Annotated in this window: 52 protein-coding genes (1 of these 52 cut by a window edge); 14 read left to right on the top strand and 38 right to left on the bottom strand. The window is 69.7% G+C overall.

The genetic code is table 11. The annotated features are described in order from the left end of the window. A protein-coding gene (gene mycP, locus ACZ5CR_RS08865) for a type VII secretion-associated serine protease mycosin (protein ID WP_468855111.1) crosses the window boundary here: on the bottom strand, positions 1 to 1,012 show its 5' portion. The gene continues 158 nt to the left of window position 1, outside the view; only the first 1,012 of its 1,170 coding nucleotides appear in the window; it begins with the start codon at positions 1,010 to 1,012; its stop codon lies off the left edge, out of view. Then, a complete protein-coding gene (locus ACZ5CR_RS08860; RefSeq protein WP_468855110.1) occupies positions 1,009 to 2,001 on the bottom strand; it encodes a hypothetical protein in 993 nt (330 codons plus the stop codon). Before ACZ5CR_RS08860 ends, mycP begins: the two co-directional genes overlap by 4 nt. Before the next feature lie 142 nt (positions 2,002 to 2,143). Here ACZ5CR_RS08860 and ACZ5CR_RS08855 point away from each other — a divergent pair, with 142 nt between their 5' ends. Both ACZ5CR_RS08855 and ACZ5CR_RS08850 read left to right on the top strand, forming a co-directional pair. Next, complete coding sequence (locus ACZ5CR_RS08855; RefSeq protein ID WP_468855108.1) at positions 2,144 to 2,563, top strand: hypothetical protein; 420 nt, start codon at positions 2,144 to 2,146, stop codon at positions 2,561 to 2,563. A gap of 530 nt (positions 2,564 to 3,093) precedes the next feature. Then, positions 3,094 to 4,296: an amino acid deaminase/aldolase gene (locus tag ACZ5CR_RS08850; RefSeq protein WP_468855105.1), complete on the top strand. Its 1,203-nt coding sequence runs from the start codon at positions 3,094 to 3,096 to the stop codon at positions 4,294 to 4,296. Positions 4,297 to 4,342: 46 nt separating this feature from the next. Here ACZ5CR_RS08850 and ACZ5CR_RS08845 read toward each other — a convergent pair whose 3' ends face one another. From ACZ5CR_RS08845 to ACZ5CR_RS08820, 6 genes are all read right to left on the bottom strand, one after another. Next, on the bottom strand, positions 4,343 to 5,329 hold the full coding sequence (locus ACZ5CR_RS08845; protein ID WP_468855103.1) for a DUF2510 domain-containing protein: 987 nt from the start codon (positions 5,327 to 5,329) through the stop codon (positions 4,343 to 4,345). Positions 5,330 to 5,357: 28 nt separating this feature from the next. Next, positions 5,358 to 6,653 (bottom strand): HAD family hydrolase, encoded by a 1,296-nt coding sequence (locus ACZ5CR_RS08840; RefSeq protein WP_468855100.1) that lies wholly within the window; start codon positions 6,651 to 6,653, stop codon positions 5,358 to 5,360. A gap of 34 nt (positions 6,654 to 6,687) precedes the next feature. After that, complete coding sequence (locus tag ACZ5CR_RS08835) at positions 6,688 to 8,007, bottom strand: haloacid dehalogenase-like hydrolase (protein ID WP_468855099.1); 1,320 nt, start codon at positions 8,005 to 8,007, stop codon at positions 6,688 to 6,690. 93 nt (positions 8,008 to 8,100) lie between these two features. Beyond that, the gene (locus ACZ5CR_RS08830; protein ID WP_468855096.1) at positions 8,101 to 8,883 is read right to left on the bottom strand and encodes a 3-oxoacyl-ACP reductase; all 783 of its coding nucleotides are present in this window, start codon (positions 8,881 to 8,883) and stop codon (positions 8,101 to 8,103) included. Between the two features lie 6 nt (positions 8,884 to 8,889). Continuing rightward, on the bottom strand, positions 8,890 to 10,287 hold the full coding sequence (locus tag ACZ5CR_RS08825) for an aldehyde dehydrogenase family protein (protein WP_468855095.1): 1,398 nt from the start codon (positions 10,285 to 10,287) through the stop codon (positions 8,890 to 8,892). 7 nt (positions 10,288 to 10,294) lie between these two features. Then, complete coding sequence (locus ACZ5CR_RS08820) at positions 10,295 to 11,659, bottom strand: glutamine synthetase family protein (RefSeq protein WP_468855092.1); 1,365 nt, start codon at positions 11,657 to 11,659, stop codon at positions 10,295 to 10,297. Positions 11,660 to 11,736: 77 nt separating this feature from the next. Here ACZ5CR_RS08820 and ACZ5CR_RS08815 point away from each other — a divergent pair, with 77 nt between their 5' ends. The 3 genes from ACZ5CR_RS08815 (at position 11,737) to ACZ5CR_RS08805 (ending at position 14,866) form a co-directional block, all read left to right on the top strand. Next, complete coding sequence (locus ACZ5CR_RS08815) at positions 11,737 to 12,483, top strand: FadR/GntR family transcriptional regulator (RefSeq protein ID WP_468855090.1); 747 nt, start codon at positions 11,737 to 11,739, stop codon at positions 12,481 to 12,483. A gap of 160 nt (positions 12,484 to 12,643) precedes the next feature. Next, the gene (eat, locus tag ACZ5CR_RS08810; RefSeq protein WP_468855088.1) at positions 12,644 to 14,092 is read left to right on the top strand and encodes an ethanolamine permease; all 1,449 of its coding nucleotides are present in this window, start codon (positions 12,644 to 12,646) and stop codon (positions 14,090 to 14,092) included. Between the two features lie 27 nt (positions 14,093 to 14,119). Continuing rightward, positions 14,120 to 14,866 (top strand): gamma-glutamyl-gamma-aminobutyrate hydrolase family protein, encoded by a 747-nt coding sequence (locus ACZ5CR_RS08805; RefSeq protein ID WP_468855085.1) that lies wholly within the window; start codon positions 14,120 to 14,122, stop codon positions 14,864 to 14,866. 273 nt (positions 14,867 to 15,139) lie between these two features. Here ACZ5CR_RS08805 and ACZ5CR_RS08800 read toward each other — a convergent pair whose 3' ends face one another. Continuing rightward, positions 15,140 to 16,090: a LysR family transcriptional regulator gene (locus ACZ5CR_RS08800; protein ID WP_468855082.1), complete on the bottom strand. Its 951-nt coding sequence runs from the start codon at positions 16,088 to 16,090 to the stop codon at positions 15,140 to 15,142. A 70-nt stretch (positions 16,091 to 16,160) separates the two neighbouring features. Between ACZ5CR_RS08800 and ACZ5CR_RS08795 the strand changes: the two genes are divergently transcribed. Then, a complete protein-coding gene (locus ACZ5CR_RS08795; RefSeq protein ID WP_468855080.1) occupies positions 16,161 to 17,297 on the top strand; it encodes a TDT family transporter in 1,137 nt (378 codons plus the stop codon). A 142-nt stretch (positions 17,298 to 17,439) separates the two neighbouring features. Here the strand turns inward: ACZ5CR_RS08795 and ACZ5CR_RS08790 are convergent, their stop codons facing one another. From ACZ5CR_RS08790 to ACZ5CR_RS08770, 5 genes are all read right to left on the bottom strand, one after another. Continuing rightward, on the bottom strand, positions 17,440 to 18,171 hold the full coding sequence (locus ACZ5CR_RS08790) for a helical backbone metal receptor (RefSeq protein ID WP_468855077.1): 732 nt from the start codon (positions 18,169 to 18,171) through the stop codon (positions 17,440 to 17,442). A 13-nt stretch (positions 18,172 to 18,184) separates the two neighbouring features. After that, positions 18,185 to 18,769 carry a helix-turn-helix domain-containing protein gene (locus ACZ5CR_RS08785; RefSeq protein ID WP_468855074.1) on the bottom strand — a complete coding sequence of 195 codons (585 nt, stop codon included), beginning with the start codon at positions 18,767 to 18,769 and terminating at the stop codon, positions 18,185 to 18,187. A 105-nt stretch (positions 18,770 to 18,874) separates the two neighbouring features. Continuing rightward, the gene (locus ACZ5CR_RS08780; protein WP_468855071.1) at positions 18,875 to 19,858 is read right to left on the bottom strand and encodes a hypothetical protein; all 984 of its coding nucleotides are present in this window, start codon (positions 19,856 to 19,858) and stop codon (positions 18,875 to 18,877) included. Positions 19,859 to 20,032: 174 nt separating this feature from the next. Beyond that, entirely contained in the window at positions 20,033 to 22,645 is a 2,613-nt protein-coding gene (locus tag ACZ5CR_RS08775; RefSeq protein ID WP_468855069.1) for an ABC transporter permease/substrate binding protein, read from the bottom strand. Next, a complete protein-coding gene (locus tag ACZ5CR_RS08770; protein ID WP_468855066.1) occupies positions 22,638 to 23,798 on the bottom strand; it encodes a quaternary amine ABC transporter ATP-binding protein in 1,161 nt (386 codons plus the stop codon). The genes ACZ5CR_RS08775 and ACZ5CR_RS08770 overlap by 8 nt, the downstream gene beginning before the upstream one ends. A 321-nt stretch (positions 23,799 to 24,119) precedes the next feature. Between ACZ5CR_RS08770 and ACZ5CR_RS08765 the strand changes: the two genes are divergently transcribed. From ACZ5CR_RS08765 to ACZ5CR_RS08750, 4 genes are all read left to right on the top strand, one after another. Continuing rightward, positions 24,120 to 25,025: a 5'-3' exonuclease gene (locus tag ACZ5CR_RS08765; protein WP_468855516.1), complete on the top strand. Its 906-nt coding sequence runs from the start codon at positions 24,120 to 24,122 to the stop codon at positions 25,023 to 25,025. A 52-nt stretch (positions 25,026 to 25,077) separates the two neighbouring features. Continuing rightward, entirely contained in the window at positions 25,078 to 25,920 is an 843-nt protein-coding gene (locus ACZ5CR_RS08760; protein ID WP_468855064.1) for a siderophore-interacting protein, read from the top strand. Positions 25,921 to 26,038: 118 nt separating this feature from the next. Then, positions 26,039 to 26,635: a GNAT family N-acetyltransferase gene (locus tag ACZ5CR_RS08755; RefSeq protein ID WP_468855061.1), complete on the top strand. Its 597-nt coding sequence runs from the start codon at positions 26,039 to 26,041 to the stop codon at positions 26,633 to 26,635. Positions 26,636 to 26,686: 51 nt separating this feature from the next. Next, positions 26,687 to 27,649, top strand: coding sequence for a pseudouridine synthase (locus ACZ5CR_RS08750; protein ID WP_468855060.1), 963 nt, complete (start codon positions 26,687 to 26,689; stop codon positions 27,647 to 27,649). Here the strand turns inward: ACZ5CR_RS08750 and ACZ5CR_RS08745 are convergent. From ACZ5CR_RS08745 to ACZ5CR_RS08725, 5 genes are all read right to left on the bottom strand, one after another. Further along, positions 27,643 to 29,130: a cytochrome P450 gene (locus ACZ5CR_RS08745; protein WP_468855058.1), complete on the bottom strand. Its 1,488-nt coding sequence runs from the start codon at positions 29,128 to 29,130 to the stop codon at positions 27,643 to 27,645. The genes ACZ5CR_RS08750 and ACZ5CR_RS08745 overlap by 7 nt on opposite strands. Positions 29,131 to 29,202: 72 nt before the next feature. After that, positions 29,203 to 29,817, bottom strand: coding sequence for a GTP-binding protein (locus ACZ5CR_RS08740; RefSeq protein WP_468855056.1), 615 nt, complete (start codon positions 29,815 to 29,817; stop codon positions 29,203 to 29,205). Then, positions 29,798 to 30,187 (bottom strand): DUF742 domain-containing protein, encoded by a 390-nt coding sequence (locus ACZ5CR_RS08735; RefSeq protein WP_468855054.1) that lies wholly within the window; start codon positions 30,185 to 30,187, stop codon positions 29,798 to 29,800. The genes ACZ5CR_RS08740 and ACZ5CR_RS08735 overlap by 20 nt, the downstream gene beginning before the upstream one ends. Continuing rightward, the gene (locus tag ACZ5CR_RS08730) at positions 30,184 to 30,591 is read right to left on the bottom strand and encodes a roadblock/LC7 domain-containing protein (protein WP_389911852.1); all 408 of its coding nucleotides are present in this window, start codon (positions 30,589 to 30,591) and stop codon (positions 30,184 to 30,186) included. The genes ACZ5CR_RS08735 and ACZ5CR_RS08730 overlap by 4 nt, the downstream gene beginning before the upstream one ends. After that, positions 30,588 to 32,216, bottom strand: a complete 1,629-nt coding sequence (locus ACZ5CR_RS08725; RefSeq protein ID WP_468855053.1) for an ATP-binding protein — start codon at positions 32,214 to 32,216, stop codon at positions 30,588 to 30,590. The genes ACZ5CR_RS08730 and ACZ5CR_RS08725 overlap by 4 nt, the downstream gene beginning before the upstream one ends. 491 nt (positions 32,217 to 32,707) lie before the next feature. Here ACZ5CR_RS08725 and ACZ5CR_RS08720 point away from each other — a divergent pair, with 491 nt between their 5' ends. Beyond that, complete coding sequence (locus ACZ5CR_RS08720; protein WP_468855051.1) at positions 32,708 to 33,838, top strand: LLM class flavin-dependent oxidoreductase; 1,131 nt, start codon at positions 32,708 to 32,710, stop codon at positions 33,836 to 33,838. A gap of 219 nt (positions 33,839 to 34,057) precedes the next feature. Here the strand turns inward: ACZ5CR_RS08720 and ACZ5CR_RS08715 are convergent, their stop codons facing one another. Further along, positions 34,058 to 35,083, bottom strand: a complete 1,026-nt coding sequence (locus tag ACZ5CR_RS08715; RefSeq protein WP_468855049.1) for a hypothetical protein — start codon at positions 35,081 to 35,083, stop codon at positions 34,058 to 34,060. A 110-nt stretch (positions 35,084 to 35,193) separates the two neighbouring features. Here ACZ5CR_RS08715 and ACZ5CR_RS08710 point away from each other — a divergent pair, with 110 nt between their 5' ends. Further along, on the top strand, positions 35,194 to 35,841 hold the full coding sequence (locus ACZ5CR_RS08710; protein ID WP_468855047.1) for a TetR/AcrR family transcriptional regulator: 648 nt from the start codon (positions 35,194 to 35,196) through the stop codon (positions 35,839 to 35,841). A 59-nt stretch (positions 35,842 to 35,900) separates the two neighbouring features. Here the strand turns inward: ACZ5CR_RS08710 and ACZ5CR_RS08705 are convergent, their stop codons facing one another. From ACZ5CR_RS08705 to ACZ5CR_RS08650, 12 genes are all read right to left on the bottom strand, one after another. Continuing rightward, entirely contained in the window at positions 35,901 to 38,711 is a 2,811-nt protein-coding gene (locus ACZ5CR_RS08705) for a DEAD/DEAH box helicase (protein WP_468855045.1), read from the bottom strand. A 43-nt stretch (positions 38,712 to 38,754) separates the two neighbouring features. Beyond that, a complete protein-coding gene (locus ACZ5CR_RS08700; protein WP_468855043.1) occupies positions 38,755 to 39,672 on the bottom strand; it encodes a diacylglycerol kinase in 918 nt (305 codons plus the stop codon). Positions 39,673 to 39,715: 43 nt separating this feature from the next. Further along, positions 39,716 to 40,678, bottom strand: a complete 963-nt coding sequence (gene tatC, locus ACZ5CR_RS08695) for a twin-arginine translocase subunit TatC (protein ID WP_468855040.1) — start codon at positions 40,676 to 40,678, stop codon at positions 39,716 to 39,718. A gap of 47 nt (positions 40,679 to 40,725) precedes the next feature. After that, positions 40,726 to 41,016 carry a Sec-independent protein translocase subunit TatA gene (tatA, locus tag ACZ5CR_RS08690; RefSeq protein WP_468855038.1) on the bottom strand — a complete coding sequence of 97 codons (291 nt, stop codon included), beginning with the start codon at positions 41,014 to 41,016 and terminating at the stop codon, positions 40,726 to 40,728. A gap of 250 nt (positions 41,017 to 41,266) precedes the next feature. Further along, on the bottom strand, positions 41,267 to 41,464 hold the full coding sequence (locus tag ACZ5CR_RS08685; RefSeq protein WP_383284936.1) for a hypothetical protein: 198 nt from the start codon (positions 41,462 to 41,464) through the stop codon (positions 41,267 to 41,269). Between the two features lie 9 nt (positions 41,465 to 41,473). After that, complete coding sequence (locus tag ACZ5CR_RS08680) at positions 41,474 to 41,707, bottom strand: hypothetical protein (RefSeq protein WP_383284939.1); 234 nt, start codon at positions 41,705 to 41,707, stop codon at positions 41,474 to 41,476. Between the two features lie 29 nt (positions 41,708 to 41,736). After that, positions 41,737 to 42,735 carry a helix-turn-helix transcriptional regulator gene (locus ACZ5CR_RS08675; protein ID WP_389911835.1) on the bottom strand — a complete coding sequence of 333 codons (999 nt, stop codon included), beginning with the start codon at positions 42,733 to 42,735 and terminating at the stop codon, positions 41,737 to 41,739. Positions 42,736 to 42,749: 14 nt separating this feature from the next. After that, a complete protein-coding gene (locus ACZ5CR_RS08670) occupies positions 42,750 to 43,703 on the bottom strand; it encodes a helix-turn-helix transcriptional regulator (protein ID WP_389911832.1) in 954 nt (317 codons plus the stop codon). A gap of 194 nt (positions 43,704 to 43,897) precedes the next feature. Then, positions 43,898 to 44,272: an FKBP-type peptidyl-prolyl cis-trans isomerase gene (locus tag ACZ5CR_RS08665; protein WP_468855034.1), complete on the bottom strand. Its 375-nt coding sequence runs from the start codon at positions 44,270 to 44,272 to the stop codon at positions 43,898 to 43,900. Between the two features lie 43 nt (positions 44,273 to 44,315). Then, positions 44,316 to 45,320 carry an FKBP-type peptidyl-prolyl cis-trans isomerase gene (locus ACZ5CR_RS08660; RefSeq protein ID WP_468855515.1) on the bottom strand — a complete coding sequence of 335 codons (1,005 nt, stop codon included), beginning with the start codon at positions 45,318 to 45,320 and terminating at the stop codon, positions 44,316 to 44,318. A gap of 130 nt (positions 45,321 to 45,450) precedes the next feature. After that, positions 45,451 to 46,812, bottom strand: coding sequence for a Pup--protein ligase (gene pafA, locus ACZ5CR_RS08655; protein WP_055550703.1), 1,362 nt, complete (start codon positions 46,810 to 46,812; stop codon positions 45,451 to 45,453). A gap of 9 nt (positions 46,813 to 46,821) precedes the next feature. Then, the gene (locus ACZ5CR_RS08650) at positions 46,822 to 48,081 is read right to left on the bottom strand and encodes an MFS transporter (protein WP_468855033.1); all 1,260 of its coding nucleotides are present in this window, start codon (positions 48,079 to 48,081) and stop codon (positions 46,822 to 46,824) included. Positions 48,082 to 48,208: 127 nt separating this feature from the next. Here ACZ5CR_RS08650 and ACZ5CR_RS08645 point away from each other — a divergent pair, with 127 nt between their 5' ends. After that, entirely contained in the window at positions 48,209 to 49,234 is a 1,026-nt protein-coding gene (locus ACZ5CR_RS08645) for a LacI family DNA-binding transcriptional regulator (protein WP_468855030.1), read from the top strand. A gap of 83 nt (positions 49,235 to 49,317) precedes the next feature. On the opposite strand, the gene prcA is transcribed toward ACZ5CR_RS08645, so the two are convergent. From prcA to arc, 6 genes are all read right to left on the bottom strand, one after another. Next, the gene (gene prcA / locus ACZ5CR_RS08640; protein WP_468855028.1) at positions 49,318 to 50,082 is read right to left on the bottom strand and encodes a proteasome subunit alpha; all 765 of its coding nucleotides are present in this window, start codon (positions 50,080 to 50,082) and stop codon (positions 49,318 to 49,320) included. Positions 50,083 to 50,135: 53 nt separating this feature from the next. Further along, the gene (gene prcB, locus ACZ5CR_RS08635; protein WP_389911817.1) at positions 50,136 to 50,981 is read right to left on the bottom strand and encodes a proteasome subunit beta; all 846 of its coding nucleotides are present in this window, start codon (positions 50,979 to 50,981) and stop codon (positions 50,136 to 50,138) included. Further along, a complete protein-coding gene (locus ACZ5CR_RS08630) occupies positions 50,933 to 51,526 on the bottom strand; it encodes an endonuclease VII domain-containing protein (RefSeq protein ID WP_468855025.1) in 594 nt (197 codons plus the stop codon). The genes prcB and ACZ5CR_RS08630 overlap by 49 nt, the downstream gene beginning before the upstream one ends. 45 nt (positions 51,527 to 51,571) lie before the next feature. Next, positions 51,572 to 51,790, bottom strand: a complete 219-nt coding sequence (locus ACZ5CR_RS08625) for a ubiquitin-like protein Pup (RefSeq protein WP_249590985.1) — start codon at positions 51,788 to 51,790, stop codon at positions 51,572 to 51,574. A gap of 124 nt (positions 51,791 to 51,914) precedes the next feature. Beyond that, positions 51,915 to 53,426, bottom strand: coding sequence for a depupylase/deamidase Dop (gene dop / locus ACZ5CR_RS08620; RefSeq protein ID WP_468855023.1), 1,512 nt, complete (start codon positions 53,424 to 53,426; stop codon positions 51,915 to 51,917). Between the two features lie 213 nt (positions 53,427 to 53,639). Then, positions 53,640 to 55,406, bottom strand: coding sequence for a proteasome ATPase (arc, locus tag ACZ5CR_RS08615; RefSeq protein ID WP_468855020.1), 1,767 nt, complete (start codon positions 55,404 to 55,406; stop codon positions 53,640 to 53,642). A 254-nt stretch (positions 55,407 to 55,660) separates the two neighbouring features. On the opposite strand from arc, the gene ACZ5CR_RS08610 reads away from it, so the two are divergent. Beyond that, the gene (locus tag ACZ5CR_RS08610; protein ID WP_468855019.1) at positions 55,661 to 55,975 is read left to right on the top strand and encodes a ferredoxin; all 315 of its coding nucleotides are present in this window, start codon (positions 55,661 to 55,663) and stop codon (positions 55,973 to 55,975) included. Positions 55,976 to 56,120 lie beyond the last annotated feature (145 nt).

Here is a 56,120-nt window from a genome sequence, read left to right as displayed (position 1 = left end):
CCCCGTACGCCGCGGAGCTCAGCTCCTCGGGCTTCTTCTTGCCGCCCTCGGCGATCGCGGCCGCCGGATCGATGAAGCCGAAGCCGCGTGAGTCGTCGCGGCCCCCACTGGGAACATCGCGGGCGGTGTCCTCCAGGAGCTGCTTGATCTGGGCCGGGGTCAGGCCGGGGTGGGCGGCGCGGATGAGGGCGACGGCGCCGGAGACGAACGCCGATGCGGCGCTGGTGCCCCAGCCTTCGTAGTACTCGCGGTCGGGGTCAGCGATGACGATCTTCTTGCCGGGGGCGCTGACGGTGGCGTACCAGCGGCGGGTGGAGAAGGAGGCGCGGTCGCCGTTCGCGTCGACGGCGGTGGCGGCGATGACGCCGGGGTAGGCCGCGGGGTACGAGATGTGGTCGCCGCGCTCGCCGCCGTTGCCCGCCGACGCGACGACGACGATGCCTTTCTTCAGGGCGTACTGGACGGCCGCGTCCTCGGCGGGTTCGGGGTGGGCGGACTTGGAGTCGTCACCGAGGGAGAGGTTGATGACGTCGGCGCCGTGGTCGGTGGCCCAGCGGATGCCGTCGGCCAGGGCGTTGCCCCGGGTGTTGCGGGCCTTCGAGCGGTCCGGGTCACCGTCCTCCAGGATCACGCGGATCGGCAGGATCTTCGCCTGCGGCGCGATGCCGATCACGCCGTCGCCGCCGCCCGCGCCGTGTCCGTGGCCCGCGATGATGCCGGCCATGGCGGTGCCGTGCCGGGCCCAGGGACGGTCGCCCTTCTTCGCTCCGAACCCGACCATGTCCTTGCCCGCGAGGACACTGCCCGCCAGGTCGGGGTGGTCGCGGTCTATGCCGGTGTCCAGGACGGCGACGGTGATGCCCTTGCCCTTGGTCGTCTGCCAGGCCTGACTGGTGTGCATGGCGTCGAGGGCCCACTGCTGGGCGCGTATGCCGTCGTCCGCGTGCGCGGCGGTGGGCAGGAGGGCGATCGACGCGGCGAGGGCGGCAACGCCGAACCGGCGGATTCTCATGAGGACTTCTCCGTCGCCGCGATGGTCTTGCGCAGCCGCCGCTCGACGCGGTCGGCGATGCCCTTCGCCTCGTTGCCGAGGCCCGCCTGGGCGGGGTCCGTGGCGGCGGAGGTCTTCACGGCCTCGTCGGCGGGCTCGGGTTCGGTGACCGTACGGCCGTCGGCGAAGCCGGAGACCGAGAAGGCGACGACGGGGGCGTCAGGGAGCACGGACACGGTCCAGGAGGCGCGCTGGGCGTCGCCGAAGTCCGCGGCCGGGGTGCCCTTGGCCGCGTACGGCCGTGGCATCAGGTCGGTGCGCCGGTCGAGGCCCTCCTCCGTGAAGCGGGTGCGCAGGGAGCGCATCGCGTCGGCGTCGGCCTTGGTGAACAGCAGGCCCACGGTGGTGACATGGCTGCGGGTCGCGTCCGTGTACGTGGCGCGCAGCAGCCTGAGGCAGCCGGCCGGGGCGAGTGCCTTGCGCAGGAGCGGGTCGAAGGCGTTCTTGCAGTTGCTGTCGGGGGCGACGGCGACCCGGGTCCAGGTGCGGTCGGCTCCGCCGGGGCCCGCGCCCTCTCCCTTGAGGGTCACCGGGAAGAGCTTGTCGACGGGCACGCTGTGCCAGAGCTGGCCCGCCACGGCGTACGCGTTCCGCGTGGTGCCCGGTCCTTCGGAGCCCCCGGTCAGCCAACTCCCGGTGGCCGCGCCCCCGATGAGACCGAGCCCGAGCACGGCGCAGGCGGCGGCCGCGGTCACACGGGGCTGCACCCAGGAGCGGACGGGCCGCAGCCGCGTGGTGCTGTCGTCGTACAGCGCGGGCCTCGCGAACGACACGAAGGGCCGCCCGGCCCCGGGACCCGGCGTCAGATCGACGGCTCCGACCGCGCGGCGGGCGGCGGTCGTTCGCGGGGAGGGAGCCGGGGCGGGGGTGGATATGGGCTTGGGCGTGTGGGCGTGTGCGTGGGGGCGCGTGGGCGGTGCTTCGGGGGCGGGCGCGGATATGCCCGTCACCGCTGGGTCCGACGGCGGCACCGGGGGCATCGGGGGACGCGGTGGATAGCCCGCGGACTCTGGCTCGCTCCCCACGTCCGGTGCGCCGTAGTTCGGCGGGCCGGGAGGGCGCGGCGGGGGTAGGACGGGATCCGGGGCGGTCTTGGGGCCCGGCGCGGGCGTCGGTGTCGTCACTGACGGCGGCGGCGTATCGGGGAAACGCGCCGACGCGGGCGGCGGACCCGACACGGGATCAGAGCCCGGCCCGGCATCAGGACTCGACGCGGGCGTCGATGTCGTCACTGAGGACGGCGGCGTATCGGGGAAGCGCGCCGACGCGGGCGGCGGACCCGACACGGGATCAGAGCCCGGCCCGGCATCAGGGCCCGGCGCGGGCGTCGATGTCGTCACTGACAGCGGCGGCGTATCAGGGAAACGCGCCGACGCGGGCGGCGGGGGCGGCGACTGCTGTGCGTCGGTGGCGGGGTCACCCGTGTTGTCCGTGTCGTCCCGCGATGCCGCGGGCCTCGGCATCCGTACCCGGTCGAAGGGTGCGAGGAGATCCCCGAGGAGGGAGTCCTGATCACCGTCGGCGGGCGCGGGGTCGGTCACCGACGGCGACTGCTCGGCATCCCGGCCGTACTGGGGGGTTCGAGCAAAGGCCGACGGCGGCTGCTCGGCGTCCCGGCCGTCTTCGGGAGTTCGAGCAAATGCCGACTGCGGCAGCACAGGCCCCTGGCCGTCCGGGGACGGCGGGTCCCACGCAGGATCGGTCGGCGGCGGCACGGAGCCCCTGCCGTCCGGGGACGCCGGGGCCGGGTCCGGGTCCGGATCGGCCGTCGGAGGACGCAGGTCCGGAAAGCGCGCGGACGGAGCGGGAGGCGTCGGGGACGACGCGGACGCGGGCGGGCCCGGCGGCGGAGGCGGCGTCGTGGGACGTGGCGGTACGGGAGCCCGTCGCGCTTCCGTGCTCATGCACCCCCCGTTTCCTCGCTCTTCTGCGCGTAACTCTAAAGGCAGATTCCGGCCGTGAGGGAACCAGTCCACGGCCCCGGGCGATCTGCCCGGATCATCCCCCTACCCTCGGGTAATCGTGTCTGGCAGGCTTCGGCCATGACCCCCCGTGCAGCAGACCGGGCCCGCTACGACCGGGCCACCGCACACCTCGACGCCCCCGTCGCGATCGTCGATCTGGAGGCATTCGACGCCAATGCCGACGATTTGGTGCGCCGGGCGGGCGGGAAGCCGATCCGGGTCGCGAGCAAGTCCGTACGCTGCCGTGCGCTGCTCGAACGCGTTCTGGCGCGCGACGGCTTCACCGGGATCATGTCCTTCACGCTCGCCGAATCGCTGTGGCTCGCGCGGTCCGGGTTCGACGACATCCTGCTCGCCTATCCCTCGGCGGACCGCGCCGCCTTCGCCGAGCTGACCGCCGATCCGAAGCTCGCGTCATCGGTGACCGTGATGGTCGACGACCCGGCGCAGCTGCGGCTCATCGACGAGGCCAGGGACGGCGGGCGCGAAGAGGTCCGGGTCTGCCTGGAACTCGACACCGCCTTCAAGATCCTCGGGGGCCGCGTGCGGATCGGCGCTCTGCGCTCACCCCTGCACTCCCCCGCCCAAGTCGCCGCGCTCGCCCGCGCCGTGGCCCGGCGGCCCGGCTTCCGGCTCGTGGGCGTGATGGCGTACGAAGGGCATGTGGCGGGCGTCGGTGACTCGATCGCCGGGCGTCCCGCGCGCTCGCGGGTCATCCGGCTGATGCAGGCCGCCGCCCGCAAGGAGCTCGCTGCGCGCCGGGCCGAGACCATCCGCGCGGTGCGGGCGGTCGCGCCGGACCTGGAGTTCGTCAACGGCGGCGGCACCGGCAGCGTGCAGCACACCGCGGCGGAGCGGGCGGTGACCGAGATCGCCGCCGGGTCCGGCCTGTACGTACCGCGCCTCTTCGACAACTACACGTCGTTCAGCGGGCGTCCGGCCGCGCTCTTCGCCCAGCCCGTCGTGCGCCGCCCCGGCGTGGGCACCGTGACCGTGCTCGGCGGCGGCTACCCCGCTTCGGGTGCCGCGGGCCCCGACCGCTCCCCGGTGCCGTACCTCCCGGAGGGGCTGCGCTACGACCCGCAGGAGGGCGCGGGCGAGGTGCAGACCCCGCTGCTCGGAGCCCCCGCCGACGATCTCCTCATCGGCGACAAGGTGTGGTTCCGGCACGCCAAGGCCGGGGAGTTGTGCGAGCGGTTCGACGCGCTCCACCTCGTCGAGGGCGAACGCGTGACGGCCACCGTGCCGACGTACCGCGGAGAAGGCCAGACGTTCCTCTAGCCTCCGACAGGCCGACAGGCCGACAGGCAGTCAGACCGTCAGGGCGTCAGGGCGTCGCGCCCACGCTGCTTCCCACGCCGCCGCCCGTGTCGCCGTCGCCGACGGCGCGGATCCCCTTGGTGATCTCGTCCATGTCGGAGAGCGGCGGCGCCTCGCCCCCGGCGTCGATGGCGAAGCGGACGATGATCAGCGCCTCGGACCCGAGGCTCGAGGGGAAGGCGAGCGACTGGACGTATCCGCCGGGGCCCTTCTCCGTGTGGACGCGCCAGCGCACGAGGTAACCGGAGCGACCCCCGACCGCGACGTTCCCCTCCTTGACCTTCTCGTGCCGGGCGATGCCGCCGAACGGCTCCATGCCGACCTTGTCCTCGTCGTACGCACGGTCCGCCGCGTCCTTGATGTCGCTCCGGGCCAGCGCCTCGGGCGAGCGTTCGTCGGTCCCCGTCGATGTGCGGGAGTAGACCGTGCCGTGGCGGCAGAGGCTTCCCTCGCCCGGACAGTCGTACGTCTTCGGGGTGCGGAGGGTGGGATCGCCGCCGACCGCGTCGTCGGCCTTCTCCCAGCCGTCGGGAACGGGGATCGTGATGCCGTTGAGCTGGTCGACGAGGGTGGAGGGGTCGGGATCGGCCGCCGACGTGGTGGGCGTCGGGGAGGTCTTCGTGGCCGTCTCCACCGGCTCCGATATGGCCGGTTCGGGCAGCCCGCCCTGTGGGTCGCCGTCGTCCTCGCCCAGGAGCACCGTGCCCGTGACGATCGACGCGACCAGGACGACCCCGGCGGTGGTCAGCGCCACCACCCTGGCCCGGCCTCCTCTGGACGCCCCCGGCAGCGGCTGGACCTGAGTCTCTGCCCGCATCTGTGCCTGAATCTGCGCCTGCGTCGGGCCGAACCCCGGCTGCGCCCCGCCCGTTTGAGGGGCTTCGGGCGCGCGCCGGTGCTCGGTCCACGCGGACCCGTCCCACCAGCGCTCCACATGCTGCGCCGGTGGGGCCGACGGGTCCGTGTACCAGCCGGGAAGGGGCGTCATGCTCATCCCGGCACTCTAGGACGTGCCGTGAAGATCAGAACACCGTGTCCGCCTGATCAGGCACCACCGAGCCGTCGTCGCGCCGGACCGGGCCCTTGCTGCCGTCCGGTTCGTTGTACGCGGCCGTCGAGCACGGGTAGAGGTCGGGCTTCTGCTTCATGGGCTCGATGAACATGGGGTTCACGACCCAGCGGCCGTCGGCGTTGTCGTACGCACGGCACATGACCTCGTTCTTGTTGCGGTTCAGGACGAGGTGCGCGCCCGTGGCGTCGCCGACGAACGTCACGTCCGTGTCGGCGTCACCGCCGCCGAGGGCGATGCGGTGGGAGGGGTCCTGCTTCTCCCAGGCCGCCTTGCCCTTGACGCCGTAGATCTCCTGGTTGATCCAGCAGCGCTTGCCGTCGATGTAGGGGATGGCTTCGCCCTTGTTCACGGGTACGTCGCCACAGCCCTGGTTGTAGGTGGTGATCCGCCCCTTGCGGTCAAGGACCGAGCGGATGGCGATGGTGTGCTTGCGGTCGATGCCGATGCCCTTGGACCAGACCTCCGTCACCGGCTCGGAGCCCGCCGAGACGATGTAGACGTCGAACCCGGCCTTCTTGAGCGTGCGGATCAGGTCGCGCTGCTGGTCGTAGTAGCGGGCGTAGCCGGGGATCTCGTGCGTGCCGACGGTCTGGGTGGCGCCGACGGGTGCGGCCAGGACCTCCTTGCGGGCCTTCGCCGCGTAGGACTCCAGTTCGGGCACGGTGTGCCCGGCGAAGAGCTGGGGCACCCAGGCGTACTGCGGGACGGTGTGCCGGTGGTCCCACTTCCCCGCGAAGGCGGCGGCGCCGCTCATCGTCTTGCCGTCCTCGCGGACCTCGAAGATCTCGTCGGCGCAGTCGGTGTCGGTGGAGGTGGGCAGCGGCTTGCCGACCGGCACCTTCGTGCCGCAGGCCTTGGTGAGCGCCTTGTCGGCCGCGTCCGTCATCCACTTGCTGGTGGACTTCCAGCTGGCGGGGCGCAGGATCTTGTCGTGGTGCAGGGACCAGGCGATCGTCGCGTCGGTGATGTCGTTCTTGACGACGGTGTTGTCCCAGTCGAAGGCGGCGACGGGACGCTTCTGGTCGTGCCCCCGGTGGGAGCCGCAGCGTCCGCGCTCGTCGATCATCTGCTGAAGTTTGGCCCGGTTGTCGCCGTACCAGGTCAGCTTCTTGGACAGCTGCGGGCAATGGGCCTTCGCAGCGGTGGAGTTCGCGGGCGTGGCGGCGGCCGCGGGAAGCGACGCCGGCACGGCCGCCAGCGCGGCGGCCGAAGCCAGCGTCAACGCCAAGGCATGTCTGTTACGCATGCGCATGGACCGTACATGAATCCCTCTGCTCCGGTCAGGGTCCGTGCACCGTGTCCTTCTGGTCGGGGATGACGGACCCGTCGGCGCGGCGCACGGGGCCTTCCTCGCCGTCCCGTTCGGTGTAGCCGGTGGTGGCGCACGGGTACGGCTGCGCGAGCTTGCCCTTGGGCTCGATGAACATGGGGTTCACCAGCCAGCGGCGGTCGCCGTTGTCGTAGGCGCGGCACATCAGCTCGTTCTTGTTCCGGTTCAGGACGAGGCGCAGGCCCGTGGCGTCGCGCAGGAAGGAGATGTCGGTGTCGGAGTCACCGGCCGAGAACACCTGCCGTTTACCGGCCGGTTGCACCTTCTCGGCTGCCGCGCCCCGGACTCCGTAGATCTCCTGGTTGATCCAGCAGCGCTTTCCGTCGATGTACGTGATCATCGAGTCGTCGCCGTCCTCGACCCGGCCGCAGCCCTCCAGATGGGCCGTCAGCTTCCCGTGTGCGGTGACGTTGCGGATGCCGATGGTGTGCCGGGCGTCGACGCCGACGCTCTTCGCCCACACCTCGGCGACCGGCTCGGGCGACGCGGAGACCACGTAGACGTCGAATCCGGCCTTCTTGAGCGTACGGATCAGATCGCGCTGCTGGTCGTAGTAGCGGACCCAGCCGGTGACCTCGCCGGTGCCCACCCGCTGTTCGGTGCCGACGGGCGCCGCGAGGTTCTCCTTGCGGGCGGCGGCCGCGAAGTCCTTGACCTGCCGGGTGGACCAGCCGCGGGTGAGCTGGGCGAGCCAGGCGTACTGAGGTTCCATACGGCGGTGGTCGAAGCCCGCGAAGGCCGCGTCCCCGCCGGTGGTGGTGCCCTCGCTGTAGACGGAGACGATCTCGTCGGCGCAGTTCGTGTCGCGGCGCGTGGGCAGGGTGGTGCCGGTGGCGGGACAGGCCTTGGCGAGGGCTTTGGCCGCCGGGTCGGTGAGGTAGCGGCTCGTGGTGTGCCAGTCGCCGCCGCGCGGCGTACGTATCTTGCTGTTGCGCAGGAGCCAGAACATGGTGGCGTCGCCGACGTCGTTCTTGATGACCGTGTTGTCCCAGTCGAAGGCGGCGACGGGCTTGGTGGCGCCCTTGTGCCCGCCGTCGCCACAGCGGCCGTACGTGTCGATCATCTTCTGGAGCCTGGCCTTGTTGTCGCCGTACCAGCCCCGGGAGACGGTGAGCGTGGGGCACTTCTGGGCCTGGGAGCGGTTGGGCTGCGCGGGCTTGGTGGACTGCGCGGGCTGAGTGGCCTGCGCGGTCGCCTGGACGGTGACGAGCCCGGTTCCGGCGACGGCGAGGACGGCTGCGGCCGCGGCACAGCGGCGCTTGAGGTTCATGAACACACTCCTGTGTCTACGCAGGACAGCCGGGCGTCGTGCGACGCCCGGCTGTCGGGAGGATTGCTGTGGGGTGAACTACACGGAGGGCCGCTACATGGGCGTGACGTACGCGCCCGAGATTCCGCCGTCGACGAGGAAGTCGGTGGCGTTCACGAAGGAGGAGTCGTCGCTGGCGAGGAACGCCACGGCGGCGGCGAGCTCGTCGGCCTCGGCGAAGCGGCCCACGGGGATGTGGACGAGGCGGCGCGCGGCCCGCTCGGGGTCCTTGGCGAAGAGCTCCTGGAGGAGCGGGGTGTTGACCGGCCCCGGGCAGAGCGCGTTCACGCGGATGCCCTCGCGGGCGAACTGCACGCCCAGCTCGCGGGACATCGCCAGGACGCCGCCCTTGGAGGCCGTGTAGGAGATCTGGGACGTCGCCGCGCCCATCCTCGCCACGAACGACGCCGTGTTGATGATCGAGCCCTTGCCCTGGCGCCGCATGTAGGGGATGGCCGCCTTGCAGCACAGGTAGACGGAGGTGAGGTTGACCTCCTGGACGCGCTTCCAGGCCTCCAGGCCCGTGTCCAGGATGGAGTCGTCGTCGGGCGGCGAGATGCCCGCGTTGTTGAAGGCGATGTCGACCGAGCCATAGGTGTCGTACGCCGTCTTGAAGAGCGCGTCGACCTGCTCGGCGTCGGTGACGTCGACCTTGACGAAGGTCCCGCCGACCTCGTCGGCCGCCGCCTTGCCCGCGCTCTCGTCGATGTCGCCGCAGACGACGTGCGCGCCCTCGGAGGCGAGGCGGCGCGCGGTGGCGAGGCCGATGCCGCTGCCCGCACCGGTGATGACGGCGGTGCGGCCCACCAGGCGGCGGCAGATGTTTGCTTCGGTCATGGGTGCTCAGGCCTCCGTGCTTTCCGGGGTTTCCGGGCTGTCCGTGCTGTCAGGGCTGTCCGTGCTGATGAAGACGTTCTTGGTTTCCGTGAAGGCGGCGAGCGCGTCCGGGCCGAGCTCACGGCCGAGTCCGGACTGCTTGTAACCCCCGAACGGGGTCCAATAGCGCACGCTGGAGTGCGAGTTGACGGAGAGGTTCCCGGCCCGGACGGCCCCGGAGACCCGCAGCGCCCTGCTGACGTCCCGCGTCCAGATCGACCCCGAAAGGCCGTACTCGGTCGCGTTGGCCAGGCGGACGGCGTCGGCCTCGTCGTCGAAGGGGATGACGACGGCGACCGGGCCGAAGACCTCCTCCGTCGCCACCGGAGACTCGGGGTCGACGTCGGTGAGGAGGGTCGGCGGGAACCAGAAGCCGGGGCCCTCGGGGGCCGTGCCGTGGATTTTGGCGCCGGTCGGAACGTACGAACGCACCTTCTCCAGCTGGGACCTGGAGATCAGCGGACCCATCTGGGTCTTCTCGTCCGCCGGGTCGCCGACGACGATCGACTCGATGGCGGGCCGCACGATCTCCAGGAAGCGGTCGTACACCGAGCGCTGGACGAGGACGCGGGTGCGGGCGCAGCAGTCCTGGCCGGAGTTGTCGAGGTACGACATGGGGGTGGCGAGGGCGGCGGCCTCCACGTCCGCGTCGGCGAAGACGATGTTCGGGCTCTTGCCGCCGAGTTCGAGCGTCACGCGCTTCACGCGGTCGGCGCACTTGGCCATGATCTGCTTGCCGACGCGGGTGGACCCGGTGAACACGATCTTCGCCACGCCGGGGTGCTCGACCAGGGCGTTGCCCGCGACGTCGCCGACGCCGGGCAGGACCTGGAAGAGACCTTCGGGGAGGCCTGCCTCCAGGGCGAGTTCGGCGAGGCGCAGCGCGGTGAGCGGGGTCGTCTCGGCGGGCTTCAGGATGACCGCGTTGCCCGCCGCGAGCGCCGGAGCACTGCCCCAGGCGGCGATCGGCATCGGGAAGTTCCAGGGGGCAATGACGCCGACGACCCCGAGGGGTTCGAGGATCGTCACGTTCAGGCCGCCGGGCACGGGGATCTGGCGGCCGCTCAGCCGCTCCACTCCCCCGGCCGCGAAGTCGAGGAGATCACGGACGTTGCCGGCCTCCCAGCGGGCGTTGCCGATGACGTGACCGGCCTCGCGCACTTCCAACTGGGCCAGCTCTTCGATGTGTTCGCCCACCACCGCCGCGAAACGGCGCAGCAGCCGCGCCCGGTCGGCGGGGGCCGCGGCGGCCCACTTCGCCTGCGCCGCGGCCGCGCGTACGACCGCGGCGTCGACGTCCTGCGCGGAGGCGGCGGGGACGGTCGCGACGACTTCTTCCGTCGCCGGATTCAGTACCTTGAGCAAGGGTGCCTCACAAGCGTTCGAAGGAGCGGCGGAGCTCCCAGTCGGTCACCGCGGAGTCGAAGGCGTCCAGCTCGACCCGGGCCATGTTGCTGTAGTGCGCGACCACCTCGTCGCCGAAGGCGGCCTTGGCGATGGCGCTGTTCTCCCAGAGCTCGGCGGCCTCGCGCAGGGTGGTGGGGACGTGCGCGTAGTCACCGGTGTAGGCGTTGCCCGTGCACTCCTCGGGCAGTTCGAGCTTCTGCTCTATGCCGTGCAACCCTGCGGCCACGAGTCCGGCGACCGCGAGGTGCGGGTTCACGTCGCCGCCCGGCAGCCGGTTCTCGAAGCGCATCGAGCGGCCGTGGCCGACGACGCGCAGGGCGCAGGTGCGGTTGTCGTAGCCCCAGGCGGCGGCGGTCGGCGCGAACGAGCCAGGACGGAAACGCTTGTACGAGTTGATGTTGGGCGCGTAGAGGAGCGAGAACTCCCGCAGCGCCGCGAGCTGCCCGGCAAGGAAGTGCCGCATGACGGCCGACATGCCGCCGGGCCCGTCACCGGCCATGGCGTTGGCGCCGTCCGCGTCCGCGAGCGAGAGGTGGATGTGACAGGAGTTGCCCTCGCGCTCGTTGTACTTGGCCATGAAGGTGAGCGAGACGCCCTCCTGGGACGCGATCTCCTTGGCGCCGGTCTTGTAGATGGCGTGCTGGTCGCAGGTGACGAGGGCGTCGTCGTAGCGGAACACGATCTCGTGCTGGCCCGGATTGCACTCGCCCTTGGCCGATTCGACGACGAGCCCGGCGGCGGCCATCTCGTTGCGGATGCGGCGCAGGAGCGGCTCGATACGTCCCGTGCCGAGCACGGAGTAGTCGATGTTGTACTGGTTCGCCGGGGTCAGGGCCTTGTAGCCCGCGTCCCAGGCCTGCTCGTAGGTGTCCTTGAAGACGATGAACTCGAGCTCCGTGCCGACGTTGGCGGTGAAGCCGAGCTCGGCGAGCCGGTCGAGCTGGCGGCGCAGGATCTGGCGGGGCGCGGCCACGACGGGCGACGAGTCGTTCCAGGCGAGGTCGGCGATGAGCATCGCGGTGCCGTCGTTCCAGGGGACGCGGCGCAGGGTGCTCAGGTCGGGGCGCATGGCGAAGTCGCCGTAGCCGCGGTCCCAGGAGGACATGGCGTAGCCCTCGACGGTGTTCATCTCCGCGTCGACGGCGAGGAGGTAGTTGCAGCCCTCCGTGCCGTTCTTCAGGACGTCGTCGAGGAAGAACGGGGCGGCGAACCGCTTGCCCTGGAGCCGCCCTTGCATATCGGGGAAGGCCAGGACGACAGTGTCGATCTCGCCGCTCGTGACGAGAGCACGCAGCTCCTCGATCCCGAGCGGGGGTGTGCGGTCTGCCACGGGAAAATCCTCCTTGGGTCAGCCGAGAGCCATAAGGTATTGCCGAGAACCATTGATTGGGAAGGGGGTACGGCCAGATGTCGCACACGGATGCCGACGCGACGGCTTCTTCCGGCGACGACGGGCTCACGCCCGTCCTTCGCCCCGTACGGGCGGGCAACGGCTTCGAGGAGGCCCTGGAGCAGATCCTCCAGGTCGTACGCCTCGGCCTGGTGCCCGGCGGCGAACGCCTGCCGTCGGAGCGTGAGTTGGCCGACCGCCTCGGCATCAGCCGGGTGACGCTGCGCGAGGTCCTGAAGGTGCTCCAGGACCAGGGCCTCGTCGAGTCGCGGCGGGGCAGGTACGGCGGCACGTTCGTGCGTCCGCGCCCCGAGGCGGCCGGTGAGGACGAGCTGCGGCGGCGTGTGGCGGACGTCGACGTCGAGGACGCGCTGCGTTTCCGCGAGGTCCTCGAGGTCGGCGCGGCCGGGCTCTGCGCGGCGCACGGCCTGACCGAGGAGCAGCGGGACCGGCTGCGCACGGCGCTCGCACGGACCCACGAGGCCCCCCTCTCCGAGTACCGCCGCCTGGACACCCTCCTGCACCTGACCCTCGCCGAACTGTGCGGCTCCCCCTCGCTCACCGCGCAGTACGCGGCGGTCCGCGCGAGCGTCAACGACCTCCTGGACTGCATCCCGCTCCTGGTGCGGAACCTGGAGCATTCCCAGCGCCAGCACACCGCCCTGGTCGAGGCGGTGCTCGACGGGGACGCGGACGGGGCGCGGGAGATGATGCGCGAGCACTGCGCCGGTACGGCCGCCTTGCTGCGGGGGTTCCTGACATAAGGGGCGGGGTGTGCGGGGTTTTACGGCGGCGTTACGCAGGGGTCTTGATTTCTCGTACCCGGGACGACAAAGGTATGGATCCGTTCCATTGAGTCACCCGTTCGAGTCGCCCGTCTGAGGCGCCCGTTCCCTTGCGTCACCCGTCCCCAGGAGTCGTGCCATGACCGTGGAGTCCCCCAAGACGAGTAGTACCGCCGAACCGGCGGACGACTATCTGGAGCGCAGGACTCTGCGCCGGGGCAGCGCGGGCTGGCTGCTGCTCACAGGGCTTGGCGTCGCGTACGTCGTCTCCGGCGACTACTCGGGCTGGAACTTCGGCCTGGCGGAGGGCGGATTCGGCGGCCTCGCGATCGCCATGGCGCTCATGGGCGTGATGTACGCGTGCATGGTGTTCTCGCTGGCCGAACTGTCGTCGGTGCTGCCCACCGCGGGCGGCGGCTACGGCTTCGCGCGCCGGGCGCTCGGCCCGTGGGGCGGCTTCCTCACCGGCACGGCGATCCTCATCGAGTACATCCTGGCGCCGGCCGCGATCTCCATCTTCATCGGCGACTACGTGGAGTCGCTCGGCCTCTTCGGCCTCACCTCCGGCTGGCCGGTGTACCTGGCCTGCTTCGTCGTCTTCATCGGCATCCACCTGTGGGGCGTGGGCGAGGCGCTGCGCTTCAGCTTCGTCGTCACGGGCATCGCGGTGGCGGCGCTGCTCGTCTTCGCGGTCGGCGCGTTCATGGACTTCGACGCGTCGAAGCTGAACGACATCGCGGTGGACGGTGACGCCTTCGGCGCCAACTCCTGGCTGCCGATGGGCCTGTTGGGCATCTGGGCGGCGTTCCCGTTCGGCATGTGGTTCTTTCTGGGCGTCGAGGGCGTCCCGCTCGCCGCCGAGGAGACGAAGGACCCGGCCCGCACGCTGCCGCGCGCGATCCGCTGGTCGATGGCCATCCTCATCGTGCTCGCGCTGCTCACGTTCTTCGCGTCGGCCGGGGCGCGCGGCGCGGACGCGATCCAGGGCGCGGGCAACCCGCTGGTGGAGGCGTTGCAGCCGGGCGGTGAGCCGACGGCGCTCAGCCGCATCGTCAACTACGCGGGTCTTGCCGGGCTCGTGGCCTCGTTCTTCTCCCTCATCTACGCGGGCTCGCGCCAGCTCTTCGCCCTGTCGAGGGCGGGCTACCTCCCCCGCTTCCTCTCGCTCACGAGCAGCCGCAAGGCCCCCTACCTGGGCCTCCTGGTCCCCGGGGCGATCGGCTTCGGCCTGGCGGCTGCGACCGGGGACGGCGCGCGGATGCTGAACGTGGCGGTGTTCGGCGCCACCATCTCGTACGCCCTGATGTCGCTCTCGCACATCGTGCTGCGCCGCAGGGAGCCGGGCCTTGAGCGCCCCTACCGCACGCCGGGCGGCATGCTGACCTCGTCCGTGGCGCTGGTGCTCGCCTGCGCGGCGCTGGTCGCGACGTTCCTGGTGGACGTGACGGCGGCACTGATCGCGCTCGCGGTATACGTGGTGGCGATCGCGTACTTCGGCTTCTACAGCCGTAAGCATCTTGTGGCACGGGCGCCCGAGGAGGAGTTCGCGGCGCTCGCCGCCGCCGAGGCGGAACTGGAACGCGACTGAGTACGACTGAGCATGAGGGAGACGAGGGTGAGCGAGACCACCGGCCGACGACCGCTGATCGGTGTCAGCACGTACCTGGAGTCGAAGGCGAGCTGGGGCGTGTGGGAGCTGCCCGCGGCACTGCTCCCCGTCGGCTACCCGCGCCTGGTACAGGCGGCGGGCGGCCTGGCCGCGATGCTTCCGCCGGACGATCCTTCGTACGCCGATGAGGTCGTCGCCCGTCTCGACGGCGTGGTCATCGCGGGTGGCCCGGACGTCGAGCCCGTCCGCTACGGCGCGGAGCGCGAAGAACGCACGGGCCCGCCGGCGCGGGAGCGGGACGCGTGGGAACTCGCCCTGATCGAGGCGGCGTTGTCGTCCGGCACGCCGCTCCTCGGCATCTGCCGCGGGATGCAGCTCCTGAACGTGGCCCTCGGCGGGACGCTGGTGCAGCACATGGAGGGGCATGTGGAGGCGGTGGGCGTCTTCGGGACGCACGAGGTGAAGCCGGTCCCGGGCACGCTGTACGAGTCCATCGCGCCGACCGCGTCGACTGTCCCCACCTATCACCACCAGGCGGTGGACCGCCTTGGCCAGGGCCTGGTGGTGTCGGCGTACGCGGAGGACGGGACGGTGGAGGCGGTGGAGTCGGTGGCGTCGGTGGATTCGGTGGAACGACCGTCCGGGAGCTGGGTCCTTGGCGTGCAGTGGCACCCGGAGATGGGTGAAGACCTCCGGGTGATGTCGGCCCTGGTCCGCGCGGCGAGGCCTTCGGCGGGCGGGGGGACTGCCTGAGCCTCGGCGATCCGCGCCCCGGGGCCGGCCCTCCGGCCGGGGGTACGCCTGAACCTCGACGGCACCGCACCCCGGAGCTTCGCCCTCCGGCCGCGGATACGGCACCACCACAGGCTCAAGCACCCCCAGGCATCCCCTCCCGACAGGGCCTCTCCCTCCCGCCTGATTGCCCCGCGGGGTAATCAGGGGTGGGAGAGTTCCACCAAGGCGGGAAAGCAGGCGCCGGAGCCCAGGCAGGCATTCCCCTCCCCGGGGAGGGGGAACCCGCCCCCGCTAGAGCGACCCCGCCCGAGTAAGCGACAGCAGATCCCGCGCAGGCCCGGTAGGCCGATGCCCCGTAGGCCACACCGCCCGAAGGGCCCGCCGCAGCCGAACCCCCTCCAGGGGAATCTCCACCAGGCGCCGGGCCGACAGCTCCTCGCCCACCGCGAGCTCACTCAGCACCGCGGGCCCGGCCCCGTTCACCGCCGACGCCTTCACCGCCGTGGTGGACGACAACTCGATCAGCGGGCGGGCGAGTCCGCCCAGAGCCGCGTCGAGGACCTGCCGGGTCCCTGAGCCCTCCTCCCGGAGAATCAGCGGCGTGGCCGCCAGCTCCGCCGCGCCCAGCGGCTTTCCGCGCCGGGCCCAGGCGTGGCCCGGCGCCGTGACGACGATCAGGCTGTCGTGGGCGATGACCGCCGAGTCCAGGCCGGTCGGCACCGCGAGCCCCTCGACGAAGCCGAGGTCCGCGTCGCCCGCGATGAGCCGCTCCGCGACCGCGGCCGAGTTGCCCGCCGTCAACGACACCGCCGTGTCCGGCCGCTGCGTCCGCAGCGCGATCAGCCAGCCCGGCAGCAGATACTCGGCGATCGTCATGCTCGCCGCGACCCGCAGCCGCGAGTCCCGCCGGTCGCGCAGCGCCTGCGCACCCGCGTCGAACGCCTCCGCCGCCTCCACGATCCGCCGCGCCCAGTCCGTGACGAGCGCCCCCGCGTCCGTGAGCTGCGAGCCGCGCGGCGACCGGTCGACGAGCGCGACCCCGAGCTGCCGCTCCATCGACCGGACGCGGCTGCTCGCGGCGGGCTGCGTGATGCCCAGCTCCTTCGCGGCCCGCCCCAGACTGCCGAGCCGCGCCACGGCGAGCAGCAGTTCGAGCGCACCGAGGTCCGGCACCCGGTGAGCGAGCGGCGCCGCGCCCGGCGACGTATCGGACACACCGGCGGAACCAGAAGACGTACCCATAAGCCCAGGTTATGCCCTCATACGAAGATGCCTCCTGGTGGGGTGCCCGCCGAACGGCGACCGTGGACTCATGGTCACCGTCGCCCACCCGCAGGCACCCCCGCACACCGCCGCCCCCACCACTCCTCGCACCGCTCCCGCCACCCGCCACCTCGGCCCGAACTGGTACGCCACCGTCATGGGCACGGCGATCATCGCCGGCGCGGGCGCGACCCTGCCGGTCCACATCCCAGGACTGCGGACCGCCTGCACCGCGGTCTGGGCGCTCTCCCTGATCATGCTGGTCGCGCTCATCGGCGCCCGGACCCTGCACTGGATCCACCACCGCGACCAGGCCCGCGCCCATCTCCTCGACCCGGCCGTCGCCCCCTTCTACGGCTGTCTCTCCATGGCCCTGCTCGCGGTCGGCGGCGGAGCCCTCCTCGTGGGCGAGGACTGGATCGGCACGAGCGCGGCGGTCGCACTGGACGCGGTGCTCTTCGTGGCCGGTACCGCCATCGGTCTCGCGGCCGCCGTCGCGATCCCGTACCTGATGGTGGTCAGGCACCGCACGGAGCCGGGCCAGGCATCGCCCGTCTGGCTGCTCCCCCTGGTGGCGCCCATGGTGTCCGCCGCACTCGGCCCCCTCCTGGTGCCCCATCTCCCGGCGGGTCAGGCCCAGGAGACACTCCTCTTCGCCTGCTTCGCGATGTTCGGCCTGAGCCTGCTCGCCACCCTGGTGATGCTGCCGCTGATCTTCGCCCGCCTGCTGACCGGCGGCCCGTTCCCACTGGCGCTCACACCGACGCTCTTCCTGGTGCTCGGCCCCCTCGGCCAGTCGACGACAGCCGTGAACAAGTTCGCGGACACCGCAGCGACAGGCGTCGTCCCGGCCCCGTACGACCAGGGCTTCGCCGTCTTCGCCGTGCTCTACGGCGTCCCGGTGATGGGCTTCGCCCTGCTGTGGCTCGCGCTCGCGGCCGCGATGGTGGTGCGGGCCCGACGCCGGGGCATGGGCTTCGCGATGACCTGGTGGGCGTTCACGTTCCCCGTCGGTACGTGCGTCACGGGCGCCGAGGGCCTGGGCAAGCACACCGGCCTCGCGGTCTACGACTGGCTGGCACTCGCCCTGTACGCCCTGTTGGTGACGGCCTGGGCGGTGGCGCTCACGCAGACTCTGCGCGGCGTGATCAGCGGCAAGCTGCTCGCGGCGCCTCAGCAGAAGTGACGTCCCCCGCGCCCAGGCCGTGACGGCGGCACCCCCTGCCACAGCGCACGCTCTGCGGACGACGCCCGCCAGAACTCACGACCACGCGCCCGACCCCGACCGGAGTCGGCCAGGCCGGACGAGGCGTCGGCGAATCAGCCGGTCACGGACGGGCCGCTCGCAGCGCCGCGCCGAGCAAGGCGGGCGCCTCGGCGAGCGACGGGCCGTACCACGTGAGGTGGCGGCCGCTGACGAGCGCCGACGGGGCGGTGAACTCCTCGGGGCCGTCCTCGCGGGTGAAGCGGTAGGGCTCGTCGGGCAGGACCATCACGTCCGGGGCGACGGAGCGCAACTCCTCGACCGGGATACGTGGATAGCGCTCCTCGTGCGTCGCGTACGCGTTGTCGACGCCGAGGCGCCGCAGCAGGTCCCCGGCGAACGTGTCGCGGCCCAGGACCATCCACGGGCGCCGCCAGACGGGAATCACCGCCGTCAACCGGTGCTCCGGCGAAGGGAGTTGACCCCATGCGGTCTCGGCCTCGTCGAGCCAGCCGGGCCGCCCCGCCCCGCAGGCGGCAAGCACCCGGGCCAGCTCGCGGAAGGCGCCGGGCAGATCGCGTACCTCCGTCACGAGCACCTCGACCCCCGCCGCCCGCAGCGCGGCGAGGTCCGGCTCGCGGTTCTCCTCCTCGTTGGCGATCACCAGGTCCGGCGCGAGGCCGATGATCCGGGGCACGTCAGGGTTCTTCGTGCCGCCGACGCGGACGACGCCGAGGTCGCCGAGGTCCTCCGGATGGCTGCACCACTCCGTGGCGCCCACCAGCGCTCCCGGCACACTGACGGCGACCGCCTCCGTCAACGAGGGCACCAGCGAGACGACCCGTACTCCAGCCACAGAGCAGTCCCCCTCAGCGCCGCGAGCCGTCCACCGCTTCGATGTGATCGCCGACGGCCACCACGAGCACCTGGCTGTCCGGCACGGTCGCCCGCCACCTGTGCCGCACCCCGCCCGTCAGATACAGGCTGTCGCCGCGCCCGAGCCGGTAGGCCCTGCCCTCCGCCTCGACCTCGACGGCGCCGCCGATCACGTACATCAACTCGTCGTTGCGGTGCTGGAACTCGCGTCCCTCGTCGTGGTCACCGGTGAACTCGATGGCGTGCAGCTGGTGGTGACCGCGCACCAGATTGCGTACGCGGGCGTCGAGCGACGAACCCTCGCCCGCGCCGTCGCCTTCGCCTTCACCGGCACGCATCAGGTCGACCGTGCACGCGGGATCCGCGGCGGCGAGCAGTTCGACGTCGGTCGTCAGAAGGGCGTCGGCGACACGCTGCAGGGAGCGGCTGCTGGGCCGCGCCCGCTCGTTCTCGACCTGGCTCAGAAAGGGCACCGAGAGACCGCTGCGCTCGGCCACCACGGCGAGTGTGAGCTCCAGCTGCCGGCGGCGGCGCCGCACGGCCGAGCCCACCCGGAGGGTTTCCTTCTGCTCGTCCATCGCCTCGGCTCCCTTCTGCGCGTCGGTCCACTCTCAACCCTGATGGGTTTTCTGCACCCTACGCATGTTCGCCAAACGGTTTCGCCCCGTTGCGCAGACCGCCTTCTACAGCTTGTGCCAGTAGACAAGCTGCCCCGCCTCTCCGGGGGCCGCTCCCTCCCCCGGTATGAACAGGCTGACCAGCAGGGCGGGCCTGCCCCGCGGGTCGGTGACGAGGGTCGCCGACGGATTGGCGAAGGCGCGGCTCCCGCCGTGCGTAGAGATGGCGAGCCGGTCGGCCCGGCCGCTCGCAGGGTCGTACGCGTACGTCCGCCAGCTCCCGAAGTCGCCCCGCGAGCGCTGTCCCTCCACGAGCAGCACCCGTTGCCCGTCGAGCTCCACCGGCGCACGGTCCCCGAGGTTCCCGCCGTTGCCCCACGCCTGAAGCGCCCGGTCGAGCCGCCGGTCCGGCGCCGCGTGCCAGTCGCGGAACCCGGTGAGGGTGGCGCGCAGCTGACGGTCGGTGTCGCAGTCCGCGCGGTAGTGCCCGGTCAGCTCGATCGTGTTCCCGCGTACGGCGGTGATGCTCGGCGTGCCCTCGGCGCACCGCGAGAGGGTGCGCGGCGCGTCGTAGGCACGCTCGGCGCGCCCGTGGAGCAGCGCCGCCTCGTCGCCGTACGCGCGTACGGCGATGTGGTTGCGCGGGTCCTTCTCGTACGCGAGGACGTATCCGCCGCGCCCGTCGTCGGCGAGCGACGCCTGGTGGGTGCCTGGCCCGAAGTCGTGGTGGCGGTGCCAGTGCCGCAGATCGGCGGAGGTGGCGACGGCGGCATGGAAGCGGCCGTCGTCCAGGAGGGTGTGGTAGACGGCGAGGTACGTGCCGTCGGGGGTCTGTGTGATCTGCGCGGCGTCCATGGTGCGGCCGGTGTCGTCCCGCGTGTCGTAGCGGTGGCCGTCGGCGGTGCGCACGTCGCCCGCGAGTTCGGCGAGACGCGCGGTGCCCGCGGAGGCCGGTGCGGGGCTCGCGTCGGCCAGGTGCGCCAGGAACAGGGCGGCGACGAGGGCGAGGGCCACGGTGAGGAGGAGGCGGGGCGTCGCATGGGCGTTCACGGAGGGGCACTTACGTTCGAGTGGCGGGAGGGTGCCCAGCCTAGGGAGCAGGGGTGTCCCCGGGAACGCCGCGAGGGGTGGGCTTCGCCACAAGGACGAGGCCCACCCCTCGGGGTGACTCAGCGAATCCAGCGAATCCAGCGGATTCAGCGGTGAAGAGTCAGGACTGCGGAACTATGACTGCGGAGTCATCTTCTGCTCGAAGCCCGGGTTCTTCTTCAGCCAGGCGTCGACGGCCTTGGGCTCATTGCCCTTGCCCGCCTTGTTGATCTCGTTCTCCAGGCTGGCCAGTTCCTTCTCGCTCATCTTGAAGTTCTTGAGCCACTTCGTGAGCTGCGGGTACTGCTTGGGGAACTCCTTGCTGGAGATCGTGCGGATCGTGTCGCCCTTGCCGAAGCCGACCTTGGGGTCCTTCAGCTTGGTGAGCTCGTACTCGTTGTACGCCCAGTGCGGCGACCAGAGCAGGACCGCGACCGGCTCCTTCTTGGCGTACGCCGACTTCAGCTCGGAGAGCATCGCGGGCGTCGAACCGGAGACGATCTTGTACTCCTTGTCCAGGCCGTAGCCCGGCAGGACCTTGTTCTTGAGCGCCGTCATCACGCCCGTGCCGGGCTCGATGCCGATGATCTTGCCCTTGAACTTGTCGCCCTTGCCCTTGAGGTCCTCGAGCGACTTCACGCCCTTGACGTAGGACGGGACGGCGATCTCCAGGGACGTCGGGCTGTACCAGGAGCCCAGGTCCTTGAGGTTCGCCTTGTTCTTGTCCCAGTACTGCTTCTGGGCCGTCGGCAGCCAGGCGTCGAGATCCAGGTCGAGGTCGCCCTGGGCGAGACCGGTGTAGACCGGGCCGACGTCGGACGGCTTCAGATTCATCTTGTAGCCGCGCTTCTCCAGGACACGCTTCCAGAGATTGGTGACGGCGATGTTCTCGTCCCACGCGAAGTACGCGGCGTTCAGCGGACGCTTCGCCTCGGCGGGAGTGGTGTTCTTCGGCAGCGGGGCCAGCTTGTCGACGACACCCGGGTTCTTCTTCAGCCAGGCGCGGACGGCTTCCTGCTGCTTGCCCTTACCCGCCTTGTTGATCTCCGCCTCAAGGTCCGTGAGCTGCTTCTCGCTCATCTTGAAGTCCTTGAGCCACTTGGCGACCTGGGGGTTCTCGTCGGAGAAGCCCTTTCGCGCGAGCGTGTGCACGCCGTCGCCCTTGCCCCAGGCACCCTTCGGGTCCTCGAGCTTCTTCAGCTTGAAGTCGCTGTAGGCCCAGTGCGGCGACCAGAGCGTGGTGACGATCGGTTCCTTCTTGGCGTACGCGCGCTTCAGCTCGGCCAGCATCGCCGGCGTGGAGCCGTCGACGACCTTGTACTCCTTGTCGAGGCCGTACTCCTTGAGGACCTTGTCCTTGAGCAGGCCCATCATGCCGGCGCTCGGCTCGATGCCGACGATCTTGCCCTTGAACTTGCCGCTCTTGCCCTTGAGGTCCTCGAGCGACTTCACGCCCTTCACGTACGAGGGCACGGAGAGTTCGAGCGAGGTCGGGCCGAACCACGAGCCCATGTCCTCGAGGTCCTTGCCGTACTTCTTCCAGTACGCGGCGTGCGTCGTCGGCAGCCAGGAGTCGGTCTGGAAGTCGATGCTGCCCTGCGAGAGCGAGGTGTACAGCGGACCGGCCTCGAGCTGCTTGGTCTGCGCCTTGAAGCCGCGCTGCTCCAGGATCTCCTTCCAGAGGAAGGTGGAGGCCACGCCCTCGTCCCAGGGGATGTAGCCGATGTTGACTTCCTTGCCCTGGCCGACGTTCTTCGAGTCCGCGGTGGTCTCGTCGGAAGCGGAGCCGCCGAAGACGCCCATGCCGCCCGCGACGAGCGCGAGGACGACCACACCGATGACCGCGACGGCGGCCTGCGGGCGGTAGGTGAAGATGTTCAGGCCCTGCGCGGCACGCAGCTTCGCGACGGCGCGACGGCCGAGCGGGGAGACCTGGCTACCGAGCGAGCTGGTCATCCGGTCCAGGTAGATCGCCAGGATGACGATCGCGACGCCCGCCTCGGAGCCGAGGCCGACGTTGAGCTGGCCGATGGCCTCGTTCACGTCGGCGCCGAGGCCCTCCGTGCCGACCATGCCCGCGATGGCGGCCATGGACAGACCCAGCATGATGACCTGGTTGACACCGGCCATGATCGTGGGAAGCGCGAGGGGCAGCTGGACGCGCAGCAGGATGTCGCGCGGCGTGGTGCCGAACGCGTCCGCGGCCTCGACCAGTTCCTTGTCGACCTGGCGGATGCCCAGCTCCGTCATACGGACGCCGGGGGCCAGGGCGAAGATCAGGGTGGCGACGATGCCCGCGGGGGCGCCCATCCCGAAGAAGAGGATGGCGGGGATGAGGTAGATCATCGCCGGCAGCGTCTGCATGAAGTCGAGGACCGGGCGGACGATGCCGCTGACGGTGCTCGACCGCGCCGCCCAGATGCCCACGGGCACGGAGATGAGCAGCGCGATGATCGTCGAGACGAGCACCAGGGCCAGCGTCATCATCGCGTGGTCCCACAGCTCCAGCGAGATGATGAACGCGAAGCCCGCGAACGTCAGCACACCGGCGATCGCGCCCCGCAGCCAGAACGCGATGACGGCGAAGATGCCCGCGAGGAGCAGCGGCTCGGGCGCCTGGAGCACGTCGGATATGCCGTCGTACGCGCCCTGGAAGACGGTCTGGAAGAAGTCGAACAGCCAGGCCATGTGGCTGAGCAGCCAGTCGACGCTGTCGTTGACCCACTCGCCGAAGGGAATCCTAGGCACCGCTGACCACCTTGCCCACGGCCTGTCCGCCGTTGTCCTGCGCCTTGTCGAGCGGGACAGCGTCGTCCTGCGACTCGTTCTCGGGGGTCATCGGCTCACCGAGCACCGCGAGCAACCGCGCCCGCGGCACGACTCCGGTGAGCTTGCCCTCGTCGTCGGTCACGGCGACGGGCACGTCACTGGTGGAGCACGGCGTGAACAGCTCGATGATCGGCGTCCCGGCCTTGACCGTGGCGGGGGCCTCGGACAGCACGTCCTGTGCGGTCTTCAGCTCCTTGCCGTCGGCCGTTCTGGTGCCGAACACGGTCTCGGGCTCGGCCATGATCGCGCCCGCCGTGAGGACACGGGAGCGGTCGACGTCCTGCGTGAACGCGGCGACGTAGTCGTTGGCCGGGGTGACAAGGATGTCCTCGGCGTTGCCGATCTGGACGATCTCGCCGTCGCGCATGACGGCGATCTGGTCGCCGAGGCGCATGGCCTCGTTCAGGTCGTGGGTGATGAAGACGATGGTCTTCTTCAGCCGCTTCTGGAGCTCGAGGAGCTGGTCCTGCATGTCACGGCGGATCAGCGGGTCGAGCGCGCTGAACGACTCGTCCATGAGGAGCAGGTCCGCGTCGGTCGCCAGCGCGCGGGCCAGGCCCACACGCTGCTGCATACCGCCGGACAGCTCGTCGGGCCAGGACTTCTCCCAGCCCTTGAGTCCCGCGAGTTCGAGCGCCACGGTGGCGCGCTCCTCGCGCTCGGCGCGCGGCACGCCCTGCACCTCGAGGCCGTAACCGGCGTTCTCCAGGACACTGCGGTGCGGGAAGAGCGCGAAGTGCTGGAAGACCATGCTGATCTTCTTGGAGCGCACCTCGCGCAGCTCACGCGCGCTCAGTCCGGTCAGGTCCTGACCTTCGAAGAGCACCTGCCCGGCCGTCGGCTCCGACAGGCCGTTGAGCATGCGCAGCAACGTGGACTTGCCGGATCCGGAGAGACCCATGACGACGAAGATCTGGCCCGGCTCGACCGTGAAGGAAGCGTCGATCACGGCCGCGGTGGTGCCTTCGGCGCGCAGCTCCTCTCGGTCGGTTCCGTGGCGGAGTTTCTCCACCGCGTCAGCGGGTCGTCTGCCGAATACCTTGTACAGGTGTTCGGCTTGCAGCCTGGACACATACACCTCTCGGGTTGAACCAAGACGGCCCGCCTCCCCCGCCGGCGGGCCGTGGAGCGACGCGGTTTCTGCCCGCTATTTACCCGGCGAAATAGTTGAATTCTCGACCGGAGGCGCTCCGGCTCGGCGCCTGCCCCGACTTACACAGAACAAACGCAAGAGTGATCCAGTTCACATCTTGTTCACTTCCGTCCCTCGGGACGCGCCACGATCAGGCCCCTCTCCACCGGGGCGGAAACAACACCTTGACGGAGCCGGAGCCGGTCCGCTGTCAGTGCCGTGCGGCATGATGCGAAGGTGACTCAGCGAACGCGACGGCTCATGCTGCTCGACACGGCGTCCCTGTACTACCGCGCCTATTTCGGGGTCCCCGACTCCGTCAAGGCCCCGGACGGCACACCGGTCAACGCGGTGCGCGGGCTGCTCGACTTCATCGCCCGGCTCGTCCAGGACCACCGCCCCGACGACCTGGTCGCCTGCATGGACGCGGACTGGCGCCCGCACTGGCGGGTCGAGCTGATCCCGTCGTACAAGGCGCATCGCGTCGCCGAGGAGGTCGAGCAGGGCCCGGACGCCGAGGAGACCCCGGACACCCTCGCGCCGCAGGTCCCCATCATCGAGGACGTCCTGGACGCGCTCGGCATCGCCCGCGTGGGCGTGCCGTCGTACGAGGCGGACGACGTCATCGGCACCTACGCAGGCCGTGCCACAGGCCCGGTCGACATCGTCACCGGCGACCGCGACCTCTATCAGCTGGTCGACGACGAGCGCGGCATCCGCGTCCTGTACCCCCTCAAGGGCGTCGGCTCCCTCCAGCTCACGGACGAGACCTGGCTCCGCGAGAAGTACGGAGTGGACGGCTCCGGCTATGTCGACCTGGCCCTGCTGCGCGGCGACCCGAGCGACGGCCTGCCCGGCGTGCCCGGCATTGGCGAGAAGACGGCAGCCAAGCTGCTCGACGCGTACGGAAATCTGGCCGGAATCATGGCCGCCGTGGACGACCCGAAGAGCAAGCTGACGCCCTCGCAGCGCAAGCGGCTCGACGAGTCCCGCGCTTATGTGGCCGTCGCGCCGACGGTGGTCCGCGTCGCGGGCGACGTACCGCTGCCGGACGTGGACCTCGCACTGCCGGGCGAGCCCCGTGATCCCGCGGCCCTGGACGAGCTGGCCGCCCGGTGGGGCCTGGGTGGGGCGCTGAAGCGGTTGCTCACGACTCTCCAGGACTGAAGTGCTAGCTTAGGTAAGCCTAAGCAACATTTGATCAGGGGAGGCCGCCACCATGGCAGAACGTCCGGCACGCAAGGCACAGAAGACCCACGTCGCACAGGTGGTGCGCACCGAGCGCCTCACCCCGCACATGCAGCGCGTGATCCTGGGCGGCGAGGGCCTCGCCGAGTTCACGGCGGGCGACTCCACCGATCACTACGTGAAGCTGCTCTTCGGCGTCGAGGGCGTGACCTACCCTGAGCCCTTCGACATCCAGCGGATCCGCGAGGAGTTCCCCCGCGACCAGTGGCCCGTGACGCGTACGTACACCGTGCGCTCCTGGGACCCGCAGTCCCGCGAGCTCGCCGTCGACTTCGTCGTCCACGGCGACGAGGGCCTGGCGGGACCGTGGGCCAAGAACGTCCAGCCGGGCGCCACGATCCACTTCCTCGGCCCGGGCGGCGGGTACGCCCCGGACGCCGAGGCCGACTGGCATCTGATCGCCGGTGACGAGAGCGCGCTGCCCGCGATCGCCGCAGCCCTCGAAGCACTGCCCGACGGCGCCAAGGCGTACGCCTTCGTGGAGGTCGCCGACGCGGACGAGGAGCAGAAGATCGACTCGGCCGCGGAGATCCAGTGGCTGCACCGCGGGCAGCGCCCCGTCGGTGAGGCGCTCGTCGATGCCGTACGCTCCCTCGACTTCCCGGCGGGCGACGTGCAGGCGTTCGTGCACGGCGAGGCCGGATTCGTGAAGGAGCTCCGCCGCCACCTCCGCATGGAGCGCCAGGTGCCCCGCGAGCGCCTCTCCATCTCCGGGTACTGGCGTCTTGGCCACAACGAGGACGGCTGGCAGGCGTCGAAGCGCGACTGGAACGCGCAGGTGGAGGCGGAGCAGGAGTCGGCGCCCTCCGCGTGACCCTGCGGGCAGCCCCGGCAGGGGCGCGGGGAACCGCGCGACAAGCCCCCACCAGCCCGCGGACGAGGTGGGACCAAAACCGGTTTCCCTCACTGTCGCGCGCTGGCACCATGCCCGGATGCCCTCCAAGATCTCTGACGTCGTTCCGGCAGGCGCCCTCGCCAGTAAGAAGCAGCCGACCATCCCCGTCCCCGGCGGTCTTGTCATCCGGCCCTGGTCGCCCGACGACGCGCCCGCCGTGTACGAGGCGTTCCAGGATCCGGTGATCCAGCGCTGGCACGCGCGCGTAGCCGATTCCGTCGACGAGGCCCGGGGCTGGATCGACGGCTGGCGTCAGGCCTGGCCCGAGGAGCGCGACGCGTACTGGGCCATCGCCGACGCCACGACGGACACGGTGGTGGGCCGGATCGCGCTGCGCCTCATCGCGCTCGGCGACGGCCAGGCCGAAGTCGCCTACTGGACCATGCCTTCTGCCCGCGGCCAGGGCATCGCCCCGCGCGCCCTGGCCGCGCTGAGCGACTGGGCCTTCGCCGAGGTGGGCCTGCACCGCCTCGAACTCACCCACGCCGTGGCCAACGAAGCCTCCTGCCGCGTCGCGCTCAAGACGGGCTTCGCGCCGGAGGGCACCAAGCGCAGCGCGGTCCTGCACGCGGACGGCTGGCACGACATGCATCTGCACGCCCGCGTGCATGGGGACCAGCCAGCACCCGCCTGACCTGGGGAAAACGGTAGGACGCCGCCGCGGGGCCCCGTATTCTTGCCCGTTGTGACCCGTAAGCCCCGCATCCCGCCCTCTCCCCTGCCGCAGCGGCGCGGCGTCGACCCCATGCGGGTCAAGCTCCCCGCCGACGGAGCCTGGACGACCGTACGGGACCATCTCGTCGAGCGGCTCAAGACCGGGCCCGGCGTGATCGATGCGATGCTGCGGGACGGGCTCGTCGTCGGGGCGGACGGGATTCCCGTGGCGCCGGACGCCCCCTATGTGCCCAGCGCCTTCGTGTGGTTCCACCGGGATCTGCCGGACGAGGTTCCGGTGCCGTACAGCATCGACGTGGTCTACCGCGACGAGCACATCGTCGTTGCCGACAAGCCCCATTTCCTGGCGACCACACCCCGTGGCAGCCACGTCGTCGAGACCGCGCTCGCCCGGCTCCGCAGAGATCTCGGCATCCCCGCGCTCGGCGCCGCGCACCGTCTCGACCGGCTCACCGCCGGGCTGATCCTCTTCACCGTGCGTCCCGAGGAACGCGGCGCGTACCAGACGCTGTTCGGCGAGCGGCGGGTGCGCAAGGAGTACGCGGCCGTGGCCGCCCACGACCCCGGAGTCGAACTCCCCCGCACCACGCGCAGCCACATCGTGAAGGAGCGCGGCATCATCGCCGCGTACGAAGTCCCCGATGCCGAGCCCAACAGCGAGACCCGCATCGAACTCACCGACCAGCAGGGCGAGTTGGCGCGCTTCCGGCTCATCCCGCACACCGGGCGCACCCACCAGCTGCGTGTCCATATGAACGCCCTGGGCCTGCCGATCCTCGGGGATCCGGTCTACCCGCTCGTGAGAGGGCCGGTGCCGCCGGACGACTTCCGGCGGCCCCTTCAACTCCTGGCCCGCGTACTGGAGTTCACCGACCCCGTCACGGGCGCCGACCATCGCTTCGTCAGCGCGCGCGAGTTGGGCGCCTGGGACTCGTACGACACCTGGGCGAACCCGTCAGCGGGCGGTCAGTAGCCCCGCCACCAGGTGACGAGCCGCCGCCACGCCCCTTGGCGCGGCACGGACGCCACCGGTGCGGCCTCCGGTACGGGCGGCGGTCCGGCGGGCGGCGGCACCGGCTGCGACGCCGCGTACGCGGGCCGCGGCGCCGGGGACGACACCTGCCAGTCGCCTCGCGCGTCGGGCACCCGCGCCATGGGCCGCGCCATCACGTCCTGCGGAGGCCGCGGCGCGAACTGCACCGGAAGCGCCACCAGGTGCCCGGAGAGAATCGACGAGGTCCACCTCAACTCGTGCTCCTCGACGGCGAGTTCCACGTCCGGGATGCGCATGAGCAGCGCGTCCACGCCGGTTTCGGCGATGGCACGGCCGATGTCCTGCCCCGGGCACTCGTGCGGTCCGCCGCCGAACGCCAGATGAGAGCGATTGCCCTGCATGTTGGCGGCGAGGTCAGGACGTACGACGGGGTCCACGTTGCCCGGTGCGATACCGAAGATCAGACCGTCGCCCGCCTTGATCTGCTGGCCGCCGAGCTCCGTGTCCTGCTTGGCGAAGTAGCCGACCATGGCACTGAACGGCGGCTCGTCCCACAGGGACTGCTCGACCGCCTCGGGGACCGTCATCTGACCGCCGCTGAGCTGGGCGCGGAAGCGCGGGTCGGTCAGGACCATGCGCAGGGCGTTCGCGATGAGATTGGCCGTCGCCTCGTACGAGGCGATGAGCACGAGCCGCAGGTGCGTGCCGACCTCCTCGTCGGTGAGCTGCTGGGGCTGCGCGATGAGGTTACTGGTGAAGTCCTCCTCGGCCTGCTCCCGGCGCCGCGCCACCTGGCGCATCAGCACCTCCATGATGTACGCGTTGCTGGCGATGGCGGTCTCGGTGCCCCGGAGCATGTCGCGGGCGGCCTGCACCATCCGCTCGTTGTACTCCTCGGGCATGCCCAGGACATGGCACATCACCATCATCGGCAGATGTTCGGCGAACTCGCTCACCAGGTCGGCCCTGCCGCGCTGGCAGAGGTCGTTGAGCAGGAGGTTGCTGTAGCGGTTGATGTAGCGGCGGATGCCCCGGTGGTCGAGGCCCGCCATGGCGCCGGTGACCGCGTCGCGCAGCCGCTGGTGCACGTCGCCCTCCACGAAACTGGCCATGGGCTGCCAGGCGATGACGGGGGCGAGCGGATGGTCGGCGCCCATGGAGCCGTCCTGGACGGCCCGCCACTGGCGCGAGTCGCGGGTGTACTGCGAGGGGGTGCGGATCATGTGGAGGTTCTCGCTGTGGCCGAGGACCGCCCAGATGGGGACGTCGTTGTGCAGCAGGGCCGGGGCCACCGCGCCGTGCTCGGCACGCAGCTTCTCGTACAGACCGCCGAGGTCGGTGTCCGCCTCGGGCCCGTAGAGCCGGCGCAGGCCACCGGGGCCGAGGCCGTGCGCGGGACAGCCGGACGGCGGCACGGCCGGGGAGTCCATGCCGGGGTCAGAGTGGGAAGGAGTCGTCACGTTCTTCGCTCCGGGGTTGCGGAAGAGATTCCGGATTTCGGAAGAGATTCCGGTTGCGGATGAGATGAGGCGTCAGACAGGGGCCACGGTCAGGGAGTGCAGGTACCGCATGAGGGTCAGCAGGGTGTCCCGGCTCGACGCCCGCTGCCGGGCGTCGCACTTCACCATCGGCACCGCCTCGTCGAGGTCGAGGGCACGGCGCAGCGCGTCCATCGGGTGGCTGGGCGCGTCGGGGAAGTCGTTGACGGCGACGACGAACGGCACGCCGCGCTCCTCGAGGCGGCCGATCACGTCGAAGCTGACTTCGAGACGGCGGGTGTCGATGAGGACGACGGCGCCGAGCGCCCCTTCGAAGAGGCCGTTCCACAGGAACCAGAAGCGCTCCTGGCCCGGGGTGCCGAACAGATAGAGCACCAGCTCTTCGGAGAGGCTGATCCGGCCGAAGTCCATCGCGACGGTGGTGGCCGTCTTGGTGTCGGAGCCGTAGTTGTCGTCGACGCCGATGCCGGCCTGGGTCATGGTCTCTTCGGTGGTCAGCGGACGGATCTCGCTGACCGAGCCGACCATCGTCGTCTTGCCGACCCCGAACCCGCCCACGATCACGACCTTCACGGCGGCCGTGGTCGTGTGCGGCAGTACCTCTTCGCTGCTGGGCCCGGTGATCGTGTCAGAGCTTTTGAAGTCCATGCATCACCGCTTCGAGGAGGGAACGGTCGGGGAGCGTGGAGCGGACGATCGGCTCCCGCGCCTGTACGAGTTCGCCCCCGAGCATCTTCGTCAGCAGAACGGTCACCACGCTGAACGGCAGCGCGAGATAGGCCGAGAGCTCGGCGACGGACAGCGGGGTCTTGCACAGCCGCAGGACGGAGGAGTGCTCCGGCTCGGCCGTGGGCGGCGCCTCGCCGTGCGCGACGATCAGCGTGACGAGGTCGAGCGGCGCCCTCTCCGTGTCCTCGCCGGTCAGGATGTAGAGCCGCTCGGGATTCTCCGGGCTGCGCCGTTCCCGTTGGGGAGGGTCGTCCCGGTGAGAGGGGTTCTCGCCTTCCGAAGGACTCATACGGCCTGCCCGTCACGCCGGGGCGGGCTCGTCAGATGGGCGCCGATCCGTACGACCAGGTCTCGCATCCGGTTGCCCACCAGGCCCGCGTCGACGGTCTCGTCGGCGAGCACGGCGAGGTAGGCACCGGCTCCCGCGGCCATCAGATAGAAGTAGCCGCCGTCGACCTCGATGATCACCATGCGCATCCCGCCGCCACTCTGCGGGATCTCGGTGGCCACCGCGGCCGCCAGGGACTGAAGACCCGCGCAGGCCGCGGCGAGACGGTCGGCGCCGTCGGGGTCACCGCCGTAGCGCGCGATGCGCAGGCCGTCCGCGGAGAGCACCACGATCTGCCGGGTCTGCGGCACCCCGTCGGCGAGTTCCTTGAGCATCCAGTCGAAATTGGCACGTTGCTGGATCACTTCCAGCCCCCCTCGTCGGCGTTGTCGGCGTTGCCGTGGTCGTTCTCGCTGTGCCCCTTGGGGAACAGCGGGTCATCGGTCGCGGAGTCGTCGCCGTTGACGCCTTTCATGAAGGCCTCGATCCAGAGACCGGGCTCCTTCTCCTCCTTCTTCGCCTGTTCGGGCACGACCGGCGCCGTCGGCTGCGGGGAGTACTGCGCGCGCTGCGCCGCGTACTTCTCGTCGGCGGCCTCCTGGGCGAGCCGCTCGCCCAGCGGGGTGCGGACCCGGCTGCGGCGCTGCGGAAGACCGTTCGACGTCCACTCGGTGACCTCCGGGATGTCGTCCTCCATGGCGGCGGTGAGCCCCTTGGAGATCGGCGGCCCTGCCGTCATCACGCGGGGCTTCTTGCGCCGGATGCCGTGGGCCTCCTGGATGGGCTGGCCCTCGGAGTTCACGCGGGGCACGGCGGAGGCGCCGATGCCGTGCGCGAGGCCGGGAGCGGGTCCGGTGGTGATCATCTCGCGCGGGACGATGAGCACCGCGCGGACACCGCCGTACGCGGACTGCCGCAGCGAGACCTGGAGGTTGTACATCTGCGAGAGCCGGCCCACGACGGCCATGCCGAGGCGGGGGCTCTCACCGAGGTCGTTCAGGTCGATGCCGGCCTGTGCCTGCGCGAGCATGCGCTCGGCCCGTGCCCGCGCCTCCTCGCTGAGGCTGACGCCGCCGTCCTCGATCTCGATGGCGATGCCTGTCTGCACCTCGACGGCGGTGACGTGCACGCGGGTCTGCGGCGGAGAGTAGCGGGTGGCGTTGTCGAGCAGCTCGGCACAGGCGTGGATGAGCGGTTCGACGGACGTGCCGCGGATGGCGACCTTGGCGATCGAGTGCAGGTCGACGCGCTGGTAATCCAGGATCCGGGACATGGCGCCGCGCAACACGCTGAACAGCGGTACGGGCTTGGGCCATTGGCGTCCCGGGCGGGCGCCGCCGAGCACGGTGATCGAGTCGGCGAGGCGGCCGATGAGGGCGGTGCCGTGGTCGATGCGGAGCAGGTCGTCGAAGACCTCGGGGTTACGGCCGTGGAACTCCTCCATCTCGCGCAGTTCCGCTGCCTGTTGGTGGACGATGGCCTGGACGCGCCGGGCGATGTTGACGAAGGAGCGCTGCGAGGACTCGCGCATCGCCTCTCCGGTGTCCAGGGTGTCCAGGACGTGGCGGAGCATCTGGCGCTGTGACTGCGGGAGTCCGGAGAAGGACTCGTCGCTGTCGACGAGGTTGCGGATCACTTCCGAGGGCGCCTCGCCCTGCCGGAGCCGGAAGACGGCCTCGGGAATGATCTCCCTGCCCAGGCGGATGGTCTCGTCGTCGTGGGACGCGATGCGCCGCTCCAGGAAGGCGATCCGTTGTGCGTACCGCGTGTGCGCCTCCCGGAGGGACCGGCCGCGGCGTACCGCTTCGGCGCCGACCGCGACGACCACGAGGGTCGCGATCGCGCCGCAACAGCCCACCGCGATGCGGGCGGGTTCCGTCACTGCCGCGACAGCGGCTCCGGTCGCCGCGGCCATCAGTATGGCGGGCAGCAACAGCACGCGTGCGTAAGGGACTTCTCGGCCACCGGGAGGCGATTGAACACTCACCATGTATGCCCTCTGAACACTTGTCTTGGGGGAAAGGAAGGGGGTTGATGCCGTGAAATGTGGGGATTGTAGGAAGGGTTGAGAGTGATGGACGTATCCGAACTTTCGAGAGATCTAGGAACAAACGCGCGAATCTATCGCAACTCGTTTCAACTCGCCGCGCTCCGGGCGAGCTTAGTCCGCCGAAAACAGCGCCGAGTCATATTCGGCAACCCTCTGCATCGGGCTCATCGACGGGCATACACTCGGCCCCATTTGCACGCCCGGCGACCAATCGAACACATGGAGTAATGACGTCGAACAGGCGGGAACAGCTGCGGGACGGCCGTGGTTGACGCCCTGTATGGACTGCTGTTCCACTGAGCGCATGCGCCCTCAGCTGCGTCTTGTCACCCGCGACCACATCGACTTCGGTCGCGTGTGGTCCGCGTCGTGTTGCTTCTGACTGCTTCCAAGTCAGCGCACACCACGACAAGTTGAGATGAGAATCCGCCATGCCCGTCGAGTTCCTCGGCATCGCCGCGACCAACGAAGGCTCCGAAGTCACCGCCCGCTCGGGCGTGTCCTTCGACAAGGACTACACACTCCGGCTCGCCCGGGCCCACGAGGATCACGGCTGGGACCGGGTCCTGTTCGCGTACGGATCGGGGTCCCCCGACCCCTCCCCCGCCGCCGCCTACATCGCGGCCCGCACGGACAAGCTCCAGATCCTGGTCGCGCACCGCCCGAACGTCTCGTACCCCACCTTCGCCGCGAAGACGTTCGCGACCCTGGACCGCATCAGCGACGGCCGGCTCGCGGTGCACTTCATCACGGGCGGCAACGACCACGAGCAGCAGCGCGAGGGTGACTTCCACACCAAGGACGAACGGTACGCGCGCACCCGCGAGGCCATCCAGATCATCAAGAAGGCGTGGACCTCGCACGAACCCTTCGACCACGAGGGTGCGCACTACCGCTTCAACGACTTCGTCAGCGACACCTTCCCGGTCCAACAGCCGCATCCGCGCGTCTCGTTCGGCGGCTCGTCACCCGCCGCGTACGCCGCCGGGGGCGCGGAGGCCGACATCTACTGCCTGTGGGGCGAGCCGCTCGCGCAGACCGCGGAGCAGATCGAGTCGGTGAAGGCGGCGGCGAAAGCGGCCGGGCGCACGGACGTCCCCAAGATCCAGGTGGCCTTCCGGCCGATCATCGCGCCGACCGAGGAACTGGCCTGGGAGAAGGCGCACGCGACGCTGGCCCGCATCAAGGCCCGCAAGGCGGGCGCGCCCCTGTCCCGCCGCCACCCGCTGACGAACCCCGAGAACTCAGGCTCCCAGCGCCTGCTCGCGGCGGCGGCCTCGGGAGAGCGCCACGACCGCGCGCTGTGGACCCCGACGGCCGCGGAAACGGGCGGCGCGGGCAACTCGACAGCCCTGGTGGGCACTCCGGAGACGGTCGCCCAGGCCCTCCTCGACTACTACGACCTGGGAGTGGAGATCCTCTCCGCCCGGGGCTACGACCTCCTGGACGACGCGATCGACTTCGGACGGCACGTGATCCCGATCGTGCGGGAAGAGGTCGCGAAGCGGGACGCCGAGCTGCCCAACCGGTCCGGCGCGTCTTTCAGCCCGTCCGCCGTCTGAGGACATGGGGTCTGAGGGCATGAGGTCTGAGGGCATGGGGTCTGAGGGCATGGGGTCTGAGGGCGTGGGGTCTCAGTAGTTCTCGCCGAAAAGGCAACGCCATGCCGTGCGGGAGGCACAGGGCGCGACGGTCGGCCTACCCGGCTCCGGGGACAAGCGCCTCGACCGGGGACTGGCCGCCGCTGTGTCCCGCCCCCCACGTCTTGATCCCCAGCGGACTCAGTCGCGGTAGTGGTCGGCGACCGCGGCGAAGGCGGCCTTGGGCTCCCAGGGCAGGTCGGGATAGGTGTCGCCGTGGCGGTCTTCGAGGATCTTGACGATGCCGAGGCTGGCGAGGTCGAGGTCGTCGCGAGGATCGCCGTCGGGGCGGTGGGGCAGGTTGTACAGCGCGAAGAGGAACACGAAGGCGCTGTCGACACCCTCGCTGTCGAAGATCTCCAGCAGTTCGCTCAGGTATGCCGCTTGGCCGGCCTCGTCGCGCTCGTATTCCCCGGTCAGCCGGAGCGGCGCCCCGGTGGCTTCGTCGGTTTCGAGGATTTCCATGCTGCGGGGTGCGACGTCACCCGCGCCGCGCCAGGTGGCGGTGCCGAAGCCAGTGATGGCAACCGGTTTGGGCTGTGCGACGAGGCTGCGCACGGCATCTCGGAATCGGTCGGCCACCTCCGCGGATCGGATGAGTTCGAAGGTCGTGAAGTCGAACAAGTCCCAGTCGACGGCTTCGAACTGGATGGCGGCGTAGGTGACCTTGCCGTGGAAGTGCTCGCGGACCACCGCCACGGCTTCGCGGAGGAAGATGTTGAGGCGGGTGCCGACTGCGGCGATTCTCTCGGGCCGAAGGGCCGGGTCGCTCAGCAGCCAGCCGATTCGCTCTTCGGTGCTTTCGCCTTCGAGGAACCCGTCGTTCATGACGCTCAGTTCAGCGCCGGTAACGAACACGACCTCGGCTCCCCGCGCCCGGAGCCGCTCGGCCCGCTCCGCGCAGTCAGCGATCAGGGTGAGGATCTCGTCGGTCGTCAGCTCCAGCGGGTACGGCGAGAACCAGATCTCCAGTCCGAGCTCGGCGGCGTGACGGGCGGCGAGCTCCAGACGGCCCGGGTCGCCGCCGGTGATGTGGACGGCGGTGCAGTGGAGATCATCGCGGATGATGGTCAGCTCCTTCTTGACCAGGTCGGGGTCGAAGTGCTCCCGGGAGCTGCTGCCGTCGCGGAGGAAGCCGGTGTCGTAGCAGATGCCTTTGGCTCGCATGGGTCTGACCTTTCTGTAGAGGGCCAGAGAGTAGAAGCAAATATTGCGTGCACGCAAGTTTTCGTGGAGGCAAGTTTGCGTGCACGCACTCAGGCTGGGACACTGCGAGGGTGACGACGAGGCGGACCGGGCTGCGCGAGGAGAAGAAGCAGGCCACCCGAGTGGCGTTGCGCGAGGCAGCACTTCGACTGGCCCTCAAGCACGGGCCCGACAACGTCCGCGTCGACGACATCGCCGAGGCGGCCGGGGTCTCGCCGAGGACCTACAACAACTACTTCTCCAGTCGCGAACAGGCGATCGTCGCCGCCGTCACCGCCGAACGGGAATCCCGGGTCGCCGCGGCCGTCGCAGCCGGGCCCGCCCACACTCGCCTCGCCGACGCCTTGGCCGAAGCGATCCTGGAGCAGTACACCGAACCGCGTGACCACGACGAGCTGCTGCTGATCACCGCCAGTCCCGCGCTGCGCGACACGTTCCTCAACACCGCGGCGGCGATCGAAGACCCCCTCGCCGCTGCGATCGACCAGCGCCTCGGCCGCACCGGCACGCTCGCCCCCCGCGTGCTCGCGGCGAGCGTGGCGGCTGCGGTTCGGGTCTCACTCCAGCAGTGGCTCCAACCTCCGGCCGCGCCCCTCACGACCGGCGGGCTCGTCGTGCCGTCCGGCTCGCTACCAGACCTGCTCCGCTCCGCGCTCGCCACACTCGAGCCCGCACTTGACGCCGCCGAGGAAGAGGCACAACAGCGCTTGCGCCAGTGAATCCGTTCCACCGGCGACTCCGACGCCGGGGCCGCCCCTCGGCCCGCCCCCACCCATCGTCACCCGACAGAGCTGTACGCCACCACACCCCGCAGCAGCTGATCCACGGCCTTGCGGGCGTTCTTGGCCACGGTCGACCCTTCGCGGGGAGCGGCGGCTGAGATCTGTCCAAGGACATCGATCACCTGCTTGCACCACCGGACGAAGTCCCCCGCAGGCATCTCGACCTCCCGAAGCACCTCGTCGAGGCCCTTGTCCGACGCCCACATGTACGCCGCCCAGGCGAAGCCGAGATCCGGCTCCCGCTGCCCGACCCCCTCGGCCTGGTTGATCTTGAACTCTTCCTCAAGGGCATCGAGCCGCCCCCAGATCCGCACCATCTCGCCGAGAGAGGCCTTCACCTTCCCCGAGGGCAGCTTGGGGGCGAGCGCGTCGTCAGCCATCCGGGCCTCGAACACCAACGCCGAGACACACGCGGCCAGTTCAGCCGGACTGAGCCCCTCCCACACGCCCTCCCGCAGGCATTCGCTCGCAAGGAGGTCCAGCTCTCCGTAGAGCCGGGCGAGCCGCTTGCCGTGCTCGGTGACCTCGTCGCCCCGCAGATAGTCCATCTCGGTCAGGAGCGCGACGATCCGGTCGAAGGTCCGCGCGATGGTGTTCGTGCGCCCCTCGATGCGCCGCTCCAGCTGCACGGTGTCCCGCCGCAGGCGGTAGTAGCGCTCGGCCCACCGGGCGTGGTCCTCCCGCTCGTCGCACCCGTGGCAGGGGTGCGCCCGCAACTCCGTACGGAGCCGGGCGATCTCGCGGTCGTCGGCGGCGACCGCGCGCCCCTTGCGGTGGCGCTCCGGCACGATGTGCCCGGCCTTCGTGCGCAGCGCGGACGCCAGGTCCCTGCGCGACTGCGGCGAGCGCGCGTTGAACGACTTCGGGATGCGCATCCGCTCCAGGGCCTCGACCGGCACCGGGAAGTCCATCGAGGCGAGCCGCTTGACCTGCCGCTCGGAGGTGAGGACAAGGGGGCGCGGCCCGTCCTGGTGCTCGAAGCCGCGGTGGCCGTTGACCCGCCCCGCGGGGATACCCGGATCCAGGACGAGCGCGAGGCCCGCGTACTTCCCGGTCGGCACGTGGATGACGTCACCGGGCTTGAGCTTCTCCAGGGCGGCGGCGGCCGCGGCCCTGCGCTGGTTGGCGCCCTGCTTGGCGAGCTCGGTCTCCCGGTCCTTCAGCTCGCGTCGCAGGCGTGCGTACTCGTCGAAGTCGCCCAAGTGGCAGGTCATCGAGGCCTTGTAGCCCTCAAGACCCTCTTCGTTCTTCTGAACCTGCCGGGAGATCCCGACGACCGACTTGTCGGCCTGGAACTGCGCGAAGGACGTCTCCAGGAGCTCCCGCGAGCGGTGCCGCCCGAACTGCTCGACCAGGTTCACCGCCATGTTGTACGACGGCTTGAAGCTGGACCGCAGCGGGTACGTACGCGTACCGGCGAGGCCCGCGAGGTGCTCCGGGCTCATGGCGCGCTGCCACAGGACCACCGCGTGGCCCTCGACGTCGATGCCGCGTCGCCCGGCACGGCCGGTCAGCTGGGTGTACTCACCGGGCGTGATGTCCGCGTGCTGCTCGCCGTTCCACTTGACGAGCTTCTCAAGCACCACGCTGCGCGCGGGCATGTTGATGCCCAGCGCGAGGGTCTCGGTGGCGAAGACCGCGCGCACGAGCCCGCGCACGAAGAGCTCCTCGACGACCTCCTTGAAGGTCGGCAGCATGCCCGCGTGGTGCGCGGCGATGCCGCGCTCAAGGCCTTCCAGCCATTCGTAGTAACCAAGGACGTGCAGGTCCTCGTCCGGGATGGCGGCCGTGCGCTCCTCGACGATCTCGCGGACCTGTGCCCGCGCGTCCTCGTCGTTCAGCCTCAGTCCCGCGTGCAGGCACTGCTGCACGGCGGCCTCGCAGGCCGCGCGGCTGAAGATGAACGTGATCGCGGGAAGGAGACCCTCGGAGTCGAGCCGGTCGATGACCTCGGGCCGGCCCGGCGTCCAGATCCGCGACCGCTGTCTGCGCTCGCGCTCGCGGTCGGCCTCGCGGATCATCTTGCCCTTGCGGCGATCACGCGGGTTGTACGAACGGCTGGCCTCCATCCGCGCCATGCGCGTGAGGTCGGGGTTGACGGCCTTGCGCTGGCCCTCCCCCTCCTCGAAGAGGTCGTACATCCGGCGTCCGGCCAGGACGTGCTGGAACAGCGGGACGGGCCGGTGCTCCGAGACGATCACCTGCGTGTCGCCGCGCACGGTGTCGAGCCAGTCGCCGAACTCCTCGGCGTTCGAGACGGTCGCCGACAGGGAGACCAGCGTCACCGACTCCTGGAGGTGGATGATCACCTCTTCCCAGACGGCGCCACGGAAGCGGTCGGAGAGGTAGTGCACCTCGTCCATCACCACATAGCCGAGGTTCAGCAGCGACTGCGAGCCCGAATACAGCATGTTCCGCAGCACCTCGGTGGTCATCACGACCACCGGGGCATCGGAGTTGACGCTGTTGTCGCCGGTCAGCAGACCGACCTTGTCCGCGCCGTATCTCCTGGAGAGGTCGGCGTACTTCTGGTTGGAGAGCGCCTTGATGGGCGTCGTGTAGAAGCACTTCTTGCCCTGCAACAGGGCAAGGTGCACGGCGAACTCGCCGACGATCGTCTTGCCCGAGCCCGTGGGGGCGGCCACGAGTACACCCTTGCCCGCCTCGAGCGCCCGACAGGCGTCGATCTGGAAGGGGTCGAGGCCGAATTCGTACATCTCGCGGAAGCCAGCGAGTGCGGTGGCCTGCTCGACAGCGCGCTCGCGCGCCGCCGCGTACCGCTCGGCCGGTGAGAGGTCCTCTGTCATCGTGCTTTCGAGACTACCGGCCACCACTGACAACGGACGATCATTATCCGTCTTGGGGTACCCGCGGCTCCTCGGGCCCGAGTATCCGCACGGCCCCCGGCACGCACTCCGCCGTCAGCGGCAGTCCCCCGAGCTGCTCCCCGTCCGCGTACCCGGTGACGCCCGACGCGGCGAGCTCCACCTTCGCGGCCCGGAACACGGTGACCTTGGGATGGTCGAGGTGTGTGCCCTTGTAGACCCGCGGGAAGACCTTGAGGAGTGTCGTACGGCTGCAGTCGCCGACGACCGTGACATCGAAGAGGCCGTCGCTCATGTCGGCCCGCGCGCAGATCTTCATGCCCCCGCCGTACGACGGTCCGTTCCCCACGGCGACGAGCGTCGCGTCGACCTCGTGGACCCGGCCGTCGTCCAGCGTGATCCGGTACGGGACGGGCCGGAAGGCGGCCAGCTCGACGGCCATCGCCAGGTCGTACTTGAAGCGTCCTGTGGGCCAGCGCATCCGGTTGCCCCGGTCGTTGACCCGCGAGTCGAAGCCGGAGGCGAGCACGGTGCCGAACCACGTCTTGCCCACCCGCCCCAGGTCGACGTCCCGCGCGCGCCCCGCGTCGAGCGCGTCGGCGACGGCCGCCCCCGCCGCGGCCGGGTCGCGCACCGGAAGCCCGAGGGCACGCGCGAAGTCGTTGCCGGTGCCCACGGCGATCACTCCCAACGGGGTGGGCGTCTGCGCGACCGCCTGCAGCGCGAGGCTCGCCATGCCGTCGCCGCCGACGGCTATCAGCGCGCCCGTACCGGCGTCGACGGCGTCACGGGCCCGGCGCAGCGCGTCGGCGGCGTCCTCGCCGATGACCGTGCGCACGGAGAAGCCCGCTGCCCGCAACGCGGAAGCGGCCGGCTGCGCCGCGTGGGCGCCCCGGCCGCGGCCCGCGGTGGGATTGACGAAGAGAGTGATCTCGCTGGTCACTGAGGGTCCCCCCGGACGGAGTGTGCGGGAGGACCTTACAAGATCAGGTCACGTCGTCGAAACCGTTTACCCGATCTCGGTTCGTGCTGTCGGCGCTCGCCTGCTCGGGCAGCGCACGGTTCGCGGACACGGGTTCGATCTCGTCGACGTCCTCAGGGGTGAGGTCCAGGTCGGAGGCCTCGTCGTCATCGGGTCCTGCCGCTTCGACCCTGGCCTTGCGCCGGTCGTTGAGGAGCGAGAAGGCGGTGGCCGCGAAGTAGAGCACCCAGATCGGTCCGGCGAGCATCATCATCGTCAGCGGGTCGGTGCTGGGCGTCGCCACGGCCGCGAAGACCGTGATGCCCATGATCATGCCGCGCCACCAGCCGAGCATCCGCTTGCCGGAGAGCACCCCGGTGAGGTTCAGCATCACCAGGAGCAGCGGAAGCTCGAAGGAGAGGCCGAAGACGATCACCATGCGGGTGACCAGGTCGAGCAGCTCGTCGAGGGGCAGCTGGTTGTCGACACCGCCCGGCGAGAAGTCGAGCAGCACGCGGGCCATCGTCGGCAGCGTCTTGTACGCGAAGAAGCCGCCGCCGAGGAACAGCGGGAAGCCCGCTCCCACGAACCCGTAGGCGTACTTCTTCTCGCTGCGGTGCAGACCGGGCGCGACGAACGCCCAGAGCTGGTAGAGCCAGACCGGCGCCGCGAGCACCATGCCTGCCATCAAGGACACCTTGAGGGCGAGCGTGAACGGCGTGAGCAGACCGTTCAGGACGATGCGCGCGCAGGTCTCGTGGCCGCCCGTCGCCGCCAGCTCGGCGAAGCTGGACTCGCATCCCACGGATTTCAGGATCGGGTCCGTGAAGAACTCGATGATGTCCTTGTAGAAGAACGCGGCGACGATCGCGACGACGATGATGGCCAGCACGGCCTTCGCGAGCCGATTGCGGAGCTCGCGCAAGTGCTCCGCAAGAGGCATCCGCCCCTCGGGATCCTGTTCCTTCTTGCGGGCAGACTTGAGCAACCCACGTCCTCATCTCGTGCGGCAGGCCGGCCGTCGCCGGCCTTGGATCAGCGCTTAGTCGTGCTGTCGGTGGGCTCGGTGACCGGACGGGAGCTGGTCACGTCGCCGGGCGCGGCCTGGATGGTGCGCGGCTGAGCGGCGGCGGGGTCGGTGGGCGGGTCGGCCGGGGCGGCCTCGTCCTTCTTCCCGTCCGACTTCATCGCCTTCGCCTCGCTCTTGAGGATGCGCGCGGACTTGCCGAGCGACCGGGCCATGTCGGGAAGCTTCTTCGCGCCGAACAGCAGAACGATGACGACGAGAATGAGAATGATCTCGGGGGCGCCGATCTTTCCGAACATAGGTCTTTACCTTCTCACCGAGGCGGCAGGGGCGGGGCTGCCGGACAGGCCGGACTTGGCTGTCCGGCCACCGTGCTGGCAGCGATCGTAACGCTCAGGGGTGAACGCAGGGCAATCCCTGTGCGTACTCCCAGTTGCGGCCCGCGCCTCGCACTCCGGGCCACTTCAGCAGCGTACCCGCCGGACAAGGGAAGTTGACAGGCCGCGGGGTCGATACGCGTCTCAGCCGCACCGTCAGGATTCACCGGCTCTAGAGGGTGTCCCGGCTCGCTCGGGCCACACCCGTCGCAGCTGCCTCAAGATCCTCCGCGGCGCGGTTGATCCGCTGTGTGGTCTGCGTCACTTGACTGCTGAGGCGCTGCGCCTCGATGAAGACCCGAATCGCCAGTACGCCGAGCACGGCGAGGCCACAGAACCCCGCGGCAATCGCCAGCATCGCCCAGAACATGCGCCGAGCCTAGACGGTCGAGTGCAGACGCAGCGTCCGCACCCCGCCGCCGGTGAGGAGTTCGACGATGCGTTCACCGGCGGGCTTGCGCACCGCGGTGCCGCACTCGGGGCACGTGAACGAGTAGAAGGTGGTGCGGGCCGAGGCGCCGATCGCCAGCCGCAGAGAGCCCGCGGAGAGTTCGAAGCGGGCTCGGCAGTCGGGGCAGGCGGCCTTGAAAAGCACGGGGGCAATTCTCGACATTCCGGGAATCTCGGACAAGATGCTGGTGTTCAACGCCCTTGCTCCTGCCTGTCGTACGACCCGCCGGGGTGCTTGTCGTGCTCGTCATAGGCCGCGAGCGCCTCGCGCGCCGCCTTGCGCGCGCTGTCCGCGAGATCCGCCGGGGAGACGATGTGCCCGTCCCCGCCGAGCCGCAGCGCGAGCCTGCGCAGCGAGGTGGGGTCCGGGGTGCGCAGCGTGATCCGCAGGCCCCCGTCGGGGAGTTCATCGGCGCTGTCGTGGGGGTAGTACTCGGCGACCCAGCGGCCGCCGGGCCCGACCTCGACGACCACCTCGGGGTCCTCGGCGGCGGGCTGCACGAGCCCCTCGGAGAGGTCCCGCAGTTCGACCTCGGGCGGCGAGGACGGCTCGTCCAGGATCTTGATCTCGGCCACCCGGTCGAGGCGGAAGGTGCGGCGCGCCTCGGAGAGGTAGCACCACGCCTCCATGTACGTGTGCCCGACGGCGAAGAGCCGGATCGGGTCGACCTCGCGCTCGGTGAGCTCGTCGCGCGCGGGCGAGTAGTAGCGCAGCCAGAGCCTGCGCCGCTCGGAGATGGCGCGGTCGACGTCGGCGAAGACACCGCCCTCGGACTCGAAGGTCACCGAGAGCCGCGCGCTCGCGCCCGCGTTCTCACCGGCCGCCGCCTCCAGCTTCGCGGTGGCGCGAAGGAGCGCCTGCCGGTCGCTCTCGCGCAGGCCGGGGAGGGTGGAGACCGCGCGGGCGGCCACCAGGAGCGCGGTGGCCTCGTCGGCGGCGAGCCGCAGGGGTGCCGCCACGTCGTCCGGGTTGTGCCACCAGATGCGGTCGCCGTCGGTGTCGATGTCGAGGAGATCGCCGCCGCGGAAACTGGTCCCGCACAGCGGCAGCACGTCCAGGTCCGAGATCAGTTCGTCCTCGGTGATCCCGAAGGCGCGGGCCACGTCACTGACGTGGGCGCCCGGGCGCTCGCGCAGGTAGGTGACCAGGGAGAGCATCCGGCGGGTCTGGTCGATGGCGTTCGAGGCCATGGTCGTACGTCCCCTCAGCCCTTGGCCACGGCGCGCAGCCGGTCCACTACGTCGGCCCGCAGCTCGGCGGGCTCAAGGACCACCACATCGGGCCCGAACTCCACCAGCCAGGCGTCGAGCCCGTGCCCGTACGGAATCTCCAACTCGTCCCATCCCTCGCCCACTTCGCGTATGCGGGCAGCCTTGGCGCGCAGCGGATAGCCCGCGCCCGTACGCAGTCTGATCAGGGCGGAGCGGTCGGCGCTCTCCCCCGCCCAGCTCGCGACGGTCTCACGCACCGTGACCACATCGGGGATGTCGGCGGTGAACTTCCCCGCGCGGGCGCGGACCTTTCCGGTGATGCGGGAGAGCCTGAAGACGCGCTCGGCGCCGCGGTCGCGGTCCCAGCCCGCGAGGTACCAGTGGCCGCGCCAGCACTCAAGGGCCCACGGCTCGACGTGGCGGGGCTCGGGGCGGGCCGCGGTGGCCTTGCGGTAGTCGAAGACGACCGGCCGCCGGTCGCGGCAGGCCAGCATCAGCGGCTCGAAGGACGCCTCGTGCACGGGGATGCGCGGCTCGAGGGCGCTGTGCGCCTCGTACGGGTCGACGTCCTCGGGCAGTCCGGCGGCGCGCAGCTTCTGCAGGGCGCCGCTGGCGGCTCCGGCGAGCCGGGCCTGCTGCCAGACCTTGGCCGCGAGGCCGAGCGCGGCGGCTTCCTCGGCGTCGATGGTGATGGGCGGCAGGCGGTTGCTGTCGCGGCGCGCGAGATAGCCCACCTCGCCGTCGAGGTTCTCCACCGTCTCGATGACCAGGCCGAGTTCGCGCAGATCGTCCTTGTCGCGCTCGAACATCCGGTTGAAGGAGTCGTCGGACCCCGCCTCCAGATAGGCCTCGATGGACTCGCGCAGCTCGCGCTTGCTGAGCGGCCGCCGGGTCCCGAGCAGACACAGCGCCAGGTTCATCAGCCGCTCGGCCTTGGCAATGGCCATCGACGCCCTTTCTCCACATGACTTCCGACCGCCGACCGTACCGCCCCGGGGTGTCTTGGTGAAAGCTCAGAGGAAGGGGGGGCATCCCGAAGGGAATCCGTTGAGGGTGGTGGTGGGAGACGGAAGGGCCCATGCCGGAACAGGCATGGGCCCTCAGTGGGCAGGTCTGATCAGACCCTGACCTCAGTCGTCGCTCAGGCGCCGACGAGGTCGCAGACGAAGATCAGCGACTCGCCGGGCGCGATACGGCCGCCACCGGCGCCGCGGTCGCCGTACGCCAGGTGCGCGGGGATGGTCAGCCGGCGGCGTCCGCCGACCTTCATGCCCTGGACACCCTGGTCCCAGCCGGCGATGACCTGGCCGGCGCCGAGCTGGAACTGGAGCGGCGTGCCGCGGTTCCAGGAGGCGTCGAACTCTTCACCGGTGGAGAAAGCCACACCCACGTAGTGGACGGAGACGGTGGCGCCCGCCTTGGCCTCCGGACCTTCGCCCTCCCAGATCTCCACGATCTCGAGGTCGGTGGGGGCCGGACCGTCGGGGAAGTCGATCTCGGGCTTCTCGATGCTCACGTTTAATGCTCCTGCTTGATACGAATGACCGGCCGGGACAGTCTTACATCTTCGCGAGGATGTCCACGGTGAAGACCAGCGTGGAGTCCTTCTTGATGGTGCTGCCCTGCGGCGGCTTGTCACCGTAACCGAGCTTCGGCGGGACGACGACCAGGACGCGGCTGCCGACCTTCTTGCCGGTCAGACCCTGCGCCCAGCCCTTGACGACCTGCGCCAGCTGGAACGAGGCGAGCTGGCCGCTCTTGTACGAGGAGTCGAACTCCTTGCCGTCGGCCCACAGCACGCCCTTGTACTGGCACAGGAGGCTGTCGGTCTCCTTGATCTCGTCGCCGTCGCCCTCGAGGATGTACGTCGCGACGAGCTTCTCGGGGGCGTCCTTCTTCTTCGGGACCTCGACCGAGGGGGCCTTGCCGTCCGTGTTCGTACCGACCTTGGGGAGGTCGATGTTGGACTGCGCGACCTCCTTGCCCTTGGCCGAGCTCTTGTTGCTGAAGGTGCCCACGAGGTCCACGACGAACACCAGCGTGTCCGTGCCCTTGATGCCCGCCTGCTTGTTGCCCTCGGTGCCGTAACCCATCTTCGGCGGGATCGCGAGCTGCACGCGGCTGTCGAGCTTCTTGCCGACCAGGGCCTGGTCCCAGCCGGGGATGACCTGACCGACGCCGATCGGGAAGACCGTGGGGTTGCCGCGGTCGTACGAGTTGTCGAAGACCTTGGCCGTGGCCCAGATCTGGCCGAGGTAGTTCGCCTGGAGGTAGTCGCCCTTCTTGACCACGTCGCCCTTGCCCTCGACCAGGGTCTTCACCGCGAGGTCGGAGGACGCCTTGCCGGGCCCCTTGGCGACGGTCGGCTTCTGCCCGAACTTCGTCCCCTTCGTGATCTCGGGCAGCGGCCCGTCCACGATCTTCGCCGTCGGCGCGGCCGACGACGAGTTGGAAGGGGATGGACTGTCACTGGACTTGGCCTTGTCGGCCTTTTTGTCGTCACCACAGCCGGCCAGCGTGAGCAGGCCTGCCGGAACAGCAAGGAGAAGTGAGCGTCGGCGCACGGTGGGGGCCTCGTATCGGTCGATCTTGTCGGTTGGCGTGCGCGCAACTCTACGCATGGAGAAGGGCGCCGTACGAGGAACGTACGGCGCCCCGCGTTGCGTTCCCGCAACGCATCTCCTGCATCTGGGCTTACATACCGGCGATCAGTTTCTCCACCCGGTCGTCCACCGACCGGAAGGGGTCCTTGCACAACACGGTGCGTTGTGCCTGGTCGTTGAGCTTCAGGTGCACCCAGTCGACCGTGAAGTCGCGGCGCTGCTCCTGGGCCCTGCGGATGAAGTCGCCGCGCAGCCGCGCGCGGGTCGTCTGCGGCGGCACCGACTTGCCTTCGAAGATCTTCAAGTCGTTGCAGATGCGGGCGGCTTGTCCCTTCCTCTCCAGGAGGTAGTACAGCCCGCGGCGGCGGTGGATGTCGTGGTACGCGAGGTCTATCTGCGCGACCCGCGGATGCGACATGGTCATGTTGTTCTTCGCCCGGTACCGCTCGATGAGCTTGTACTTCATGACCCAGTCGATCTCGGTGCCGATGCGGTCGAGGTCCTCGGCCTCGATCGCGTCGAGCGTGCGGCCCCACAGCTCGAGGACCTGCTCGACGGTGCCCGTGCGGATGCCGCGGCGGTCCACGAAGTCCACGGCTTTCTCGTAGTACTCGCGCTGTACTTCGAGGGCGGAGGCCTCGCGGCCGCTGGCCAGGCGCACCTTGCGGCGGCCCGTGATGTCGTGACTGACCTCGCGGATCGCCCGGATCGGGTTCTCCAAGGTCAGGTCCCGCATCACCGTGCCCGCTTCGATCATGCGCAGGACGAGGTCGGTGGCGCCGACCTTCAGGAGCATGGTCGTCTCGGACATGTTCGAGTCGCCGACGATGACGTGCAGCCGGCGGTAGCGCTCGGCGTCCGCGTGGGGTTCGTCGCGGGTGTTGATGATCGGCCGGGAGCGGGTGGTCGCGGAGGAGACCCCTTCCCAGATGTGCTCGGCACGCTGACTGACGCAGTACACGGCGCCGCGCGGAGTCTGCAGCACCTTGCCCGCGCCGCACAGCAGCTGTCGCGTGACGAGGAAGGGAATGAGGATGTCCGCGAGCCGCGAGAACTCCCCGTGCCGGGCCACCAGATAGTTCTCGTGGCAGCCGTAGGAGTTTCCCGCCGAGTCGGTGTTGTTCTTGAAGAGATAGACGTCGCCCGCGATTCCCTCCTCGTGCAGGCGGCGTTCGGCGTCGACGAGCAGGCCTTCCAGAATGCGCTCGCCCGCTTTGTCGTGGGTGACCAGCTCGGTCACGTTGTCACATTCCGGTGTCGCGTATTCCGGATGTGACCCGACGTCAAGATAGAGGCGGGCGCCGTTCCGCAGAAAGACGTTGCTGCTGCGGCCCCATGAGACAACACGGCGGAAGAGGTAGCGCGCCACCTCGTCAGGCGACAGACGGCGCTGTCCCCTAAACGTGCACGTGACGCCGTACTCATTCTCCAGCCCGAAAATGCGGCGGTCCATGACTGAACATTACGCCTGATGCCCTGCCCTGAAACCGGGTTCGACGGCACCGTTTCGATCATTTTCGGATGAACCCGCAACCACCGCCGTTTCAGCGGGGAGTACGAGCGTCCGCGCCGTGGCCAGCAGAACCAGCAGAGCGGCCACCCCGGCGACCCCGGGGATGACGAAGCCCGCCGTGGTCCCGCCCCACTCGACGACGGGGCCCGCGCCCGCCGTCCCCAGGGACGCGCCGACCATGAAGGTGGTCACCAGCCAGGAGAACGCCTCCGTGACCGTGCCCGCCGGAGCGTGCCGGTCGACGACGATGAACGCGCATGCCAGGGAGGGCGCGAGGAAGACCCCGGCGAGAGCCGCGAGCAGCGTCATCGCGACCGCGCCGGGCGTGAGCATCAGGGGCAGGTAGCCGACGGCGAGCAGCGCGACGAGCACGGTGAGCCGCTTCTCCGGTACGCCCTTCCATTCCCGCGCCCCGTACACCACACCGCCGACGAGCCCGCCGAACCCCACCGCCGCGATGAGCCACCCGTACACGGCGTCACCGCCGTTCCCGTCGGCGTACGACGAACCGGCGACGTTGATGGATCCGAGCGCCACGCCGACGAAGAGATACGCGCCGAGGAGCGCGAGGAGCCCGGGTGAGCGCAGCGCCCCGAGCCAGTGCGCCTCGCGGTCGGCCGAGCGCCACGCGCGCGAGGGCTTGGAGACCACCACGGAGAGGGCACCCAGGATTCCGACGGCGTTGACGACGAGCAGCGCGGCCTGCTCCGACCAGAGCGCAACGCATCCGGTGACCAGGAGCGGCCCCACGGTGAACATGATCTCCTGCGCCACCGCGTCCATGGCGTACGCGACGTGCACCTGCTTCTCCTCGCGAAGGACGCTCGGCCACAGCGCCCGCAGACCGCCCTCCAGGGGTGGCGTGGTCAGACCCGCCGCGGCGACCGAAGCGTAGGCGAGGGCGAGCGCGTCGGGGCCGGTGAAGGCGAAGGCCGCCATGCCGAGGGCGGAGAGCAGCGCCGCGGGCAGCTGCACGCGCGGCTGGCCGTAGAGGTCCACCAGGCGTCCGAGGAGCGGCTGTCCGACGGCGTTGGCCACCCCGTAGACCGCGGCGAGCGCTCCCGCCAGGCTGTACGACCCTCCCTCGGCGCGGATGAAGAGCACGATGGCGATCGGCGCGGTCGCGTTCGGCAGCCGCCCCACCAAGGTGCCCGCGAGCAGCCGCGTCACGTACCGCGCACGGAGGATCTCCGCGTATCCGGAAGCCATGTGATGCTCCCTCCCCCGCGCTGACGCGCCTAGGTGTTACGTATAACTTCGAGCGTCATACGTACCATGTGCGCTGTCCACGGGTCCACCGCTGCCCCGTCCCGCGGGCACGATCTGGGAGGTGCCGGTGGCCGGACCGCAGCAAGAAGCCGGGGGCCCACGCCCCACGAGCCGCGACGTCGCACGCGCCGCCGGGGTGTCCCAGGCCACCGTCTCCCTGGTGTTCGGCGAGAAGTGGCGCGGCCGCGTCGCCGAGCGCACCGCCGAGCGCGTCAGGGCCACCGCGCGCGAGCTGGGATACCGCCCCAACCTCGCCGCCCGCAACCTCCGCCTCGGCCGCACCAGGACAGCGCTCCTCGTCGTCCCCGCCCTCACGAACGAGTTCTTCGCCCGCGTCTACACCGGAGCCGCCCGCGTCGCCGCCGAGCACGGCGTCGGAGTCGTCCTCTATCCCTCCCCCGAAGGCGTCGGCCCCGCCCGCGATCCCTTCGACTCCAGCCGGGCCGCCCTCGACGGCGTCCTCGCGTCCTCCATGGCCTCCGACGCCCTCGCCACCATCCAGGGCGACGCGCTGCCCCTTGTCATGCTCGACAGCGACCCGGCGGACAGCCTCGGCGCGGCCACCGTCAACCTCGACATCGGCGACGGCATGCGCCAGGTGACCGAGCATCTGCTCGCCCTGGGCCACCGCGACTTCCTGCACCTCGCCGCGGGCGTCGACTCCTGGACCTTCGACGTACGCTCCGACGCCCTCGCAGCGGCGCTGAGGGGCACCGGAGCGGCCGTACGCACCGCCCGGGCACGCCTCACCGTCGACGAGGCCCGCACGGCCGCTGAGGCCGCCCTGCGCGCCCCCGGGCCCCGGCCCACCGCACTCGTCTGCGACGACGACATCCTCGCCGCGGGTGCCTGCAAGGCGGCCCGCCGCCTCGGCCTGCGCGTACCCGAGGACCTCTCGGTGACCGGCTTCGACGACCTCACCCTGGCGACCGCCGTGGAACCCGAACTCACCACCGTGCGGCTGCCCGCGGAGCAGTTCGGCGAACGCGGCATGACGTCCCTGCTCGCCGTCCTCGACGGCCGTACGCCACGGACCGACACCCTTCCCGTCGAACTGGTGACCCGCGGCTCGACGGCCCCCGCCGCCCGCTAGGGCCGCACACGCGTACGCCCCGCACCCCGGCCGCAGGGCCGGAACACGGGGCGTACGCCACACCGAACTACTTGCTTCTCGGCTTACTGCTCGTCGGAGTCGGCATCCGGCTCTTCGTTGTCGGACTCGGCGTCCGTGGGGGCCGATGCGCCGCCTTCGAGCAGCCGCGCGAGCTGACGCCCGACGATCCGCTTGAACTTCCGCTGCTGCGGCCTCGTACGGTCGAGCACCGCCACTTCGAGCCGCTCCGCGGGGATCTCCCGGTCGCTGCCGTTCGTGTCGCGGGAGAGCGACTGCACGGCCAGCTTCAGCGCCTCGGCGAGCGACATCCCGTCACGATGCCGCTGATCGAGATACGTGCTGATCTGTTCGGCGTTGCCGCCGACCGCGACCGAGCCGTGCTCGTCCACGATCGAACCGTCGTGCGGCAGCCGGTAGATCTGATCGGAGTCAGCCGTGGCGCCCACCTCGGCGACGACCAGCTCGACCTCGTACGGCTTCTCCGCCTGGCTCGAGAAGATCGTGCCCAGCGTCTGGGCGTAGACGTTCGCGAGCCCACGGGCCGTCACGTCGTCACGGTCGTAGGTGTATCCACGGAGATCGGCGTACCGCACGCCGCCGATCCGCAGGTTCTCGTACTCGTTGTACTTGCCGGCGGCCGCGAAGCCGATCCGGTCATAGATCTCGCTGAACTTGTGCAGCGCACGGGACGGGTTCTCGCCGACGAACACGATGCCATCGGCGAACTGCAGCACTACAAGGCTGCGACCACGGGCGATGCCCTTGCGGGCGTATTCCGCCCGGTCGGCCATGGCCTGCTGGGGTGAGACATAGAACGGCGTCGACACCGGCTATCCGTCCCTTTCTGTCAGTGACTCAGTCAGTGGCGAATACGGATCGATCAGAGCAGCGCGGCCCGCGGGCCGTCGGGCTGCTCCAGGCGCCGCTCAAGGATCGAGCGGGCGATCTCGGAAGACTCCTCATCTCCCAGCCTCCGGAAACCCTCGTCGGAGATCACAGTGACGATCGGATAGATGCGGCGAGCGACATCCGGACCACCCGTCGCCGAGTCGTCGTCCGCGGCGTCGTACAACGCCTGGACGACGAGCGTCGTGGCTTCCTGTTCCGACAGGTCGTTGCGGTAGAGCTTCTTCATCGCACCGCGCGCGAAGACCGAACCGGAGCCGGTGGCCGCGAAGCCGTGCTCCTCGGAGCGGCCGCCCGTGACGTCGTACGAGAAGATGCGGCCCTTCTCGCGGTCCACGTCGTACCCCGCGAAGAGCGGGACGACGGCCAGGCCCTGCATGGCCATCCCCAGGTTCGACCGGATCATCGTCGAAAGACGGTTCGCCTTGCCCTCCAGGGAGAGCGTGGCACCCTCGACCTTCTCGAAGTGCTCGAGCTCCAGCTGGAAGAGCTTGACCATCTCCACGGCGAGACCGGCGGTGCCCGCGATACCGACCGCTGAGTACTCGTCGGCCGGGAAGACCTTCTCGATGTCGCGCTGCGCGATGACATTGCCCATGGTCGCCCGCCGGTCACCGGCGAGCACCACTCCGCCGGGGAACGTCGTCGCCACGATCGTCGTGCCGTGCGGCGCCTCGATCACGCCCTGCGTGGGCGGCAACTGCCGGTTGCCCGGCAGGATGTCGGGCTGGTGCTCGGACAGAAAGTCCATGAAGGACGAGGAACCAGGCGTCAGGAAGGCAGCCGGTAGACGCCCGGTGCTACGAGTGTTGGCTTCCACGCGTTTCCTTCCAGGTAAGTGACGGCCCGCCGCAAAGTGTCGGGATCATCCCCCAACTTGCCGATGGCCGAATTGCAGTTGAAGCACAGTACGCCTCGGACCTTACCCGTCTCGTGGCAGTGATCCACATGAACGGCCGGGGCATTGAGGCAGATCACGCAGATCCCCATCTGGGAGGCGATCATCTCTTCGCGGTCGGCTTCGGTCATGCCGTACTGGCGCTTCAGATGGCCGACCCGTCCCTTGGTGGCTCGACAGGTCTTGCAGCTTGTCGAAAGCCCGTCAGAAGCGGTCGCATTGCGGTGCCATTCACTGTGGGGCTTCGTCACACCGCAACTACGGCAGTACTTGTGCCCCTCTGGCGTTGCCACCCGCGGTCGCACATTCTTACCCCTGGCCACCTGACGCTTCTGATGGTAGGCCGCCCAGCACTCTCGGCAGTACGCCTGAAGGCCATCGCGGGCCGACTTGTTTCGTGCGAAGGCCGCTCGCGGCCTGTCGTCCTGACACCGCGAGCAACGCTTCGTCTCCGGGCCCTCAGTCACTCAGGCACCCCCACCACCGAACCATTGATTCGAAGGCGAAGCCGGTCACTGCCCGCCCTTCTGAACGAAACTTCGCACGAAGTCCTCAGCATTCTCCTCGAGGACGTCGTCAATCTCATCCAGGACGGAGTCCACGTCGTCGCTCAACTTCTCCTGGCGCTCCTTGAGGTCTTCGGAGCCCTGTGCTTCCTCTGTCTGCTCCTCGACCTCCTCGGTGGAACGCGTCGCCTTCTGCTGTCCGCCGCCGGTGTCCTTGGTCGCCATCTACCTCACCCCGCTCGTTCGGTTCGATGCACTTGATCAGACCCTATAAGCCAGGTCTGACATCGGCCCCGTAGTTACTGCAACGTCCGGGGACCACCTCGATGATTCCCACACGCCGGGTCTTTCAGCCTCCGGTGAGCACTCGTACCAGATCCTCCGCCGTACGGCAGCGGTCGAGGAGCTCCTTGACGTGATTCCGCGTCCCGCGCAGTGGTTCCAGTGTGGGCACACGCTGGAGCGAGTCGCGGCCCGGCAGGTCGAAGATGACCGAATCCCAGGAGGCCGCGGCCACGTCGTCCGCGTACTGCTCCAGACAGCGGCCGCGGAAGTACGCACGGGTGTCCTCCGGGGGCTTCGTCTGGGCGCGCTCGACCTGAGGCTCCTCCAGGAGGCGCTTCATCTTGCCGCGGGCCACCAGGCGGTTGTAGAGGCCCTTGTCGGGCCGTACGTCCGCGTACTGAAGGTCGACGAGGTGCAGCCGCGCCGCGTCCCAGTCGAGGCTGTCACGGCGGCGGTAGCCCTCCATGAGTTCTCGCTTGGCGACCCAGTCGAGCTCTCCGGAGAGGCTCATCGGGTCGCTCTCCAGACGGCCGAGGACGTCTTCCCAACGGCTGAGAACGTCCTTGGTCTGCTCGTCGGCATCGGAGCCGTACCGCTCCTCCACATACTTGCGGGCCAGTTCGAAGTACTCCATCTGGAGCTGCACGGCGGTGAGTGTGCGGCCGCTACGGAGCGTGATGAGGCGCTCCAGCGTCGGGTCGTGGGAGACCTGGTGCAGGGTGCGCACGGGCTGGTCGACGGCGAGGTCCACCGCGATGAAGCCGTCCTCGATCATGGCGAGGACCAGGGACGTGGTGCCGAGCTTGAGATAGGTCGAGATCTCGGAGAGGTTCGCGTCGCCGATGATGACGTGCAGGCGGCGGTACTTCTCCGCGTCGGAGTGCGGCTCGTCCCGGGTGTTGATGATGGGCCGCTTGAGGGTGGTCTCCAGCCCCACCTCGACCTCGAAGTAGTCGGAGCGCTGGCTGAGCTGGAAGCCGTGTTCGTGCCCGTCCTGGCCGATGCCGACGCGTCCCGCGCCCGTGACGACCTGCCGGGAGACGAAGAACGGCGTCAGGTGGCGCACGATGTCCGAGAAGGGGGTTTCCCTTTTCATCAGATAGTTCTCGTGCGTGCCGTACGACGCGCCCTTGTTGTCGGTGTTGTTCTTGTAGAGGTGGATCGGCTGGGCACCCGGCAGCTGCGCGGCCCGCTCGGCCGCCTCCGCCATGATGCGTTCGCCGGCCTTGTCCCACAGGACGGCGTCCCAGGGATTGGTGACCTCGGGTGAGCTGTACTCGGGGTGCGCGTGGTCCACGTAGAGGCGCGCCCCATTGGTGAGGATCACATTGGCGAGACCGATGTCCTCGTCCGTGAGCTGACTGGCATCGGCGGTCTCACGTGCGAGGTCGAAGCCCCGTGCGTCCCGCAGCGGATTCTCCTCCTCGAAGTCCCAGCGGGCGCGTCGCGCCCGGTGCATCGCCGCGGCATAGGCGTTGACGATCTGGGACGAGGTGAGCATGGCATTGGCGTTCGGGTGGCCAGGGACGGAGATGCCGTACTCCGTCTCGATGCCCATTACTCGCCGTACGGTCATGCGGCCCTCCTTGCCCGGCGGCGCTCCCCTTCGGGAACAGCGCTCAAGTACCGCTGGTTCTCCGGTGCGTGTGCGGTGCCCGTCCCCGCACTGCGCGACTCGGCGGTACCGAAGAGCCTAGAGCGCCTTTGCGCTGGTGGGCAGATCATTGCGTCCATTGAAAAACAGACAGCTGCGGGTACCCACGAAGGACACCCGCAGCCGCCCTGTCTTCTACAGGTACTGACCGGTGTTCGCCACCGTGTCGATGGAGCGTCCGGTGTCCGCGCCCTGCTTTCCGGTGACGAGCGTACGGATGTACACGATCCGTTCGCCCTTCTTGCCGGAGATGCGGGCCCAGTCGTCCGGGTTGGTGGTGTTGGGCAGGTCCTCGTTCTCCTTGAACTCGTCGATGCAAGCCTGCAGGAGGTGAGAGACCCTGATGCCCTTCTGGTTGGCGTCGAGGAAGGCCTTGATGGCCATCTTCTTGGCGCGTCCGACGATGTTCTCGATCATGGCGCCCGAGTTGAAGTCCTTGAAGTACAGGACTTCCTTGTCCCCGTTGGCGTACGTCACCTCGAGGAAGCGGTTCTCCTCGGACTCCGCGTACATCTGCTCCACGACCGACTGGATCATGCCGTCCACAGTGGTGCGCCGGTCGGCGCTGTGCTCGGCGAGGTCGTCCGCGTGCAGCGGGAGCCGCTCGGTGAGGTACTTGGCGAAGATGTCCTTCGCCGCCTGGGCGTCGGGGCGCTCGATCTTGATCTTCACGTCGAGTCGTCCGGGCCGCAGGATCGCGGGGTCGATCATGTCCTCGCGGTTGGAGGCGCCGATGACGATGACGTTCTCCAGGCCTTCCACGCCGTCGATCTCGGCGAGCAGCTGCGGGACGATGGTGTTCTCCACGTCCGAGCTGACTCCGGATCCGCGGGTGCGGAAGAGGGATTCCATCTCGTCGAAGAAGACGATGACGGGGGTCCCCTCGCTCGCCTTCTCCCGCGCACGCTGGAAGACCAGGCGGATGTGACGCTCGGTCTCGCCGACGTACTTGTTGAGGAGCTCGGGGCCCTTGATGTTGAGGAAGAAGCTCTTCCCCGCTGCCGCTCCGGTCACCTCGGCGACCTTCTTGGCAAGGGAGTTGGCGACGGCCTTCGCGATCAGTGTCTTGCCGCAGCCGGGAGGCCCGTACAGCAGGACGCCCTTGGGCGGCCGCAGTTCGTGCTCCCTGAAGAGGTCCGGGTAGAGGTAGGGCAGTTCGACCGCGTCGCGGATCAGTTCGATCTGGTTGCCCAGACCGCCGATCTGCTCGTAGCCGATGTCCGGTACCTCTTCGAGGACGAGCTCTTCGACCTCGCTCTTGGGAACCACTTCGTAGACGTACCCGGAGCGGGGTTCGAGCAGGAGTGCGTCGCCGGGGCGGATGGTGACGTCGAGGAGTGGTTCGGCGAGCCGCACCACCCGCTCCTCGTCGGTGTGCCCGACCACCAGGGCACGCTCGCCGTCCTCAAGGATCTCCTTGAGGGTGACGATGTCCCCCACGCTCTCGTACTCCATGGCCTCGACCACGTTGAGCGCTTCGTTCAACATGAGTTCCTGGCCGCGCCTGAGCTCTTCGAGCTCGACGCTGGGGCTGACGTTCACCCGGAGCTTGCGGCCCCCGGTGAAGATGTCGGCCGTGCCGTCCTCGTTCGCCATGAGGAAGACTCCGAAGCCGGCCGGCGGCTGCGCGAGCCGGTCGACTTCCTCCTTGAGGGCCACGATCTGGTCGCGGGCCTCACGGAGCGTGTTGGCGAGCCGCTCGTTCTGTGCGGATACGCCGGCCAGATTTGTCTGCAGCTCGACGATCCGCTCTTCGAGAATCCTCGTATGACGCGGAGAGTCGGCGAGCTTACGTCGCAGGACGGCGATTTCCTGCTCGAGATAGGCAACCTGGCCGGCGGGGTCCTCAGACCCTCGCCCCGGCCGGATGCCGCGGTTGATGTCGTCGTCGTGGGCTGCCACGGTCCTCACCTCCTCCAAGGGGAGCTGGACGCTTCCAGACCCTACCTGGGTGGGTGTCGATTGAAACCCCTAGATCACAAAGACGGTCGAGGTGTGTCCGATCTTCACCCTTGCGCTCTCCCTCACACCAGAGGGATACCCACCCAACAACATCGGAAAGCGGCCGGTTGTATCGTCGAAGTGTTCAACACCCGTCAGGGCTGGCCCGACTTGTCCTCAAGTCGGTTCGCTCGACGCAGCGATCGGCAGGAGAGATGACCGTGCAGAACGAGTCTGGGACCGGCCCTGAGGGGCGCGATCTCCTGGAGGTCTGGATCGACCAGGACCTCTGTACCGGCGACGGCATCTGCGCCCAGTACGCGCCCGAGGTCTTCGAGCTGGACATCGACGGTCTGGCCTATGTGAAGAGCGGTGACGACGAACTCCTGCAGACGCCGGGCGCCACAACGCCCGTTCCGCCGACGCTTCTGCGTGACGTCGCGGACTCGGCGAAGGAGTGCCCCGGCGACTGCATCCACGTGCGTCGTGTTTCGGACAGCGTGGAGGTCTACGGCCCCGACGCGGCGTGAGGTCGCGAACGCATCGACAACTCATCCATGAAGAAGGGGCTGGGGGGGGGGGGGGACGGAGGGCACAAGCCGCTTCTTCCGGCGCTGTCTTCCCCCTCCTCGAGCCCCCCCTGAGGTTAGACAGGCGAACAAACCACGCTTCCCT

The sequence above is a fragment of the Streptomyces sp. NPDC031274 genome (genome assembly GCF_055570235.1).
The sequence above is the reverse complement of the archived record's forward strand: the minus strand, read 5'-3'. Positions and strand labels throughout refer to the sequence as shown.

What these genes read in the sequence shown, in the direction of transcription:
- ACZ5CR_RS08685 (WP_383284936.1), bottom strand. Translation starts at nt 41,464, where the DNA reads ATGTTCTGGGCGATGCTGGCGATTGCCGCGGGGTTCTGTGGCCTCGCC.
- ACZ5CR_RS08840 (WP_468855100.1), bottom strand. Translation starts at nt 6,653, where the DNA reads ATGCGTAACAGACATGCCTTGGCGTTGACGCTGGCTTCGGCCGCCGCG.
- pafA (WP_055550703.1), bottom strand. Translation starts at nt 46,812, where the DNA reads ATGGACCGCCGCATTTTCGGGCTGGAGAATGAGTACGGCGTCACGTGC.
- ACZ5CR_RS08625 (WP_249590985.1), bottom strand. Translation starts at nt 51,790, where the DNA reads ATGGCGACCAAGGACACCGGCGGCGGACAGCAGAAGGCGACGCGTTCC.
- ACZ5CR_RS08835 (WP_468855099.1), bottom strand. Translation starts at nt 8,007, where the DNA reads ATGAACCTCAAGCGCCGCTGTGCCGCGGCCGCAGCCGTCCTCGCCGTC.
- ACZ5CR_RS08735 (WP_468855054.1), bottom strand. Translation starts at nt 30,187, where the DNA reads ATGAGTCCTTCGGAAGGCGAGAACCCCTCTCACCGGGACGACCCTCCC.
- ACZ5CR_RS08715 (WP_468855049.1), bottom strand. Translation starts at nt 35,083, where the DNA reads ATGCGAGCCAAAGGCATCTGCTACGACACCGGCTTCCTCCGCGACGGC.
- ACZ5CR_RS08725 (WP_468855053.1), bottom strand. Translation starts at nt 32,216, where the DNA reads ATGGTGAGTGTTCAATCGCCTCCCGGTGGCCGAGAAGTCCCTTACGCA.
- eat (WP_468855088.1), top strand. Translation starts at nt 12,644, where the DNA reads ATGACCGTGGAGTCCCCCAAGACGAGTAGTACCGCCGAACCGGCGGAC.
- ACZ5CR_RS08720 (WP_468855051.1), top strand. Translation starts at nt 32,708, where the DNA reads ATGCCCGTCGAGTTCCTCGGCATCGCCGCGACCAACGAAGGCTCCGAA.
- ACZ5CR_RS08830 (WP_468855096.1), bottom strand. Translation starts at nt 8,883, where the DNA reads ATGACCGAAGCAAACATCTGCCGCCGCCTGGTGGGCCGCACCGCCGTC.
- ACZ5CR_RS08845 (WP_468855103.1), bottom strand. Translation starts at nt 5,329, where the DNA reads ATGAGCATGACGCCCCTTCCCGGCTGGTACACGGACCCGTCGGCCCCA.
- ACZ5CR_RS08765 (WP_468855516.1), top strand. Translation starts at nt 24,120, where the DNA reads ATGCTGCTCGACACGGCGTCCCTGTACTACCGCGCCTATTTCGGGGTC.
- ACZ5CR_RS08650 (WP_468855033.1), bottom strand. Translation starts at nt 48,081, where the DNA reads ATGGCTTCCGGATACGCGGAGATCCTCCGTGCGCGGTACGTGACGCGG.
- dop (WP_468855023.1), bottom strand. Translation starts at nt 53,426, where the DNA reads ATGACCGTACGGCGAGTAATGGGCATCGAGACGGAGTACGGCATCTCC.
- ACZ5CR_RS08675 (WP_389911835.1), bottom strand. Translation starts at nt 42,735, where the DNA reads ATGGCCTCGAACGCCATCGACCAGACCCGCCGGATGCTCTCCCTGGTC.
- ACZ5CR_RS08785 (WP_468855074.1), bottom strand. Translation starts at nt 18,769, where the DNA reads ATGGACGAGCAGAAGGAAACCCTCCGGGTGGGCTCGGCCGTGCGGCGC.
- ACZ5CR_RS08610 (WP_468855019.1), top strand. Translation starts at nt 55,661, where the DNA reads ATGACCGTGCAGAACGAGTCTGGGACCGGCCCTGAGGGGCGCGATCTC.
- ACZ5CR_RS08815 (WP_468855090.1), top strand. Translation starts at nt 11,737, where the DNA reads ATGTCGCACACGGATGCCGACGCGACGGCTTCTTCCGGCGACGACGGG.
- ACZ5CR_RS08740 (WP_468855056.1), bottom strand. Translation starts at nt 29,817, where the DNA reads ATGGACTTCAAAAGCTCTGACACGATCACCGGGCCCAGCAGCGAAGAG.
- tatA (WP_468855038.1), bottom strand. Translation starts at nt 41,016, where the DNA reads ATGTTCGGAAAGATCGGCGCCCCCGAGATCATTCTCATTCTCGTCGTC.
- ACZ5CR_RS08670 (WP_389911832.1), bottom strand. Translation starts at nt 43,703, where the DNA reads ATGGCCATTGCCAAGGCCGAGCGGCTGATGAACCTGGCGCTGTGTCTG.
- ACZ5CR_RS08755 (WP_468855061.1), top strand. Translation starts at nt 26,039, where the DNA reads ATGCCCTCCAAGATCTCTGACGTCGTTCCGGCAGGCGCCCTCGCCAGT.
- ACZ5CR_RS08850 (WP_468855105.1), top strand. Translation starts at nt 3,094, where the DNA reads ATGACCCCCCGTGCAGCAGACCGGGCCCGCTACGACCGGGCCACCGCA.
- ACZ5CR_RS08795 (WP_468855080.1), top strand. Translation starts at nt 16,161, where the DNA reads ATGGTCACCGTCGCCCACCCGCAGGCACCCCCGCACACCGCCGCCCCC.
- ACZ5CR_RS08800 (WP_468855082.1), bottom strand. Translation starts at nt 16,090, where the DNA reads ATGGGTACGTCTTCTGGTTCCGCCGGTGTGTCCGATACGTCGCCGGGC.
- ACZ5CR_RS08705 (WP_468855045.1), bottom strand. Translation starts at nt 38,711, where the DNA reads ATGACAGAGGACCTCTCACCGGCCGAGCGGTACGCGGCGGCGCGCGAG.
- ACZ5CR_RS08760 (WP_468855064.1), top strand. Translation starts at nt 25,078, where the DNA reads ATGGCAGAACGTCCGGCACGCAAGGCACAGAAGACCCACGTCGCACAG.
- ACZ5CR_RS08680 (WP_383284939.1), bottom strand. Translation starts at nt 41,707, where the DNA reads ATGTCGAGAATTGCCCCCGTGCTTTTCAAGGCCGCCTGCCCCGACTGC.